The 57,671-nt window shown below is 37.5% G+C and carries 56 protein-coding genes and 1 tRNA gene (2 of these 57 running past the window's edge); 51 read left to right on the top strand and 6 right to left on the bottom strand.

What is annotated here, in order from left to right; all coding sequences use genetic code 11:
• Window positions 1-193, top strand: partial view of an NAD(P)/FAD-dependent oxidoreductase gene (locus P164_RS12115; RefSeq protein ID WP_028376601.1) — the 3' portion only. Its footprint begins 1,058 nt before the window's first position; 193 of the gene's 1,251 nt are visible here — the last part of the coding sequence; its start codon lies off the left edge, out of view; it ends in the stop codon at window positions 191-193.
• A gap of 92 nt (window positions 194-285) precedes the next feature.
• On the opposite strand, the gene P164_RS12110 is transcribed toward P164_RS12115, so the two are convergent.
• The gene (locus tag P164_RS12110; protein ID WP_028376600.1) at window positions 286-1,386 is read right to left on the bottom strand and encodes a DUF4407 domain-containing protein; all 1,101 of its coding nucleotides are present in this window, start codon (window positions 1,384-1,386) and stop codon (window positions 286-288) included.
• A 208-nt stretch (window positions 1,387-1,594) separates the two neighbouring features.
• On the opposite strand from P164_RS12110, the gene P164_RS12105 reads away from it, so the two are divergent.
• Window positions 1,595-3,025 (top strand): hypothetical protein, encoded by a 1,431-nt coding sequence (locus tag P164_RS12105; protein ID WP_028376599.1) that lies wholly within the window; start codon window positions 1,595-1,597, stop codon window positions 3,023-3,025.
• 52 nt (window positions 3,026-3,077) lie between these two features.
• Here the strand turns inward: P164_RS12105 and P164_RS12100 are convergent, their stop codons facing one another.
• Together P164_RS12100 and P164_RS12095 are read right to left on the bottom strand one after the other, a co-directional pair.
• Window positions 3,078-4,907 carry a M56 family metallopeptidase gene (locus P164_RS12100; RefSeq protein ID WP_051621342.1) on the bottom strand — a complete coding sequence of 610 codons (1,830 nt, stop codon included), beginning with the start codon at window positions 4,905-4,907 and terminating at the stop codon, window positions 3,078-3,080.
• Complete coding sequence (locus tag P164_RS12095; RefSeq protein ID WP_028376598.1) at window positions 4,904-5,275, bottom strand: BlaI/MecI/CopY family transcriptional regulator; 372 nt, start codon at window positions 5,273-5,275, stop codon at window positions 4,904-4,906. Before P164_RS12095 ends, P164_RS12100 begins: the two co-directional genes overlap by 4 nt.
• Before the next feature lie 279 nt (window positions 5,276-5,554).
• Here P164_RS12095 and P164_RS12085 point away from each other — a divergent pair, with 279 nt between their 5' ends.
• Window positions 5,555-6,133 carry a PhnA domain-containing protein gene (locus P164_RS12085; protein ID WP_028376596.1) on the top strand — a complete coding sequence of 193 codons (579 nt, stop codon included), beginning with the start codon at window positions 5,555-5,557 and terminating at the stop codon, window positions 6,131-6,133.
• A 96-nt stretch (window positions 6,134-6,229) separates the two neighbouring features.
• On the top strand, window positions 6,230-7,006 hold the full coding sequence (locus P164_RS12080; protein WP_028376595.1) for a DUF1206 domain-containing protein: 777 nt from the start codon (window positions 6,230-6,232) through the stop codon (window positions 7,004-7,006).
• A 206-nt stretch (window positions 7,007-7,212) separates the two neighbouring features.
• On the opposite strand, the gene P164_RS12075 is transcribed toward P164_RS12080, so the two are convergent.
• On the bottom strand, window positions 7,213-8,610 hold the full coding sequence (locus P164_RS12075) for a dipeptidase (RefSeq protein ID WP_028376594.1): 1,398 nt from the start codon (window positions 8,608-8,610) through the stop codon (window positions 7,213-7,215).
• 233 nt (window positions 8,611-8,843) lie between these two features.
• On the opposite strand from P164_RS12075, the gene P164_RS12070 reads away from it, so the two are divergent.
• The 22 genes from P164_RS12070 (at window position 8,844) to mobB (ending at window position 30,784) form a co-directional block, all read left to right on the top strand.
• Window positions 8,844-8,925, top strand: a tRNA-Leu gene (locus tag P164_RS12070).
• Between the two features lie 382 nt (window positions 8,926-9,307).
• Window positions 9,308-11,104 (top strand): ParB/RepB/Spo0J family partition protein, encoded by a 1,797-nt coding sequence (locus P164_RS12065; protein WP_008610744.1) that lies wholly within the window; start codon window positions 9,308-9,310, stop codon window positions 11,102-11,104.
• A gap of 265 nt (window positions 11,105-11,369) precedes the next feature.
• Window positions 11,370-12,206, top strand: coding sequence for a DUF932 domain-containing protein (locus P164_RS12060; protein WP_008610745.1), 837 nt, complete (start codon window positions 11,370-11,372; stop codon window positions 12,204-12,206).
• Window positions 12,207-12,315: 109 nt separating this feature from the next.
• Entirely contained in the window at window positions 12,316-12,771 is a 456-nt protein-coding gene (locus tag P164_RS12055; RefSeq protein ID WP_008610746.1) for a hypothetical protein, read from the top strand.
• A gap of 210 nt (window positions 12,772-12,981) precedes the next feature.
• Window positions 12,982-17,382, top strand: coding sequence for a CusA/CzcA family heavy metal efflux RND transporter (locus tag P164_RS12050; protein ID WP_008610747.1), 4,401 nt, complete (start codon window positions 12,982-12,984; stop codon window positions 17,380-17,382).
• A 34-nt stretch (window positions 17,383-17,416) separates the two neighbouring features.
• Window positions 17,417-18,616, top strand: coding sequence for an efflux RND transporter periplasmic adaptor subunit (locus P164_RS12045; RefSeq protein WP_008610748.1), 1,200 nt, complete (start codon window positions 17,417-17,419; stop codon window positions 18,614-18,616).
• Window positions 18,617-18,649: 33 nt separating this feature from the next.
• Window positions 18,650-18,865, top strand: a complete 216-nt coding sequence (locus P164_RS12040) for a hypothetical protein (RefSeq protein WP_008610749.1) — start codon at window positions 18,650-18,652, stop codon at window positions 18,863-18,865.
• A 53-nt stretch (window positions 18,866-18,918) separates the two neighbouring features.
• On the top strand, window positions 18,919-19,608 hold the full coding sequence (locus P164_RS12035; RefSeq protein ID WP_008610750.1) for a HupE/UreJ family protein: 690 nt from the start codon (window positions 18,919-18,921) through the stop codon (window positions 19,606-19,608).
• Between the two features lie 12 nt (window positions 19,609-19,620).
• Window positions 19,621-20,253, top strand: a complete 633-nt coding sequence (locus tag P164_RS12030) for a hypothetical protein (RefSeq protein WP_008610751.1) — start codon at window positions 19,621-19,623, stop codon at window positions 20,251-20,253.
• A gap of 106 nt (window positions 20,254-20,359) precedes the next feature.
• Entirely contained in the window at window positions 20,360-21,592 is a 1,233-nt protein-coding gene (locus tag P164_RS12025) for an MFS transporter (RefSeq protein WP_008610752.1), read from the top strand.
• A 4-nt stretch (window positions 21,593-21,596) separates the two neighbouring features.
• The gene (locus tag P164_RS12020; RefSeq protein ID WP_008610753.1) at window positions 21,597-21,845 is read left to right on the top strand and encodes a (2Fe-2S) ferredoxin domain-containing protein; all 249 of its coding nucleotides are present in this window, start codon (window positions 21,597-21,599) and stop codon (window positions 21,843-21,845) included.
• A gap of 398 nt (window positions 21,846-22,243) precedes the next feature.
• A complete protein-coding gene (locus P164_RS12015) occupies window positions 22,244-23,011 on the top strand; it encodes a DUF6577 family protein (protein WP_008610754.1) in 768 nt (255 codons plus the stop codon).
• Window positions 23,004-24,113 carry a nucleotidyl transferase AbiEii/AbiGii toxin family protein gene (locus tag P164_RS12010; protein ID WP_013073644.1) on the top strand — a complete coding sequence of 370 codons (1,110 nt, stop codon included), beginning with the start codon at window positions 23,004-23,006 and terminating at the stop codon, window positions 24,111-24,113. Before P164_RS12015 ends, P164_RS12010 begins: the two co-directional genes overlap by 8 nt.
• A gap of 67 nt (window positions 24,114-24,180) precedes the next feature.
• Window positions 24,181-26,019, top strand: coding sequence for a P-loop NTPase fold protein (locus P164_RS12005; RefSeq protein ID WP_008610759.1), 1,839 nt, complete (start codon window positions 24,181-24,183; stop codon window positions 26,017-26,019).
• 626 nt (window positions 26,020-26,645) lie between these two features.
• The gene (locus tag P164_RS18725; protein WP_008610760.1) at window positions 26,646-26,807 is read left to right on the top strand and encodes a hypothetical protein; all 162 of its coding nucleotides are present in this window, start codon (window positions 26,646-26,648) and stop codon (window positions 26,805-26,807) included.
• A gap of 454 nt (window positions 26,808-27,261) precedes the next feature.
• Window positions 27,262-27,432, top strand: coding sequence for a hypothetical protein (locus P164_RS18720; protein ID WP_159106029.1), 171 nt, complete (start codon window positions 27,262-27,264; stop codon window positions 27,430-27,432).
• Between the two features lie 57 nt (window positions 27,433-27,489).
• Window positions 27,490-27,834 carry a single-stranded DNA-binding protein gene (locus tag P164_RS12000; RefSeq protein ID WP_008610761.1) on the top strand — a complete coding sequence of 115 codons (345 nt, stop codon included), beginning with the start codon at window positions 27,490-27,492 and terminating at the stop codon, window positions 27,832-27,834.
• Window positions 27,835-27,907: 73 nt separating this feature from the next.
• Window positions 27,908-28,264, top strand: a complete 357-nt coding sequence (locus tag P164_RS11995) for a single-stranded DNA-binding protein (protein WP_008610762.1) — start codon at window positions 27,908-27,910, stop codon at window positions 28,262-28,264.
• Window positions 28,265-28,328: 64 nt separating this feature from the next.
• A complete protein-coding gene (locus P164_RS11990) occupies window positions 28,329-28,709 on the top strand; it encodes a DUF6876 family protein (protein ID WP_008610763.1) in 381 nt (126 codons plus the stop codon).
• An 11-nt stretch (window positions 28,710-28,720) separates the two neighbouring features.
• Window positions 28,721-28,918 (top strand): hypothetical protein, encoded by a 198-nt coding sequence (locus tag P164_RS11985; RefSeq protein ID WP_008610764.1) that lies wholly within the window; start codon window positions 28,721-28,723, stop codon window positions 28,916-28,918.
• Window positions 28,919-29,360: 442 nt separating this feature from the next.
• Window positions 29,361-29,741 carry a BfmA/BtgA family mobilization protein gene (locus P164_RS11980; RefSeq protein WP_008610765.1) on the top strand — a complete coding sequence of 127 codons (381 nt, stop codon included), beginning with the start codon at window positions 29,361-29,363 and terminating at the stop codon, window positions 29,739-29,741.
• An 11-nt stretch (window positions 29,742-29,752) separates the two neighbouring features.
• Complete coding sequence (gene mobB, locus P164_RS11975) at window positions 29,753-30,784, top strand: MobB family relaxase (protein WP_008610766.1); 1,032 nt, start codon at window positions 29,753-29,755, stop codon at window positions 30,782-30,784.
• 266 nt (window positions 30,785-31,050) lie between these two features.
• Here the strand turns inward: mobB and P164_RS11965 are convergent, their stop codons facing one another.
• Together P164_RS11965 and P164_RS11960 are read right to left on the bottom strand one after the other, a co-directional pair.
• The gene (locus P164_RS11965; RefSeq protein ID WP_050989633.1) at window positions 31,051-31,725 is read right to left on the bottom strand and encodes an imelysin family protein; all 675 of its coding nucleotides are present in this window, start codon (window positions 31,723-31,725) and stop codon (window positions 31,051-31,053) included.
• A gap of 73 nt (window positions 31,726-31,798) precedes the next feature.
• Window positions 31,799-32,995: a DUF4856 domain-containing protein gene (locus P164_RS11960; protein ID WP_008610769.1), complete on the bottom strand. Its 1,197-nt coding sequence runs from the start codon at window positions 32,993-32,995 to the stop codon at window positions 31,799-31,801.
• A gap of 271 nt (window positions 32,996-33,266) precedes the next feature.
• Here P164_RS11960 and P164_RS11955 point away from each other — a divergent pair, with 271 nt between their 5' ends.
• The 25 genes from P164_RS11955 to P164_RS11840 all read left to right on the top strand — a co-directional run.
• Entirely contained in the window at window positions 33,267-33,683 is a 417-nt protein-coding gene (locus P164_RS11955) for an HYC_CC_PP family protein (protein WP_013073638.1), read from the top strand.
• Window positions 33,684-33,786: 103 nt separating this feature from the next.
• Window positions 33,787-37,539: an efflux RND transporter permease subunit gene (locus P164_RS11950; protein WP_008610772.1), complete on the top strand. Its 3,753-nt coding sequence runs from the start codon at window positions 33,787-33,789 to the stop codon at window positions 37,537-37,539.
• On the top strand, window positions 37,536-38,753 hold the full coding sequence (locus tag P164_RS11945) for a TolC family protein (protein ID WP_013073636.1): 1,218 nt from the start codon (window positions 37,536-37,538) through the stop codon (window positions 38,751-38,753). The genes P164_RS11950 and P164_RS11945 overlap by 4 nt, the downstream gene beginning before the upstream one ends.
• A 4-nt stretch (window positions 38,754-38,757) precedes the next feature.
• Window positions 38,758-39,324 carry a helix-turn-helix domain-containing protein gene (locus P164_RS11940; protein WP_008610774.1) on the top strand — a complete coding sequence of 189 codons (567 nt, stop codon included), beginning with the start codon at window positions 38,758-38,760 and terminating at the stop codon, window positions 39,322-39,324.
• Window positions 39,325-39,389: 65 nt separating this feature from the next.
• Window positions 39,390-41,789 (top strand): multicopper oxidase domain-containing protein, encoded by a 2,400-nt coding sequence (locus tag P164_RS11935; RefSeq protein WP_028376593.1) that lies wholly within the window; start codon window positions 39,390-39,392, stop codon window positions 41,787-41,789.
• 18 nt (window positions 41,790-41,807) lie between these two features.
• The gene (locus tag P164_RS11930; RefSeq protein WP_013073634.1) at window positions 41,808-42,002 is read left to right on the top strand and encodes an SHOCT domain-containing protein; all 195 of its coding nucleotides are present in this window, start codon (window positions 41,808-41,810) and stop codon (window positions 42,000-42,002) included.
• A gap of 119 nt (window positions 42,003-42,121) precedes the next feature.
• Complete coding sequence (locus P164_RS11925) at window positions 42,122-42,709, top strand: DUF3347 domain-containing protein (RefSeq protein WP_013073633.1); 588 nt, start codon at window positions 42,122-42,124, stop codon at window positions 42,707-42,709.
• Entirely contained in the window at window positions 42,710-43,162 is a 453-nt protein-coding gene (locus P164_RS11920; RefSeq protein WP_013073632.1) for a heme-binding domain-containing protein, read from the top strand.
• A gap of 23 nt (window positions 43,163-43,185) precedes the next feature.
• On the top strand, window positions 43,186-43,746 hold the full coding sequence (locus P164_RS11915) for a DUF3347 domain-containing protein (RefSeq protein WP_008610779.1): 561 nt from the start codon (window positions 43,186-43,188) through the stop codon (window positions 43,744-43,746).
• 56 nt (window positions 43,747-43,802) lie between these two features.
• Window positions 43,803-44,234 carry a hypothetical protein gene (locus P164_RS11910; protein ID WP_008610780.1) on the top strand — a complete coding sequence of 144 codons (432 nt, stop codon included), beginning with the start codon at window positions 43,803-43,805 and terminating at the stop codon, window positions 44,232-44,234.
• A gap of 410 nt (window positions 44,235-44,644) precedes the next feature.
• On the top strand, window positions 44,645-44,782 hold the full coding sequence (locus tag P164_RS18825; RefSeq protein ID WP_008610782.1) for a hypothetical protein: 138 nt from the start codon (window positions 44,645-44,647) through the stop codon (window positions 44,780-44,782).
• Window positions 44,783-44,798: 16 nt separating this feature from the next.
• Entirely contained in the window at window positions 44,799-45,473 is a 675-nt protein-coding gene (locus P164_RS11905; RefSeq protein ID WP_013073630.1) for a DUF2231 domain-containing protein, read from the top strand.
• A 9-nt stretch (window positions 45,474-45,482) separates the two neighbouring features.
• On the top strand, window positions 45,483-47,009 hold the full coding sequence (locus P164_RS11900; protein WP_028376592.1) for an FMN-binding glutamate synthase family protein: 1,527 nt from the start codon (window positions 45,483-45,485) through the stop codon (window positions 47,007-47,009).
• Window positions 47,002-47,550 (top strand): YceI family protein, encoded by a 549-nt coding sequence (locus P164_RS11895; RefSeq protein WP_013073628.1) that lies wholly within the window; start codon window positions 47,002-47,004, stop codon window positions 47,548-47,550. The genes P164_RS11900 and P164_RS11895 overlap by 8 nt, the downstream gene beginning before the upstream one ends.
• A gap of 29 nt (window positions 47,551-47,579) precedes the next feature.
• Window positions 47,580-48,176 carry a DUF4136 domain-containing protein gene (locus tag P164_RS11890; RefSeq protein ID WP_013073627.1) on the top strand — a complete coding sequence of 199 codons (597 nt, stop codon included), beginning with the start codon at window positions 47,580-47,582 and terminating at the stop codon, window positions 48,174-48,176.
• 257 nt (window positions 48,177-48,433) lie between these two features.
• Window positions 48,434-48,991, top strand: coding sequence for a potassium channel family protein (locus P164_RS11885; RefSeq protein WP_013073626.1), 558 nt, complete (start codon window positions 48,434-48,436; stop codon window positions 48,989-48,991).
• 18 nt (window positions 48,992-49,009) lie between these two features.
• Entirely contained in the window at window positions 49,010-49,492 is a 483-nt protein-coding gene (locus P164_RS11880) for a YybH family protein (RefSeq protein WP_013073625.1), read from the top strand.
• Window positions 49,447-50,745, top strand: coding sequence for a hypothetical protein (locus tag P164_RS11875; RefSeq protein ID WP_231556137.1), 1,299 nt, complete (start codon window positions 49,447-49,449; stop codon window positions 50,743-50,745). Before P164_RS11880 ends, P164_RS11875 begins: the two co-directional genes overlap by 46 nt.
• 71 nt (window positions 50,746-50,816) lie before the next feature.
• Window positions 50,817-51,359, top strand: a complete 543-nt coding sequence (locus tag P164_RS11870) for a hypothetical protein (protein ID WP_013073623.1) — start codon at window positions 50,817-50,819, stop codon at window positions 51,357-51,359.
• Window positions 51,360-51,516: 157 nt separating this feature from the next.
• A complete protein-coding gene (locus P164_RS11865) occupies window positions 51,517-51,810 on the top strand; it encodes a hypothetical protein (RefSeq protein ID WP_013073622.1) in 294 nt (97 codons plus the stop codon).
• A gap of 74 nt (window positions 51,811-51,884) precedes the next feature.
• Window positions 51,885-53,240 carry an APC family permease gene (locus P164_RS11860; protein WP_013073621.1) on the top strand — a complete coding sequence of 452 codons (1,356 nt, stop codon included), beginning with the start codon at window positions 51,885-51,887 and terminating at the stop codon, window positions 53,238-53,240.
• Between the two features lie 14 nt (window positions 53,241-53,254).
• Window positions 53,255-55,792 carry a heavy metal translocating P-type ATPase gene (locus P164_RS11855; protein WP_028376591.1) on the top strand — a complete coding sequence of 846 codons (2,538 nt, stop codon included), beginning with the start codon at window positions 53,255-53,257 and terminating at the stop codon, window positions 55,790-55,792.
• Window positions 55,793-55,794: 2 nt separating this feature from the next.
• Window positions 55,795-56,508 (top strand): PepSY domain-containing protein, encoded by a 714-nt coding sequence (locus P164_RS11850; RefSeq protein WP_028376590.1) that lies wholly within the window; start codon window positions 55,795-55,797, stop codon window positions 56,506-56,508.
• A 17-nt stretch (window positions 56,509-56,525) separates the two neighbouring features.
• Window positions 56,526-57,005, top strand: coding sequence for a DUF305 domain-containing protein (locus tag P164_RS11845; RefSeq protein ID WP_013073618.1), 480 nt, complete (start codon window positions 56,526-56,528; stop codon window positions 57,003-57,005).
• Window positions 57,006-57,073: 68 nt separating this feature from the next.
• Window positions 57,074-57,671: the start of an efflux RND transporter periplasmic adaptor subunit gene (locus P164_RS11840; RefSeq protein ID WP_013073617.1), read on the top strand. Its footprint extends 1,187 nt past the window's final position; 598 of the gene's 1,785 nt are visible here — the first part of the coding sequence; the start codon lies at window positions 57,074-57,076; its stop codon lies beyond the right edge, outside the window.

Here is a 57,671-nt window from a genome sequence, read left to right as displayed (position 1 = left end):
ACGACCGGTAACTCCAGATGGTTTGCCGTATATAGGTAAAACTTCAAAATGGGAAAACCTCACACTCGCTACCGGTCATGCTATGATGGGATGGAGTCTGGGACCTGCAACAGGCCTATTAGTTTCTGAGGTTATAGATGCAAAGAAGTCATCACTAGATTTAACGGTATACAATCCTGATAGAACGTTTTAAAGCTTGCAGCTTAGATAAATAAAACAGCCTCATAACCAGCCCTTCTCTTCCCTATTAGTTAGCGGTAGAGAAGGGAGATTGAGAGATTTTATTTACAAGAGTTTACTCTGTCTTTTATAAAAGGCATCCTGTTGTTTTTGCATCAGGTCGCGGGCCATTTTCTTTTTGTAATTGTAAAGTTCTTCTTCCTGTGCCAGATCACCATATACTTTATCGTTGACCACATTATCTGCGTCAATTAAATTTTTACGCTGATTCGCTTTTTGAGTCACCCAGGCTTTGAGTTCGCCTTCGGCGTCTGCCAATTTTAAATCGTATTCTCCTTTTGGTGAGATTAACTTAGCAAAAATAGGAGTCGTTTCAATGGCTAGAAAGAGTAGAAAGATAAAGAAAGAGGGAATCCAGGGTAACTCTTCTAAAGCTTCAATACGCGCCATTAAACCGTCAAAATTATCAATGATAGGTTGTGTTTCAGCAACACGGGTATCATAAGTTGTAGTGATTTTATCTTTCTCAACTTCAAGTGCAGCTATTTTCTCAGGATTAGTTTCTTTAAGTTTTGCTAATTCAGCTAAAGCGGCATCGTGTTTCTCTCTTTTTTCTTTGTAAACCGGCCCTTTTCCCAGGCGGTTTGTTCCTGAGGTTCCCTCCGCTTCTGCGATATACGTATTGTAAAGAGTATTTACTTCGGCTTCTTTTGTAGTAATCGCATTTTTTAGTTCGGTAATTTCAGCATCTAATAAGGCTAGTGCAGGGGTAAATTGATCTGCAATTTGAACCTGATTAGCCAGGGTTAAATCATTTTTTTGTTCTAAAAGAACCCGATCAATTTCTTTTTCAAAAATCTTTAATTCGAGTGGTTTTGAAATGACTATTGCGATTATGAGCGCGAGAATAAGGCGGGGTAATGCCTGTAAAAATTCGTCTAAAAAGTTTTCTCGCTTTTTAATTGTAGAAACGATAAAACGGTCAAGATTAAAAATTAATAGTCCCCAAATAAAACCTAATCCTACAGCTATAGGAATAGAATCAAAAACGGTAAATAATGCATAGGCTGAAGCTACAAATGCCATAAGTGCGGTAAAAAAAACAGTAGCACCTATACCTGCATATTTATTTTGCTCACCGGGAGCACAGCTTTCTAAAAGGGCGTGATCTGCTCCAGAACAAAGAATAAAAAACTTTTTTAACATAGGTATTTTGATTTGATGAATTTTAATAGAACGTAATATAGAATAATTTAGTATAGTGTAGTTTATACACCGTTGTAGTTTTTGTACTATTTAACTTGTATAAATATACCATCTACCGCAAATAAAGGGTTAATCATCGTTAATATGTGTAATTGGGCAGTAATTGACAGTAATTTTACACGCAATTAATGTTTGAAATCCCTATTTTATGCTTAAAAATCTACGCTTCTTATTATTTATATTACCTGCTATGGTTTTTGCACAGGTAGGCATAGGAATAACATCTCCAGATGCTTCAAGTATACTTGATGTTACTTCATCGACACGTGGTGTGCTGCTGCCTCGAATGACTACAGCACAAATGAACTCTATAGCCTCGCCTGTAAAGGGTCTTACGATTTTTAATTCTGAAACAAATAGTTATTATTATAACGACGGAACCATTTGGGTAGAGCTTGCCGGTGCAGTCAAAAGAGATAATTACAAATTGGTTAAAAGTGTTGCAGATTTGTCTGACGAACTTGCAGCAGGTGGAGGAACTCAGTATTTACTAAACACCAATTTTTTATATGAGATCAACGGAATCATACCTATTAATTTCCCTATTAACTTAAATGGTGCATATGTAGAAGGAGTAGATTCTGGAAGCGATATTCTAGTAAATGCATCAGGAGGTTCGCTATTTAATGGTAGTGGCGGAGGTAGTATTCGAAATATTACAATTAGTGGAGGAAGTAATACGGTCTTTAATTTAACCGGAGGAAATCTTGTAGTAAACAACACTATATTTTCTGGGGCATCATCGTTAGGAACATTAACCGGATTGAATCTGGTATTTTTTAATGTTTCTCAATATGTTAATAATACTACCGGTTTTACAGTATCGGGTATAGAATCGTTTTTTATGAGTAATACATTCTGGACAGATACTAATCAAGGAACATTTATGACCTTAACAGGGACATTCGACAACCTGCAAATGGCAAATGGGCGTATAGTTGCAGATGCCGGAGAGATCGGATTAAATGTAAGTTCTAATCCTACAATTGTTAATTCGGGTTTATTAAGTGGTTTGAGTTTTGTAGGGGCTGGGACTTTAGTAAATGGTTATACAGCTGCAAATACATTTCCCGGATATAACTTTTCCATAAAATGGGATGTAAATTGTGAAGGAATACCTGTTGAAACAGATGGCAATGCATCAGCTAATTTTTATTCCACGAGTGGTTTAACTACTGGATTTACACAGTCTATATCTAATGGTACTGCTGTAGAAATACAGGGAAACGGTGCTTTTGCTGCTCAAAACCTTTTTAGGTTTACAGCTAGTGGAGGTGACAATCGTCTTACATATACCGGAAGAAAAGGTCGTAATTTTCAATTAACAGCATCACTGTCTGTACGTGTTACAGGTGCTGCAGATAATTTTTATGCTTTTTTATTCGCTAAAAACGGAACTGTAATAACAGAATCTAATGCAGTTGTTTATATTGACAGCAACACACAAATACAGAATGTAAGTTTAGCTAGTGTAATTAACTTAGAGGCTAATGATTATATCGAGGTCTTTGTACGAAGACTTACTGGTGCTGGTAGTGATGATTTAATTGTTTTCTCAGAAAACGTTTCTATTAAGTAGGGTTAAAGAAAAAGGGTAAAATAAGATTTAAGCCTATTTTACCCTTTTCTATTTAATTGTTTGTAATTAAAAGCATCGGTTTTCCCTTGCCGGTATTTTCAGTGTAAAGGATCTGTAAACCCGATTTTTGTTTGGTTTTTTCTTCATTTCCTATTAATAGGGCTAAAGCATTGTCATAACTGATTTGTTTTCCATTATAATAGGCGGTTCCGTTATTTTCTTTTAGCGTATTAATCATCGCTAAAGGTGTTTGTTCTTGAGTAGGTTTCTCCACTTTCGGAGGAACAGGTGACTTAGATTTTTCTTTTTTTAGAGTAAATCCATTAATTTTATAATCCTCAATCTCTCTCAATACTTTATGAGCCTGACTTTCTGAAACATCCTCTGGTAAATAAAATAGTACGCCACGCGGTTTCTCTTTCGTGTCCTTAGTCCAGTCTTTGAAATTACTTTTAATAAAATCTTTTGCTTTAGAAATGGTGGTTTGTTGGCCCTCAATTTCAATAGCCTCTGTATTTGATAATTTTATATTTAAAATATTGTATTTGTCATTAGTAAATGTAGCAGGATCTTCTGGCGGTGGCGGTGGCGGCGGAAGTTGACCCTGAGGTACTTCTGGAGCTGGCGGTGGTGGAGGTGGAATTAATTGTCGTGAAGGATTGGTTTTATAAAGATTGGTCTTTCTGAATTCACCAGTAAGTTTCCCTACAAATTTATCTACACCGTTTTGAGATTTGAGTTGTAGTGAATAATTCATCATATCACTTTTGCTCCAGTCTTTAGTAATCTCGTTAATCGTTTGAGCAAAATTTTCTATGGAGGTAGACTCCCCATTTACCCATACCGATTCATCTTCAACACGTATTTTTAATGTGGGGTACTCCTGGTGTCGAACTATATCAAGTAACACTTGTTTTTTAGAAGAGGCTTTGTAATATTCTAAAGCTAATGAATCAGAATTTGTCTGTGTATTCAATGAATCTGTTTGCTTATCTAAATTTAAGTAAACAGGCTTGGCCACAATTTCCTGATTAAAAAGATAGATACAGCAGGCGAGGACGGGCACTAAAAGTGCAAGACGGGTGGCCATTTTTTTGACCGAACGGGTTTTTGATAACATAATGATTCGTTTTTTAGTTAATGAATAATTAATCGGGCTTGATAACGCGGTATGATGACTACTACCCGAATAGGTGAATAAAAGATTAGTATAATTTTCTACATTTTTATTTTGGGATAGCGCAGCGCTATCGGCTAGAAACTCGTGATTTAATGCAATGCTTTTTTTAAGTAAAATCAACAGCGGATTAAACCAAAATACCACCTGTAAAACCTCAATAAAGAGAATGTCCCAACTGTGTTTTTGACTTACGTGTGCCTGCTCGTGCGCCATAACTTCTGGAGCGATCGCATTATTTTTAAAGTCATTTTTGGGCAAGAAAATATAGTTTAAAAATGAGTGTGGGACTATCTTTTCAAGAAGGAGCACATTTATATGCGATTTAGATTTTACGCGCTCATTGTGAGTTACTTTTTTGCGTAGGCGATATAGATTACGTAAGAATCTAAAGCCAAAAAGCAATACGCCTGATGCGTAAATCGAGCCTATTAGTATAGGTGTCCAATGTATAGTTTCTTCAATCGATGTATTAACTTCGTTTGTAACTGCAATTGTATCAAATGCGACCTGCTCAGCTGCCGGTTGCGGTTCAACTGCTACAGAATAGCTCAAGGTGACCAAGGGCAGAGCAAACGCTAAAACCAGACTTCCTAATAAATAAAAACGTTTAAACTGGTGTGCAGCTTGTTGCTCGAGAGTGATTTTGTAAAAGCCCCAAAGAATCATTAAACACAATACCGACTTTAAAATATAGGCTATCATTTTTTCTCTGTTTTTAGACGTTCATCAATCAGTTTTTTAAGATCTTCTAGCTCTTGTTGTGATAAATCGGTTTCTTTTGTAAAAAACGAAGCAAACTGCGCGGCAGAGTCATTGAAGAAATTTTTAATCATCCCATTTACTTGTTTTGAGAAATAATCTTTTTTGCGCACTAGCGGAAAATATTCTCGTGACCGCCCGTACTGCACATAGTCAACAAAATTCTTGTCTTGCATCCGTTTCAATAGCGTGGCGATTGTAGTGGTCGCTGGCTTAGGATCAGGATACGCATCTATAAGATCTTTCATAAACGCTTTTTCCTGTTTCCAGAGCAGTTGCATTAGTTGTTCTTCGGCATTAGAAAGTGTCATATTCTACAAATTAAGAGTGTGTTCTACAAATGTAGAAATAAATTTTAATTCTACAAGCGTAGAGCAAAACTTTTTTATATTTAATTTTTGGCAATTTTTATACGGGCCAGAAAAAGCCCGAATAAAACCGGGCTTTCGGCAGTCGCTTTTTTGCAAAAGGCAAAAAGAGCTTCAACAAAGCCTCAATCCCTATCGCAGACCTATTTATGCAAATTTTTACTTAAGTGATTATACCTAATCAATAAACCTATCTTTACGTTCTAAATAAATTTATAACTAATGAGCCTAGAACAAGACTTAAGAGATCGTAGTGGTAATGTATGCGAATTATGCAGCAGTACGACCGATTTAGATATATACGCAGTTCCTGATTCTCCAGATAATGCAACAGCAGACACACATATTTTTGCCTGCGGAACCTGCAGAACACAATTGCACGATGCAGAACTAGTAGAAGCCAATCACTGGCGTTGTCTTAATGACAGTATGTGGAGCCAGGTTCCTGCTGTACAGGTGGTTGCCTACCGTATGCTTAATCAACTAAAAGGGCAGGGTTGGCCTCAAGACCTGCTTGATATGATGTATATGGAAGACGATGTTAAAGAGTGGGCAAAGGCCGGTATTGCAGATGATTCTTCAAAAGGACTAATACACCGCGATAGTAATGGGGTTATTCTGGAGGCTGGCGACTCGGTTGTTTTAATCAAAGATCTAAAGGTAAAAGGCAGCAGTATGGTTGCTAAACAGGGTACTGCCGTGAGACGTATTTCGCTTGATCACGAGAATGATAAATACATAGAAGGAAAAGTAGACGGCCAGCAGATTGTTTTGATTACAGACTACGTGAAGAAAATTTAATTTTTAATAAAGCCTTTAGTTTAATATAACATCTAGTTGGGAGTAATAAGCAGCGGTTATTTCTACTTTTTCAGAAACTAACCAATTAACTCAATAATGAATTCTAAAAAGGAAAAACTAGCCCGGTTTGGCATGGTAGCGAAAGGTATGGTATATGCTATAATAGGTATGCTTACAGCGATGGCAGCTTTTAATCTGGGAGGTTCAAAAAGCGGACAACAAAATGCGTTGCAATTTTTAAGGGAGCAACCCTTTGGTAAAGTATTGCTTATCGTTTTGGCCCTGGGCTTGTTTGGTTATACCTTTTATAGATGGTATGAAGCATTAAAAGGTAGTGGGGATTCCTGGAGCGAATGGAAAGGTTTTGTAAAACGTTCAGGTTATATTATAAGCGGTATATTTTATGGAGCTCTAGGTTTTACGGCAGTTAAGATGGTTGTTGCGGGCAGTTCGGGTTCTGGAAGTGATTCTATGATATCAACACTAATGTCAAAGTCCTACGGACCTTATTTGTTAGGTTTTGTAGCCTTGTGTATTGCGGGGAAAGCAATTTTTCAAACGTATAAAGCCTATTCGGGGAAGTTTAGAGATGATGTGAATGAAAGTAATCTGGGGCCAAAAGGAAAGAAAGTATTAATTAGAGCTGGGGAAATAGGATTTACTGCCAGAGGTATTGTTTCAGGCATTGTAGCTTTTTTATTGTTTAAAGTGGCTATAGGCAGTGGAGGCTCATCTGGAGGAAAAGTTGCTGCTTTTGACTTTTTACAAGACACTCTAGGCGCTGTAGCTATGGGTGTTGTAGCGCTGGGACTTGTCGCTTACGCTGTATTTATGTTTATTCAGGCGAGGTATGCTCAAATTAAACTCAATTAATTAAGCCTTAATCGATAAAATTTAAAAACCCATAGCCGCAATGCGCTATGGGTTTTGTTTATTTAAAATAGTGGTAATTGATAAGTACAACACCTGCGTGAGGGATTGCAGCGGCATCCTTTTTTGAGGCTTGTTTAAGCCGAAAAAAAGATAGAGCGTAAAGCCCGACCCCGCTCTTTTGAGGGGTCACGCCCTTATTCTTAACTTTATTTTTCTGCGATTTTTAACCTGGTAAACTCATGATAAAAATGCGGAATAGTCTCAATTCCTTTTAGAAAATTCCAAACTCCAAAATGTTCGTTAGGCGAGTGTATGGCATCACTGTCTAAACCAAATCCCATAAGAATTGTTTTACTGTCGAGTTCTTTTTCAAAAATAGCTACAATAGGAATACTACCGCCACTGCGTTGTGGTATCGGCGTTTTGCCAAAAGTATTTTCATAGGCTTTTTCTGCTGCTTTATAGCCTATATGATCTATGGGAGTTACATATGCCTGCCCGCCGTGGTGCGGTGTTACTTTAACGCGAACACCTGCAGGTGCGATACTTTCAAAGTGATTTTTAAACAATTGGGTAATTTCCTTCCAATCTTGATCGGGTACAAGTCGCATACTTATTTTAGCATACGCTTTGCTTGCGATAACCGTTTTTGCACCTTCGCCAATGTAACCGCCCCAAATTCCATTTACATCAAGGGTAGGGCGTATGCTGTTGCGTTCATTTGTAGAATATCCTTTTTCGCCATAAACCGAATCGATGTCCAGTGCTTTTTGATAGTTTTCTAACGAGAAGGGAGCTTCGGCCATTTTAGCGCGTTCTTCTGTGCTTAGCTCTTCTACGGCGTCATAAAAACCGGGAATGGTGATGTGGTTGTTTTCGTCGTGAAGTGAGGCAATCATTTTGGTCAACACATTGATTGGGTTTGCCACGGCACCGCCATAAAGTCCGCTATGCAAATCACGGTTAGGACCGGTAACTTCAACTTCTACATAGCTGAGTCCGCGTAAGCCTGTCGTTATGCTGGGAACATCTTTTGCGATCATACCCGTATCTGAAATAAGAATCACATCGTTAGCCAGTTTTGCCTGATTGCGTGAAATAAACCAACCTAAGTTCTCACTGCCCACTTCTTCCTCGCCTTCAATCATAAACTTAACGTTACACGGTAGGTCGTCATTTTGAGTCATATACTCGAGCGCCTTTACGTGCATATACATCTGGCCTTTATCGTCGCAAGCGCCGCGAGCGAAGATGGCACCTTCAGGATGTAAATCTGTTTTTTTGATTACCGGCTCAAAAGGAGCGCTGTCCCATAAATTTAAAGGATCTGGTGGTTGCACGTCGTAATGCCCGTAAACTAATATTGTTGGCAAGCTTCGATCTATAATTTTTTCTCCATATACAATGGGATATCCCGGTGTTTCACAAACCTCTACAGTATCACAACCTGCCTCCTTTAAGCGTTCTGCAACTGCATCTGCGGTATTAAAAACATCATCTCTATAGGCCTTATCTGCACTAATGGAAGGTATTTTTAGTAATTCTATAAGTTCGTTTAAAAAACGTTTTTGATGGGTATCTACGTAGTTCTTAGTGTCTTTCATAGTTTTAAAATCGTATTCTCGTAAAAATAAGAATTGGAATGTGAAATTTCTCTCAAAAAATGATTTTCATATCAAAAATCTTTACTATATTTGCACTCGCATTTTTAGATATAAAGATGCAAGCTTTTATCTGAAGTCCTAAGTATGGTAAAAGTAGTATGCAGGCGTGGTGGAATTGGTAGACACGCTAGACTTAGGACATAGCGAAATATAAAGTGTTAAAATATTAAAATGCGGGCGTGGTGGAATTGGTAGACACGTCAGACTTAGGATCTGATGCCGCGAGGTGTGGGAGTTCGAGTCTCCCCGCCCGTACAAAAGCCGAAGAGAAATCTTCGGCTTTTTCCATTTAAAAAAATGTCGAAAAAAATGTCAGGTACAACATAGGTACAACATTTTGCTAATTTCAGGGCAACATTTGTATTGATGTCAAATATTTCTATTTGTTATTAAACCCTATTAATTTTCTGGTAAAATAATAAATTCTGCTAAATAGCAACCTTATTACTTCGTAAGGGGGAGTTTATTATCATACAATATAACCGCAATTTAAACTCGTAAAATACTTCCATCAAAAGACTACGGCATAAAGCCAATGCTCTTTCCAACGCTTATTTATTCCGTTTCCTTTTGAGCCAAGATTTTATCTTCCGTTTGGTTTCTGCTCAAATATTGTTTAATCTAAAATTTGAGTATTATGACAACAAAAGTGAGTACCACAAGAAAGAGCGGTAAAAAAATTACGGCCGCCAAGAAAGAAGTCAAAGAAAAATTGACACAAAAAGCGATTGGGCTTCAGATTGAGAACCTATCAATTGCAAAGGTCATTCCCGACCCGATGCAGCCCAGGAAGACTTTTAATGAGGATGCGTTAAAGCAGCTTTCAGAAAGTATCAAAAAGCACGGTGTTCTGCAACCTATTACAGTCCGTAAATCTGGAAACGATTTTATCATCGTAATGGGGGAGCGGAGGTATCGAGCCAGTAAATTGGCCAACAAGAAATCAATTCCGTGTATCGTTTGGGAATACAAGAACAATGATGTTCTGGAAATTCAAATCATCGAAAATCTACAAAGACAGGATGTTGAGCCAACCGAAGAAGCAGAGGCGATTGCTTATTTAAGCGAAAGATATGCGCCTACCGAAATTGCAAAACGGTTGGGAAGAACCGATAACTTTATCAGACAGCGACTTAAACTGGCTGGTTTGATTGAAGGTTTCAAACACTTCGTCCGTAATGGCGAAATGACGATTTCGTTAGGTGCGGGTGTTGCACTTTTCGAACCTGAAGAACAACAGATGCTGTTGGAAACGATGGGCGAAGATTTTAGTGCCCATCAGATAAACAGGATGATAAAAGACCAGACCTATGATTTAGAGAAAGCACCTTTTGAGGTAGCTGATAAAAAATTGGTTTTGAAAGCTGGCTCTTGTGTAGAATGTCCGTTCAATGCTGCAAATCAAGGTAATCTGTTCGGCGATGGTAAAATGGTCTGTACAAAATCAGCTTGTTATGAAACGAAGAAAAGCAAGTCGTTCTTTAATTTGATTGAAAAATCGAAACAAGAGAACATACTGTTAATTCCTGAAATACGACAGTATTGGGCAGACGAGGAAAACAATCAGCTGATTATTTCACAATTGGAAAAGAACGGTTTGAAAGTCTATTTGCTGGATGATTGTGAAATCATAGAAAATCCGATAAAGCCAACAATTGAGGACATCAAGAAAGAATACCAACATTACGATTATTCTGAAGATGAATTCAAAGCAGAGCTGGATGAAGCCTTACAGCACTACGAAAAAGAATTGGAAAAGTACAATTCAGCTAAAGAAAATGAATTTGTAAAAGGTATTGTGTTCCATCCTGAAACATACAGACACAAAGAAGTCTTTATAAAGATTGTTGAACAGTCCAAAAATGAATCGACAACGTATTCCGCACCATTGGCCAACAGAAAAATGGCAGATTGCACCCCTGAAGAACAGATAATTAAAATCAACGAAAGGGAAATCCGAAAGAAGCAAATAGAGAACAACAAGCAGTTTGAAGAAGTTGTTGAGATGATTAGAGACACCAAATACATTGATACGAAGAAAACACTTTCGGTGGATGAAATGGTAGCGTTCTCATTGACGTTGTATGAAAACAATGTAGATTATGTTGGAAGACAAAGATTCTTTTCAAATTTATTGGGCAATACATCAAAGATGACAGATGAAGAGATTGTTGAGAATTTCAAAAAGAAGTTTAAAAAGGAAATCTTTCATAAGTTGATACGGTATATCCTAACAAAGCAAGTGCATTTTGGCGAAAGCAATCACGTTAATAATTTGACTAATATTTCATTCTACAATGCGATGCAAGGTTATTACAAGTCCAAGATTGATGGCATCGAAAAAGAATATGCCGAAAAAAGAAACAAGCGTGAGGAACGTTTGAAAGAGCGAATAACAGTTCTTGAAAAGCAAATTCAAGGATTGAAACAGTAGCTTTTGTTGTTTGAAGAAGGATTGGCATTCGTGCTGGTCCTTCTTCTTTTTTTATAATAGACACTTGGTTAATATGGTCAAGGAATAGAGAGAATAATCAATCAATAGTAGCGCAAAGGTAAACTCGTAAAATACACCCATCTAAAGACTACGGCATAAAGCCAACGCACTGCCCAACGCTTATTTATTCCGTTTCCTTTTGAGCTGAGATTTTAGCTTCCGTTTTGGTCAAGCTCAAATATTGTTTAATCTAAATTCAAAAGTTATGTATTTACAAAATTTGCAACAGGATGAAATCTTTGTTCCATCAGAAATGAAATCCTTAAAAACTCTGACACAGATGGAATCCCGACGAGGGCTTGAAAATGCCATCATTTCAAATGGGAAGATTGTTAATGTAGTATCGAACAGTTACGGACACATTCCAAACCAATTGTTCTTCAAGAAAACTGAAGAAATGTTGATGGATGCACAACTGAACTTTCACAAGCGCACCATCAACAAAAATGATAGGTCGTTCATTACCGACTTTATCATAGACGATAAAAGTCAGTTTACCGTCAAGAACGATAAGGACGTGATACTGCCAATGCTACGGTTCAAAAACTCGTATGACGGTAGTGAAAAGACTTCTGGACACTTCGGATTTTATAGAGAAGTATGTTCCAATGGTTTGCACGTTTCCCAAGCCGAAATCGAGTTTTCTATAAAACACAGTAAGAACAATACACATCTTATTATGCCACGACTGAACAATCTCTTTGATAAATTTCTGGACAACGAATTTTACACCATTACCAAGAAATTCGACAAGATGAAGGAATTTAAAATCATCGATACACAGGAATTTGTTAAGGCAATTCTTGACAGAACGAAATTGTTCAGATATGAATGTAGCGACAAGAACAGCGACCCGTCGAAAAAATCTCGTGAGGTCATCGAAATCTTAAACTATGAAGCCTTATTGCTCAATGAAGAACCAAATCTTTGGTTAGGTTACAATGCGTTTAATTCAGTACTTCATAATGTTTTGAAGAAAAGCTTTGGCCAACAAGAACGGTTGGATAAAAAACTGTTCGACGAAGTCTATGCAATGGCATAAAGCCAAAAGGTTCATCCAGTACCTTAAACTGGATTTTTTCTTTTTTTAAAGCGGTTTTAAAAATTCCTAATTAACTTAGTTGAACGCTAATTTTCACAAATAAAAAATAATGGTATCTTTGTATTTAATGCAAAAACCAAATAAAATAGCGGCATTTTTCTTTCTAGGCTTGTTTAGCCTAATGATGCTACATCAAGTTTTTCCGCATTTACACCATCAGCACGAGGATTCTCATTCACATTTAGATATTGCCCATACTGGCGAGGACAATCATCACGATGATAGTTCCCAAGAGAAAGAAGATTCACCTTACGGGTTTTTTGGGTTCGTTATGGATATGCATACCCATACCACGGTGTCCAGCGATATAGTCTTACTTGAAAGAAATACAATCGAGAAAAAGACCGTTGTTGACAAGGATGTTCTAGAGAGTGTTGTTGAAACTAAAGGATTTTTTTCAGTTGAATATAGGCAAAATAGTAAACAGCCTGTTTATTATCCGCCCAATAATTATTTCAATTCTTATCTTTCATCCCTCGACTCAAGAGGCCCACCTACCTGTTAACCCCACTTTAGTTTAATAAAATTAGACAGATATATTAATAGTATCTGCAAATTTATTATGCTTTGGTAATAGCAAGCTTCGCTTTAATTACCATTTTACCATATTTATTTTTCAAGAATTAATCCTTGGTTTTGTATAACTCAAATCCATAGATAGCCTGTATGGTATTTTCATTTTTATTATTTACGACTTAAAAATATTTTAAATATAATGTTAGACAAAATCATTGCATTTTCGATAAACAACAAACTTGTTATCGGATTATTTACGCTGGCACTTATTGGATGGGGCTCATATTCGCTTACACAATTACCCATAGATGCCGTGCCAGACATCACAGACAATCAAGTTATGGTTATTACCATATCACCCACTTTAGCGGCACAAGAAGTAGAACAATTAGTTACGTTTCCCGTAGAGCAAACAATGGTTAGTATTCCTGGTATTAAGGAGATGCGTTCCTTTTCTCGATTCGGGCTTTCTATAGTAACTATTGTTTTTGAGGAAAGTGTAGACTTATATTGGGCAAGGCAGCAAGTTCAAGAGCGATTAACGCAGGCTGCCAAAGATATTCCTGAAGGCATCGGAAAACCTGAAATGGGACCCGTAACTACAGGGTTGGGTGAAATTTATCAATATGTAATTCATACCGAAAAAGGATATGAAGATAAGTATGATGCTACCGAATTAAGAACTATACAAGACTGGATTATCAAAAGACAACTATTGGGAACACCTGGAGTTGCAGAAGTGAGTGGTTTCGGTGGGTTAGTGAAACAATATGAAATTGCCATAGACCCAGATAAACTTCAAAGTATGAATGTTACTATTGAAGATATTTTTACCGCTCTGGAAAAAAACAATCAAAACACGGGTGGCGCTTATATAGATAAAGGTCCTAATGCCTATTTTATTCGGAGCGAAGGACTTGTGAACAATTTACAAGAATTGGAGAAAATAGCTGTTAAATTGAATAATGGGACACCTGTACTTATTAGGGATGTTGCAAAAGTGCAGTTTGGTCACGGTGTGCGCTATGGAGCGGCGACTCGAAATGGAGAAGGCGAGGTTGTTACAGGAATTGTAATGATGCTAAAGGGAGCAAACTCTTCCGCAGTTATCAATGATGTAAAAGCTAAAATCGAACAGATTAAAGAAACTTTACCCGAAGGCGTAACCATTGAGCCTTATCTAGATAGGAAAGGTTTGGTGGACCGCGCAATAGGGACTGTAACAACTAATCTTACAGAGGGTGCATTGATAGTAATTTTTGTATTAATCCTCTTTCTTGGAAATTTAAGAGGTGGTTTGATAGTTGCTTCGGTCATTCCGCTCTCAATGCTTTTTGCAATCGCGATGATGAACCTTTTTGGAGTATCCGGAAACCTAATGAGTTTGGGCGCCATAGATTTTGGTCTTATTGTAGATGGGGCGGTAATAGTTGTTGAATCTGTGATGTTTGGAATTCATACCAGTAAAAAGAAGTACGCAGGCGTTGAAAAGTTATCATCCAAACAAATGGATACCGAGGTAAGGCACTCTGCTGGAAAAATGATGAATTCCGCTGCCTTTGGGCAAATCATAATTCTAATAGTTTATGTGCCTATTTTGGCTTTGAGCGGAGTTGCAGGAAAAATGTTTCATCCAATGGCTCAAACGGTAATGTTCGCTATTCTTGGAGCACTGATTTTATCGCTTACCTACGTTCCAATGATGTCTGCCCTTGCACTGGGTCGCAAGACGGAACATAAACGGAATTTTTCCGATAAAATGATGGATTTCTTTCAGCGTATGTACCAACCTATTTTAGAAGCTGCCTTACGCACAAAACTATTGGTACTTGGATTGGCAATAGGATTATTTGTTATAACGCTAATAGTTTTTGCCAATATGGGTGGTGAGTTTATTCCGCAATTGGACGAAGGAGATTTTGCGGTTGAAACCCGAGTACCTGTTGGAAGTTCCATCGACCAGATGATTGATGTTTCTCAAAAGGCGCAGACCATATTATTACGTGAATATCCAGATGAAGTGAAGCAAGTTGTAAACAAGATTGGTTCGGGGGAAATACCAACAGACCCAATGCCCATTGAAGCAGGAGATATGATGGTTATTTTAAGCCCAAAATCGGAATGGACAAAAGCTAGCGGAAGAGAAGAACTGGCAGCAGTGATGAAAGAATCCCTGTCCATTATCCCTAATGCTACTTTTAGTTTTCAACAACCCATACAAATGCGTTTCAACGAACTTTTAACAGGTGCTAAACAGGATGTTGTCATCAAAATTTATGGCGAAGACCTCAATATACTTTCAGATTTGGCTGGTAATGTTGGGAGCAAAATAAAATCGGTGGAAGGTGTTGAAGATTTGTATGTTGAAGAAGTGACTGGACTACCACAGATTAATATCCAAATGAACCGTGATAAGATTTCTCAATACGGAATGAACATTGAGGATGTAAACAATGCTATCGAAACTGCGTTTGCGGGTACTTCGGCAGGACTCGTTTATGAAGGGGAACGTAGATTTGACCTTGTTGTACGGTTGGACAAGAACTATCGAACCGATATTACCGATGTACAAAATTTGTATGTGAGTACACCACAGGGAAATCAAATTCCATTAAGTCAGGTGGCCAACATTTCATTTGAACCAGGACCTGTACAGATTCAGCGTGACAACGCCAAACGTCGAATTATTGTTGGCTTCAATGTACGTGACAGGGATGTACAAAGTATAATTGAGGACATCAAGCAAATTATGAATTCGAAGGTTGATATGCCAGCAGGTTATTATGTAACCTACGGTGGTCAATTTCAAAACTTGCAAGAGGCTAATCAACGGTTAATAATTGCTTTACCAATAGCATTGTTGCTGATTTTAGTACTGCTGTTTTTTACTTTCGGTTCAATGAAACAAAGTTTGCTCATTTTTACGGCAATCCCTTTATCAGCGATAGGCGGTGTCTTTGCACTAATCATAAGAGACCTACCTTTTAGTATTTCAGCTGGAATCGGATTTATTGCCCTATTTGGTGTGGCAGTTCTAAATGGAATCGTACTGGTGGCTGAATTCAACAGGCTTGATAAAGAAGGTGTAAGCGATATTTATGAACGCGTCATTAAAGGAACTCGTGTGAGATTGAGACCTGTGTTAATGACAGCTACCGTAGCTGCTTTAGGTTTTTTACCTATGGCATTGTCAAATTCATCAGGTGCAGAGGTACAGCGCCCATTGGCAACTGTAGTTATTGGTGGATTGATTACGGCGACCGCATTAACGCTAATCGTTCTTCCAGTCTTATATATTTATTTTACTGATAGAAAGGCTAAATTCAATTTTAGAAGTAAGAAAATTGTTACCACTTTAATCGTGATTGCTGGTCTATTCTTTCCGGCAATGCAGCTACAAGCACAAGAAACAAGTATGGTGCAAGAACGTGAAATTACGTTGCAGCAGGCTATTGAAATGGCACTTAAAAACAATAACCGTATTAAAATCGCTCAATATGAAATAGAGGTTGAAGAAAAAGGAAAATACGGTGCTATAACTATTCCCAGAACAGAATTTACATATCAAAATGGCGAATTTAATACGCCAAAAGTAAAGGATAATCAATACGGAGTTACACAGCGAATCAATTTTCCTACGGTTTATACCAGTCAGTTTAAACTCGCAAAAGCAAGAGTTAGTAGCAGTAAACAACTAAAGGTTATAGAAGAAAATGACCTGATTGCGGATGTAAAAGCTGCCTATTTCAGAGTTGTGTTTTTAATGCAGAATAAACAATTGTTGCAGCGTCAAGATAGTCTATATGGCAATCTCAACCGTTCAAGTTCGATGCGTTATGAATCTGGCGAATCCACAAAATTGGAAAGTGTAACCTCGGCAACGCAATCGATGCAAATAAAAAACAAGCTTCAACAAAACGAAGCCGATATGAGAATCGCCGAAAAGCAACTTCAGGTAGTTTTGAACACAAACGATGAGATTACTATTACAGATAGTGAATTGGTTCGTCGTGAAATAGATTTAGATATTGAAAGGCAGTCTGTGGAGCAAAGCCCGTTTTACGTTTATTTAAAACAACAGTTGGAAGTAAGAAAACGAGAAACCAATGTAGAAAGGAATAAAGTGTTACCAGATATTATGTTCGGTTATAATAGCCAAACATTTAATGGGGGTCAAAATAGCGGTTTAGCAAACTCAAATTTTAATGACGATGACCGATTTTCATTCTTTCAAGTAGGTCTTTCAATTCCCATTTTTCCTGGTGGACATCGAGCCAAAATTCAGGCGGCCAAAATCGAAGAGGATATTGCCCAATCTCAAATTGAGTTGAACAAAACCCAATTGCAAGGGGAACTTCAAAATTTATTGCAGGAATATTACAAACTTCAGGGTACTTTAGATTACTATCAAAATGAAGCCCTGCCACAAGCGGAACTTATCATTGATAATTCAGAAAAGAGCTTTAAAAGCGGTGATGTTTCCTATACGCAATACTTGCAAAACCTCACTTTGGCGAATAGTATCCAAACAGAGTATCTAAACACACTATATCAATATAATCAGTCCATCATAGTAATCGAAGCCTTATTGGGCTTGTAAAAAACTTGTGATATCAAATTAAAACATAAAAAAGATGAAAATAAAATTCAATACAAAAATTTCGCTGCTCATTTTATCCACCCTATTGGTGGTGGCTTGTGGCAATAAGGATTCCGAAAAAATGGAATCTTCCGAAGAATCTTCGATGAAAGAAGAACAACTCGTTGCAACTGGAATCAAACAAATCACTTTTACCAAAGACCAATACAATCTTGCCGAAATTGAAACCGGTGCGATTGAAATGAGAAATTTAAGTAACATCATAAAACTAAATGGTACCATAGATGTAGAGCCTGAAAGTATGGCTTCTGTATCTGCACCTTTAGGAGGTTATTTAAAAACGGCTGGCAGATTGCCTGGTGAAGCAATTAAAAAAGGGCAAGTCTTGGCAACCATTGAGAATCCTGAATTTATCCAAATCCAACAGGGTTATTTGGAAAGTTTGAGCAGACTTCAATTTCTTGAAGAAGAATTTAATCGACAAAAGAAATTGAGAGAGGAGGACATCAATTCTGCAAAAACATTTCAGCAGGTTTCTTCAGATTATAAAATAACACAAGGAAGAGTGAAGGCATACGAACAGCAGCTTGCCCTTGCGGGAATAATTAGAAGTTCTGTCCAAAATGGTAATATAACACGAACCGCAAATCTTTATGCACCAATTTCAGGTTTTATAAAAGCGAGTAATGTAAATATCGGTGATTATGTTTCCCCACAGGATGTGCTATTTGAACTGGTGGATTTAAACGATATTCATTTGGCATTGAACGCCTTTGAGAGAGATTTAGAAAAGCTGGAGATTGGCCAAACCGTTAAATTTTCGCTTTCTGATGACAATACCTTCAATCGTACTGCCGAGATTTTCATAATTGGAAAAGCGACTGGTAGTGACCGTATGACGCCAGTTCATTGCCATATTAAACAAGAAAACCAAAAAGGCTTATTACCGGGAATGTACGTAAAAGCTTGGGTAGAAAGCGGTACAAATAAGCAAAATGCGATTCCGTCGGCAGCCCTTGTCCAATATGAAGGGAAAGATTATGTAATCCTTCAAACCGAAGAAACGGAAAATGGGTATACATTCAAGTTAGAACAGGTTAAAAAAGGAATTGAGCAGGAAGGATATACAGCCATAACTTTTGCCGATGGCGCTACTGTTCAAAATTTTAAACCTGTTGTTAAAAACGCTTATTCCATCTTGTCTGCATTAAGAAATTCTGAAGAAGAAGAATAATTTAAAAATCAATAACAATAAAAATTAAACATTATGAAAAAAGTACTTTTTATCGCAACAATTAGCTTAACCCTATTAGCATCTTGCAGGGACAACAAGAAAGTTGAAAATATGGAGAAGCAAAAAATTGAAACAACCTTAAGCCCAGAAGAAATGAGCCAAAGGGAAGATAGCTTGAATATGGTAAGGGAAGAAAACCGAATATTGGACAGTATACAACAAGTCAAATCCCACGGGCACGCCCATTAATAATCAAAGTCCCATTGTGCAGCAATGTGCAATGGGATTTAAATAAGTAAACTATGAAAATCAAAAAAATATATGCCTTTCTCATTCTTTTTCTATGTGGAGCATTTGTTTCAATGGCGTATGCTCACGGAGTAGATGAAGACACGCAAACATTTTTATTAGGAAACAGCGGCGTGGCATTCGGCTCCTTTCTTTATATAGGAGCAAAACATATGATTACAGGTTATGACCATCTGCTATTTTTGGTCGGCGTTATTTTCTTTCTGTATAAACCGAAAGAAGTGCTTTTATATGTTAGCTTTTTTACCATTGGCCATAGTACAACGTTACTGTTAGGTGTTTTAGCCGATATAAATATTAATGCATACTTAATAGATGCTATCATTGCGCTATCCATTGTTTATAAGGGATTCGACAATTTGGGAGGTTTCAAACGTTTCTTTGGCAAACAACCTAACACGAAAGCAGCAGTTTTGATATTCGGTCTGTTTCACGGTTTTGGTCTTGCCAGTAAACTGCAAGAATTTAAATTTGATAAAGACGGCCTTTTTACTAATCTAATTGGTTTCAATATAGGTGTAGAAATAGGACAATTTATTGCTTTGGCAGTTGTGTTAATCCTTATTACAATTTGGAGAAGACAACCCAGTTTTATGAAATTTTCAACAATTACAAATACAGCACTTATGGCAGCAGGGTTTTTATTGCTCGGCTTCCAATTAACAGGCTATTTTACATCTTAAAAAAAAATTATTATGTCAGAAATGAAACATCCAATCTTGGAAAAAAGTAAAATTATAAAGGCAACCGTCATAGCATTAGTTGTTGGAGCACTTCTTTTGGTTGTAGCAGTATTACCTGCGGAATATGGTATAGACCCAACAGGAGCAGGTAAAGTTTTAGGGTTTAGCAAACTCTATGTGCCTGAAAGCAATCAAACTGATGATTTGGGAATGATGGTCTCAACATCAAATCTTCCATTAATAAAACTCGAAAAAGCTGGGTCGGGACCCGATGTCGCTCGACCCGTTGAGGCAGATTTTCCAGCACCCGAAGAGCAATTAGCTGCACGCGAGGATGAAACTACAGTGATAGTTCCGGCCGGAAAAGGCATAGAATTTAAAATAGATATGCTCAAATACGGAACAATGAAATATGAATGGACAACCGCAAACAATGAAGTACTGTACTTTGATTTTCACGGCGAGGTAAAACAAAAAGAGGAGGTAAAAGAGGTTTATTTTGAAAGCTATACGATTTCAAATTCCCATAATATGGTTGGCACTTTTTTAGCCCCTTATGAAGGAAAACACGGTTGGTTTTTCAGAAATACCAGTAATGAAGATGTAACAGTAAACTTGAGGCTCAAAGGTCAGTATACATTATAACCTAAAGTCCTGCAATGGAAGGTCAATTTCTACGCCCAATTGAAATACCCTTCCATTCAGCAGGCACAAATTAAACTTTTGAACTCAATTAATATTTAGAGAATTAATGAAACTGTCAAAACTATTAGAACCATTCCAAGCTTTACGTAATCGTTTATTCGCAAAACTTTATTTGGCACAGACCATAAGTTTATTGGGCGATGCCTTTACGTGGGTCGGGTTGGCTCTTTTGGCATATCAGTTCGGCGAAGAAAGGGCTGCGGTCATATTGGCAACAGCTCTTACTTTACGAGTTACTGCATTCATTATATTTTCGCCTTTTGCAGGCGTATTAGCAGATAGGATTAGCCGAAAGAAAATACTATACACCACACATTTTGTAAGAATGGTTATAGTTGGCTGTTTGCCTTTTGTAACTGAAGAATGGCAAATTTATGTTCTCATTTTTCTTATGAATGTTTTCAACGCATTTTTTAGTCCGACCTATCGAGCTATTATTCCGCAGATTGTAGATAAATCCATATACCGTCAAGCCATAGGTTTATCAGCAGCCACGTATCAGCTTTTAGGAGTTTTGGGGCCAGGCTTGGCAGGAATTTTAGCCATCTGGTTGGGTGCAAGGGAAATATTTTTTGTCGATGCTGCTACTTTTGTGATAGCAGGTATTTTATTGTTAAGCCTTCCGAAAAGTAAGTTGGATGTAGTCCCAGACGAAATCGAGGGTAAAATAAAGCCAACCACTTGGCAAGATGTTTTAAAAGGCATTAAATTACTATTTTCCAATCAATACGTGCGCTTTGCATTATTCATTGAATTTGTATCTGCGATTGCGGGCGCACTTATTTTGGTAAACACCATCGTATTGGTCAAAGGTGGATTGGAACTTACAGATAAGGACTATGGAATCATAATGGCAGCTTTCGCTATTGGCGCAATGGTAGCAGCCTTTGTTTCTGGAGCAATTGATAAATCCAAATCAAGACGTATCTCTCTTATTATTGGAGCTCTGATATTAGGGGTGGCCATAAGTTTTGCCAATTATCTCGATTTTTCAATGCTATTCATTGTATGGATTATTGCGGGACTTGGTCAAAGCCTTGCGGAGATTCCATCCGAAACACTTATCGGAGAAACAGTTCCAGTTGAAGAACAAGGTAAAGTGTATGGTTCTCATTTTGCATTTTCACATCTCTGGTGGGCATTTGCATATCCATTGGCAGGTTTTTTGGGAACTACATATCCCAATCAAAGTTTTTTATATGGTGGTATTATAACATTAGTATTATTAGTGCTGGTGGTTATTTTTTTAAGACCAAAAAAAATTAAGCTCAAAAAATAGAATTATGGCAGAATCTAAAAATAATAAGTCAGTAATTTATCGATGCGACGGCGTAAAATGCCGAAAGAAAAAGGGAAAGCTTTTAGATTATTATATTAAGAAATATAAACTAAAAGATAAAATAGAAGTCGACGATATGGACTGCAACAACAAGTGCGAACAAGCACCCGTTATGCACCTTCATCCAGAGGATATATGGTTTTCGGAGAAAGATTTAGGAACAATCGTTAAAAGACATATTTTAAATAAATAATCGGTTTAAATTGAAAACAAAAACACCTTCTTACTTTGGTAGGGAGGTTTTTTTATGCCATTACATTTATAATCCCAATCAGCACAATCCCCTACATTCCGTTGCTCTACATTTCGAGAAAAGAGCTTCACTAACAAAGGTCTTGGACACAATTCCAAAATTTTAGATTTCCACTACGCTATACCCCCCCAAAAAAGCGGAAAACACTTCATTCCCAATCTACCTTTAAAGTTAAGTCCGCTTTTAAGACTACCTCAAGCGACAACTTTAGTTGATATTTAATTAAAGCCAAAAATAACCATTTCAAATATTTACCACTTTATTGATGTAGTGGCGATAATTAGTTTTCAAATATTCGCCACTTTTTTGTATTTTTGGCAAAGTTTTGATATTGTATTATGCCAAAAATTATAGAAAACAAGCTTATAGAAGCGTTTAAGGAGCGAAGTTCTTTTGACAGGGACGAGCTATTTCAGTTCTATTTGGACTTTGAACCAGATTTGAAGGAAAGTACATTTAGTTGGCGCATTTACGACCTGAAGAAAAAAGACATCATCAAAACTATTGGTCGTGGATTGTATGTTATATCCTATAAACCCAAGTATAGACCAGTACTGTCTGATAGTGTTCTAAAAATAGCAAGTAAGACCAATGAACGATTTGAGGAAATCCAATATGCTATATGGGAAAACCAATGGCTCAATGAATTTACGCAGCATCAAGTATCCAATCAAATGATTGTAGTAGAAGTGGAAAAGGAATTTACAGAATCACTATACTATTATCTAAATGATTCCTTGAAAATGGATTTTTTCTTGAATCCCGATGACAAGGAAATTGAATTCTACATTTCCGAGAGTGCTGTTCCCGTGGTCATAAAACGTCTCGTCACCAGAGCACCGATAAGTAAATTGAAAGACAAAAAAAATGTAGTTCCAGTTGCAACGCTTGAAAAAATAATGGTGGACTTGTTTGCCGATGAAAACCTGTACCATTTTTACCAAGGCTCTGAACTCATAAATATTTATGAAAAAATACTTGAGCGATACAGTATTAATTTCACAAAGTTCTTTAGCTATGCGAAAAGACGAAAGAAAGAACAGGAAATCAAGCAATTTATGAATAACCACATACCGAATATTTTAGAGGACATAATCAATGATTGAAAACAAAAGCTTCACAAAAGAGTGGCTGGATATTTTTCGGTCAAAAAAAGAACATAAAGGCATTAATGTGACCATTTTGGAAAAAATGGTTCACGCATTCTCTTTATTAGAACATCTAAAGATAGAAGGACTTGATTTTGTTTTTAAAGGCGGCACATCGCTCGTACTCTTACTTGAAGAAGGCAATCGGTTTTCAATCGACATTGATATCATTTCAAGTGTAAAACGCGACCCATTGAAAAAAATTCTCGATGCGGTTGTTGCCAACTCACATTTTAAAAGCCACATCTTGAATGAGCGTCGAAGTTATAAAGAAGGTGTTCCAAAGGCACATTATACTTTTGAATTTGACTCGGTTTACAACCCGAATGTTTCAGGAACAATTCTGCTGGACATTCTTTTTGACAGTCCGCATTATCCAGAACTTATAGAATCTGCCATAGAAGTATCTTGGCTTTCGGTCGCTGGAACTACAACGACGATTACAACACCATCGGTAAATTCCATCTGTGGCGATAAGCTTACTGCTTTTGCGCCAGAGACCATTGGTATTCCATATTATAAGGGCGACCAGTTATTTACAATGGAAATCTGTAAGCAATTGTTCGATTTAGGGAAGTTGTTTGAAAACATTACAGATATGTCTATTGTTAAGGCAAGTTTTTCCGCTTTCTCGAAAGCGGAACTATCCTATCGTAGTTCCGATAAAGATTTCGGCAAAAGAAACCTCAAAGAAACAGATGTTCTTTGGGATTCCATAAACACCTGTGCCATCATCGCCAAAAGGGAACGCAATCCAACCAAGGAAACAAAAAAGAAGTTTGACGAATTAAACCGTGGCATACGCAGTTTTGGAAGTGCGTTTTTGATGACAGGAAATTTCAGGATAGAGGAAGCTCTTGCAGCTTCGGCCAGAGTAGCCTATTTGAATACACTTTTATTGCAACCCGAAATTACTGAAATTGAATATTACGAAGGACAAGGTATAAGCGAACTTACTATTGAAAATGTAGAATGGGCATACTTGAACAAATTGAAACGCCAGCCGGATAAGTCTATATTTTATTACTGGTACAAGGCAGTGGAATTGTTACCAGTTTAAAAGGAGTAGGATGGCAAAAACCAAGAGAAATTCGAGATTAGTAATAAACAGTTAAACACAAAACAATATGCAAACAGCACATATTGAAGAGATTTTTAAAGAATATTTAAGGAAAGAAGCAACACAATACGCTTTACTTATTAATGGTACTTGGGGAAGTGGCAAGACATTTTTTTGGAAAACAACGCTGCACGCAATGGTAAAAAAACAAGAGCTAAAGCCATTATATATTTCGTTGAATGGATTGAAAACCGTAGAGCAGTTGCAACAGCAATTGATGATTAAATTAATTCCCTTTTTTGGAAAGCCTGAAAATAAAGCTTTAAAAAATATAGCAAGACTAACAGGTAACATAGGGAATACCGTAACCAAGTTTTTCAAGGTTGACTTCAGTAATATTTTGAGTGGTGTAACTTTGGATGGCTTAAAATTTAATGATAAAGTTATTTGTTTTGATGACCTTGAAAGATGCCAAATACCTATAAAAGAATTATTCGGCTTTATTAATGACTTCGTAGAGCACAAAAACTTGAAATGTCTAATCTTGGCTGATGCAATTAAAATTGATGACAATGCCAATTATTTAAAGATAAAAGAAAAAGTTATAGGCAGAGAACTTAATTATGAACCTGAACTGGAAAAAGTCCTTCCGACTCTCTATAAAACATATACTATCGAAGATGAGTATTTTACATTTTTAAAGGAAAATAAAGACTATATCTACGGGATATTTTTTGAATATGAAGAATATAATTTGAGAATCATATCGTTCTTTTTAGATAGTCTTTTTAAAATTTACGGAAGTCTGAAAGATGTAGCTTCGGAATTTCAAGAAGAGGTTATTCTGTTTACAGCTCTTATTTCAATTGAGTTCAAGAGAGGTCATTTGAAATCTGATGAGAGTAATGATTTCAACGGACTGGAAAATACATCTTATTTTTGGTATCAAAATAGAGGTAAAAGTGTTCCAATGAATAGCTTCTTTCCAGAAGATAAAAAAGAACCGGAGATAGAGCCAACCTATGCTGAAAAATTCTATTTGAAGTATGTGGAAAGTAGAATCAACGAGTTTCAATTTTACGGAAGCATTTACACTTATATCCTTTCAGGGTATCTTGATATTAAAAATTTAAAAGATGAACTGGAAAAAAGAAAGCCCGAAGAACATCCCGAAGAAGTATTGGAATTTATGAGACTCGTTACTTATGATTTTAGGTCTATTGATGGAAATGAATTTGAAAAATTAGTAGCAAACGTATTACAGAATGCTGAAAAGGGTCTTTATTCTATATATGATTATGATAGGCTCTCAAATTTTTATCATTTTTTTTCACAGAATGGATTAATTGCAAAAACATCGCAAGAAATCGACAATATACTTTCAAAAGGCTTGGATTTAGCTTCAAAGCGCAAGGAAATCAACGATAGAGTTTTTGAAAATTTAGCCCATTTTGCTGTTAGTATACCTGAAATGCAACCAATACGAGACAAAATTATTGCTGTGCATAAAGTCATTAGAGAGGAATCCGAAGCTTCAGAAAGCAATATATTGATGGAATTACTCGAAAATGAACATATTGAAAATTTAAACCAACTGTTTGAGGCAAAGAAATATTCTAAAGATTTTTTAAAGTATATAAATGGGGAACAACTCTTTATCGTTTTAACTTCAGTTAGTAATGGCACATTAGTACACTTTACCAAAGCAATGCAAGAGCGCTATAAGAGTTCGAGTTTAAAACATATGTTTCCAGATGATTTTGACAGTTTAAATCATTTGAAGGTATCAATCGATAATTTAATACTTAAAGACGAAGAACTTGATAAATTGAGAATATTTAATTGGAAAGAATTATTAGAAATCCTTGATAGAGCCTGTAAATTATTAGCAACCGAAGATGAATAGAATTTTATAATTCTACCCTACTTAACAAGAGAATTACATTCCCAGTATCATTCAGCCCATTCCCCTACATTCCGCAAAAAAGCTATATTTCAGGCAAAGCGCTTCATTAAAACAAGTCTTAGACACAACTCCAAAGCTTCCGATTTCCTTTCCACTTGCCCACTCATTCCCAAGAAAATCGGGAAGTGGTCAAACTCCATTTCAACCTACACCTTTCAAGTTAAGTCCGCTTTAAATTCTGTTTCAAGAGAAGAATAAGTTTATAAAATCCGTTCAGCCCATTCCCCTGCATTTCGCGAAAAGCTACATTCCAAGAAAAGAGCTTCCCTACACAGGTCTTGGACACAATCCCCAATTTTGACTTTCCATTTCGTTAACCCTTTCCTATGCTGGAAAGGAACACAACATTCCCTAGCCAAAATCGAGAATCAAATCCGCTTTAAAAAGGAACTTAATTATCATACAATATACACGCAAGGTAAACTCGTAAAATACTTCCATCAAAAGACTACGGCATAAAGCCAACGCTTCTTCCATCACTTATTTATTCCGTTTCCTTTTGAGCCAAGATTTTAGCTTCCGTTTGGTTTCTGCTCAAATATTGTTTAACCAAAAATTTTAACATTATGAAAAATACAGCTGTAAAATCCGACATTTCATTGCAAGAAGCAGAAGAACATTATCAATTAAGTAGTGAAAATTATAATGTCGATAGTGGCGAAAGTCATTTAGCGTACTACAGAGAAAAGCATCCCTTTTACTACCAGATATTATTAAATAATGTTTAATCTAAAAATCAGAAAGAACTTTTTGTAGAGTGAGTTAACTACTCACCAAAGTAATATTAACCTTTTATCGAATTCAATTTTTTTAACCCGTTCAGCACATTCCCCTACATTCCGCGAAAAGCTACATTCCGGGAAAAGAGCTTCCCTACAAAAGTCTTGGACACCATCCCCAATTTCTACTTTCCATTCCGCTTACCCGCTCCGCTGCGCTGGAACGGGACGCTTCATTCCCAATCCGAAATCGTGAACGGAGTCCGCCAAATCGGAATTCCATTTAATCATTTGGTGCCACTTCCTATGTTATTGTACTTCACAAAGTCTTTAGAAATACTTCCGCACCCTCGCTGCCCTAACCTTTTTTTGCCAGCAAAATACCAACATTTTGAACTTGAACAGACTGCATAAACCGTTACGCTGCGCTTCACTTTTTATAAGTCCTTATCAATTCAAAATCTTGAAACTGTATCAGCAACAAAAAAAAGGTAACAGCGAGGGCGCTATGGGAAGTAAATCTAAAATAAAACTTATGAAATCTTACAAAAACATACAAAAGGAAGCGGCACCAAAAAAAACAAAAAAGGAAAACGCTCAAGATATAATAAGTAAATCACTTCAAAAAATATAACAATAAACTGTCTGAATAGTTCAGATAGCATTTTAATTAATCTTTAAATATTTTATTATGAGTACTTTAAAAAATCACGTACAGTTAATCGGAAACGTTGGACAAGAGCCAACCATTACAAACCTTGAAAGCGGTAAAAAAGTAGCCCGTTTTTCACTCGCAACTAACGAGTATTACAAGGATGCCAAAGGCGAAAAACAAACAGAAACCAATTGGCATACCGTTGTGGCTTGGGGCAAGACTGCCGAAATTATCGAAAAATTTGTAGGTAAAGGCAAGGAAGTAGGTGTTACGGGAAAATTGAAATCCCGAAGCTACGAGGACAAAGAGGGTATCAAACGATATGTTACCGAAATCGAAGCAAATGAAATCCTTTTGCTTGGAAGCAAGAATGATAAGTAATCATTGAAATTTTAGAGGGCGTACCTCTCGAAAGTTGCGCCCTTTTTTATTAATAATCTTTAAAACTTTTATTATGAAAACTATTAAAAATCACGTTCAGTTAATCGGGAACATTGGGCAAGACCCACAGGTTACAAATCTTGAAAATGGAAAAATTGTGGCGCAGTTCTCAATGGCTACAAATGAAAATTACAAGGATGCAAAAGGCGAAAAACAATCTGAAACCCATTGGCATAGTGTTGTGGCTTGGGGAAAACTCGCTACAATTATTGAAAAATATGCAGTAGTAGGAAAACAAATTGCTATTGAAGGCAAATTGGCACAACGCTCTTATGAAACCAAGGAAGGCGAAAAACGATACTATACCGAAGTTGTAGCAAGGGAAATTCTTTTGCTCGGGTCTAAAATGGTAAGTAACCATAAAAATTAAAGAGGACGTTCTCGTCGAAAATTGCGCCCTCTTTTTAATTATCCACTAATAAAAATAGATAACAATGAAAGCACAAGTTAACGAAATCAAAGAAGGATTGCAACATTTTCACGGAACGGAAATGTTCTACCAAATCCCATTATTAAGAACACGTTTTACAGACGGACTAAAATATCTTGCCAATGTAGCAGATTGTTTTTGGCTCATTACGGACACTTCCGTAATTGCAAAAAGTCTAATGAACCGAAGCGAATTTGTAACCATAGACTTCAAAAGATTGCCCGAAGATAAGCAGGATTTTACAGGCTATGAAGCAGAGATAATATACAGCGATGGCAACAACAATATTTTGGAAAAACACGGTTATCGGGTAACTGATTTTCCGCTCGATGAACTGCGGTTATTTTTTGTAAATGATACGTTGATGTTACCAAGCGAATACTAAAATTTAAAGCTATGGTTTATCTAAATTTTACAGACTTGAGCGAGGAGGCTCAAAACCGTCTTTTGGAAGATTCCAAAAAGGATGTGGAACGAAAATTTGGCGACGATATTCGCAAATACGTAAGAGAAAATTACACCTGTTTTGAAACGATGATAGAGGAAGAAGCATTGCGAAATTTATATTCCTATACGTTTGTATTTAACATCTAATTTTCTAAATTTTATAGTCAAGCACCTCTAAATTTTTGGAGGTGTTTTTGTATGCAATTAATTTCAAGTCGAGAAAAAAGCGTATCTTTATTTCGCTGAAATTCAGCACACATAAATTAATATAGTTATCCCATTTTTAACTTTCGCTGATAGCTATATCCATCTATAATTTACATATAGGAATTTTCGGATTCCTAAAAGGCAATTGGCTTTTTAGCCAGATTGTATGAAATTTTTGTCACGCTTTGGCGTGACGAAAAGGAATAGCAAGAGGGTAACGGGCAGAGCCACGTTACATATTCCTTTTAGCGTATAATCCATTGATTTTAAAATACTTGAAAATTAATGGATTATATAAATTTCTTCGATTTGCGTCAAATGCCCCCACACAGTCTGTAAACAGGGATGGATTTACGTCAAACACAAAAAAAAGCGAAAGAAAATGGATTCATTCATCACCATCAGGTTCAAAAGGAAAACTGCCAAACGTTTTCAGGAATTTTCAAAAAAGCACTTCAAGACACATACGGAAACGATGGAAGCCATTCTTGATTTTTTCTTCTACAATGAGATATCTCCAAAAGAAAAATTAGGTCCGACAGGACGAACCATCGAAGCCAAGTTACTGAAAAGAATCAATGCAGTAATCGCTATAATGAGGGATGTTGAAAAGACCCAAACCAAGCCTACAGTTGCAATGATTCAATCCCTTTTTGAGACAGAACAGCCAAGCAAAAAACCTTTGATAGTGGAAAAGAAATATGCCGAAGAAAAAAAGAAAGTACGCTTTCGCGAAAAGCAAAATCTTAATAACGACCTCTAAAATTTTAAGCTATGTACATAACAATAACACCTCAAAAAATGGGAAGCAATTATTCTAAAAGTTCGGCTGATTTTGTGGGTTATCTGGAGAAGGAAAACCAAGGACTGGAACAGCAGGATATGGAACATTTTTTTAACCAATACGGCGACGAGATTTCAGCAGAGGAAGTGGTCAAGGAAATTGATGGCAATACGGCAAAACTCGAAAAGCACGAACCACGGTTTTATTCCATTACCGTAAGCCCATCTAAATACGAACTGAAACGGTTGCAGAACCATAGTGAGGATTTGCAAAAATACACCCGTGAGACTATGAAGGATTATGTGGCTTCATTTAATCGCGAAATCAATGGGCGACCCATTACAATCGATGATATAAAATACTATGCTAAAATTGAACACCAAAGAGCCTTTAAAGGAACGGACTTTCAGATAAAAGAAAACCAACCGTATGCCACAAAAATACTTCAACTAAAAACTGAAATCCGAAATGTGCAAGATGGACGAGCAGAAGGGAATGTGAAAAAATTGGAAAAAGAAATAGGGAAACTCGAAAGAGAAGCCCCACACCAACAGAACGGAAAACGAATCGTACAAGGAATGCCAAAAGCAGGAAACCAAAGTCATATCCATATTATTGTGAGCCGTAAGGATGCTTCCAATAAATTCTCTTTGTCCCCAGGAAGTAAATACAAAGCTTCTGATGTTGAATTAAATGGTAAAACGGTAAAACGGGGATTTGATAGGGATGGGTTTTTTGAGAAAGCGGAAAAGACTTTTGACAAGTCTTTTGGCTATCAAAGGAACTTTGCTGAAACTTATAAAGCAAGAAAGGATTTCAACAAGAATCCGAAAATCTATTTTGCTTCACTAATGAAACTGCCCACCAATGAAAAAGCGATTGCGTTCAAATTAATGCGTGAAAGTAATATTCCAATAATGCCGAGTATTCCGGTCACGCAAGCACAATTGGCAATGAAAATTTTTAATAGGCTACGACGTGGTGCGGAAGTGGCCATTAAATCGAGTTCCATCGGAATCTAATCTAAAACTATGCAAATGGACAATCTCGTAACGGTACTTTTTATTATTGGTTTGGCCAGTAGTGTTTTTTATGGAATATTTCGGATAAGCAGATATGCATTTGTCGTCAATTTTCTATTGATTGGTGCTTTTGTGTATTATTTAAATGAACAATTACCATTGTTTCAAATAGCACTTTATTTGGTTTGTCCTCTGACATTAATTAATATAGTAATGTATGTATTCTTACATAAAACGGACGAGCCTAAAAGTGGAAATGCCAAATATCAAGTCAATTTTGCCACCACGAAAGGAAATTTTAAACTGGATAACATCAAACGAGGTGCATCCATAATAGGTTCTGCCGGAAGTGGAAAGACCGAGAGTGTTGTGGTCAATTGCAGGATAGTTTCCGTAAGGGTGCCGAGATAATTTTTATATCCCTGGGCATTGCCGTTGACGGTATAGAAGCTTACAATTTCGGTATCTGTTGCGCCAAGGCCGTTGATCAGATAATCTATAGCAGGGAAACCTTGTACATCTATTGTAGATGGCAAAGCCAAGTCATAACTGCCAGTTTCTATAAAATTTTCTATTCTTTGGGTGTCAGAGGGGTAAATATTCAGTCGGTTCCTGTACCTTACTTCTTCGGCTTTGCCAATTTCAAACATAGAGACCTTTTGAAAGGCAATATAGGATGCGGCCCACGAAGCTCGCAAATCCTGAAGGTTTGCCTCTGTAGGCTCATTTGCAAAGACCGTTGCAGCAGTGTTCAGGTTTTCGGCCTCTGTTTTAAAAGAAGTATATGCAGGGACAATGATATTATCTGCCCAATTTACAAGCATTGCGCCACGATCAAAATTATTGTTAGCCGGTGGCAAGTTTTCGTTCCCATTATCTTTTGAACACGCTACAATCAGCAGTCCGATACTAATAAAACTCCAAAGTTTCCAGTGTTTCATAACTATTTTTTTTTAAATCAACCGATTTTTCCATCGGCGGTAAATCGGTTGATGTGGCTAATTCAATTTTTATTTAATTTGCGCTGGCAGCTTGCTCGACCGTGAAGTCAAATTTAGCGGCAATAGCTTCCGTAATACTGTCCAGTGTTGAAGGTTCAAGGTCCCAAAAACCATTGGGTCCATCCGCCAAGAGAGCAGATGTAAAACCATCAACTTCGCTTTTGCTAAAGAAGGAAGTATCTGTACTCTGGTTTCTAGTAAAACGCAAGCTAAAAACAAACCCATAACCCTCAGAAAGGTTTTGGAATGCGGCGCCAAAATCACCGTTTGCAAGCAAATTTTTTCCTTGTTGTAAATAGTATACCGCACGTATGGCAATTACCTCGGATATTTTTTGACGTATAATGGCAGCCTGGGTATCCCGTACTGTATAATCTTTTGCCACTATCGCGGCACGACCCAATTTGAATGCATCAAAAATATCGGCAGCAATGGTAGAAAAATCCGGGTCTGCGTTTACTGTGCCCAAATAATCATTCAAAAAACTATCATCGCCCCCAATGGTTACATTCGGGTTGGCTGCATCAACGGATGTTCCGTAGAGGTATCCATAGGCCTCGTCCCAATTATGTTCCATCGTGGTAAAGGTCTCTCCATCTTCTGTAATCCCATTGTCGTTGTCCGCAACTTTATTATCCGCATCAAGAACAGCTATGCTGAGATAGTTGTTAAGCATCTGATCTGCCATCAGCGCCCCAATAAGGCTTTTTGCAAACATTTGGTTGTACACAAGTCCTTTAGCGTTAACATACCGGGTTTTTGTCCCATCGGCAAGTTGACCGGCACTGCCAGCGACTGCTAGGACATCCTTGTTAGGGAATACCTCATTGACCTGACCGGAAATATAGCTATCGAATAGGTTTCTTATAGCTGCCGCTTCTGTGGTGTTTGCGCTAAAATAATCTTGGGACGCAGCCGTTTTACTGCGTACGTTTTTATCTGACGCATTTAAGGCAGCGTCTGAAAAATCTAGGTCCCCTTCCTGATGTGCATACATTGCCTGCAAGGATATCACAGTCGTGTTTTCGAAATCTGTAAAGGAATTAAGGATTTCTTCAGCCATTAAAATTCGGGTGGTCTGGCCACTAAAATCCAATGTGGATTGTCCATCTCTTTCGAAGGTGTAGTTTGAAGGCACCTCAATGTTTGAGGTTTCAGTAATCGGCTCATCATCAGAAGAGCACGAAGCAAAAATAAGGCTTCCTATAATTGCGTAAAAAACATTTTTTTCATCATTAAATTTATTTAGACTTAATATAAGTAAGTGATTATTTCAGCGACAAAAATAGAAATGAAATTTAAAAAAACAAACTTATTTAGAACAATTCTTAATAATAAATTTAAAACAGGTTTGTATTCGGCATTTTTCTAGAAATTAGATAATCTTTCATATAGATTTAGGAGAATATGTTGCATATGAAATCAAAATTATTTGTTAAATAAAGAAAATTTACTTGAAATTTTGTATTTTTGTAAAATTAATGAAGAAAATCTTTTTTAAAATATCAACATTCTCTATGGCACTGTTAGTGTTGTTGTCAACCGTATCATTTACGGTAGATAGTCATTATTGTGGAGATATTTTTGTGGACTCTTCATTATTTGGTCACGCTCAAACTTGCGGTATGGATGTTCAACAGCAATCGCAGTCATCAGAGTGTGATATTTCTAAAAAAGATTGCTGTAGTGATGAACAAGTGATTGTTGAAGGGCAAGATACTTTAAAAACATCGTTCGACAAATTAGATAAAGACCAACAACTATTTGTTGCTGCTTTTATCCATACCTATATACACTTATTTTTCGAATCTCAAGAAGATTTAAATTCATACAGAGATTATACGCCTCCTCCCTTGGTCAGGGATATTCAAGTTTTAGACCAGACTTTCCTTATTTGATTTTTAAGTAATTAGAACTGTAGTCCTGCATTAATTTGTTTTGGACATTTCTGCTTGTTTGTCACTTTTAAACAAGATTTATAATTACTTAATAATCATTTCTATGCTGAATAAAAGCATCAAATTTCTAATAGAAAATAAATTAGTAGCTGTTTTACTATTAGCTTTGTTCGTCGGTTGGGGCGTTGTAAACGCACCTTTTAATTGGGAGACCGGTATTTTGCCTACTGACCCTGTAGCTGTGGATGCCATTCCCGATATTGGTGAAAACCAACAAATTGTTTTTACCAAATGGCAAGGGCGCTCGCCACAGGATATTGAAGACCAAATTACGTATCCACTTACAACTTCGCTTCTAGGTATTCCAGGCGTGAAAACTATTCGTAGTTCCTCTATGTTTGGGTTTTCCAGTATCTATATCATTTTTGAAGAAGATGTGGAGTTTTACTGGTCACGTAGTCGCATTCTCGAAAAACTCAATTCGCTTCCTTCCAACTTGCTGCCAGATGGCGTTAACCCAGCTTTGGGCCCTGATGCCACAGGTTTAGGACAAATATTCTGGTACACCCTAGAAGGTCGTGACAAGGATGGTAATGTAACCGGTGGTTGGGATTTACAGGAACTGCGTAGTATACAGGATTATTATGTGAAATACGGATTGTCATCAGCAAGTGGTGTTTCCGAAGTAGCGTCTATCGGCGGTTATGTTCAGGAATATCAAGTAGATGTGGACCCGGAGAAAATGCGCCAATACAATATTGGATTAAGTGCCATTGTCAAAGCCGTTAAGCAGAGCAACCAAGATATTGGTGCACAAACATTGGAAATCAATCAGGCCGAATATCTGGTTCGTGGTTTGGGCTATGTAAAATCCGTTGCAGATATTGAAAATGCCGTGGTCACTTCAGAGAATTTTACGTCTATCCGAATAAAAGACATCGCAACTGTTCATTTGGGACCGCAAACTCGTCGTGGTATTTTAGATAAAGAAGGTGCCGAAGTTGTTGGTGGTGTTGTGGTAGCGCGATATGGCGCCAACCCTATGGAAGTTATCAATAATGTAAAAGAGCAAATCGCTGAACTGTCATCTGGGCTTCCAACAAAAGTTCTGGCAGATGGCCGCACCTCACAAGTGACCATTGTCCCCTTTTACGACCGTACCCAGCTTATTCAAGAGACCCTACACACGCTTAATGAAGCACTCACGCTTGAAATCTTAATAACCATTCTGGTCATTATCGTAATGGTGTTCAACCTACGCGCATCCATCTTAATTTCAGGTTTGTTACCCGTTGCAGTATTAATGGTTTTCATTGCAATGAAACTTTTTGATGTAGATGCAAATATTGTAGCATTGTCAGGGATTGCCATTGCTATAGGTACAATGGTGGATGTGGGCGTTATACTGGCCGAAAATATGATTCGGCATTTGGAAGATGAAAAATTACGCTTTCGCGAAAGCGGAATCGAGTACACCACAAATGAAATCATCTACAATGCAACTGCTGAAGTTTCTGGTGCAATTTTAACGGCAGTATTAACAACCATTATCAGTTTTATTCCTGTATTCACTATGATAGGTGCTGAAGGAAAGTTGTTTCGTCCACTCGCATTTACAAAGACAATGGCGCTCACGGCGTCTTTGGTTATCGCCCTTTTCTTGATACCACCATTTGCCGCATTCCTTTTCAAAAAGAGTACTATTAGGGAGCACGCTAAATATATTATTAATGCTGTTCTCATCGTCCTTGGTATCACAGCCATCTTCTATGGTTATTGGTTGGGTATTATATTAATTGCCTATGGAATCGTTGCAATTTTGAGTGTACGCGATATTATCACGGCAAAAAGAGCCAATCTAATACATATCGTTATTTCTTGTATTGCTATTGTTTTCCTTCTAGCCGAATACTGGCGACCACTAGGTTTTGACCGCGGTATTATAATGAACTTGATTTTTGTTGCGATTATCTGTTTCGGATTACTGGGGGCGTTTTCAATTTTCCAAAAATATTACGACACTATATTACGTTGGGCACTTCAAAACCGATTACTGTTTTTAATAATTCCGACCACAGTGTTGATTTTAGGGGCCATAATAATGCGCAACACGGGTAAAGAATTTATGCCATCGCTCAACGAAGGCTCATTCCTGTTAATGCCAACATCCTTGCCACACGCAGGTGTTGAAGAAAACAAGCGTGTGTTACAGCAGCTTGATATGGCCGTAGCCAGTATTCCTGAAATCGAAACGGTAGTAGGTAAATCGGGTAGAACAGAATCTGCTCTTGACCCTGCGCCGCTCTCGATGTATGAAAATGTGATTCAGTATAAGTCTGAATATATGCGAAACAAGAATGGCGAGAGACAACGCTACCGCGTAAACGATGATGGTTTATTTGTTCTGAAAAATGATAAATTCATTATTAATCCAAATAATGAAATCGATGATGACGCTAATTATGAGGCCTCGCAACTAAAAACAAATGCAACCCATAACGATTTAATTGAAGACGGCAGCGGTGAATATTACCGAAACTGGCGGCCAGAAATCGACAGCCCAGACGATATCTGGAATGAGATTGTGAAAGTGACAAAATTTCCAGGGGTGACTTCTGCACCAAAACTACAACCTATCGAGACAAGGCTCGTAATGCTTCAAACAGGTATGCGTGCGCCTATGGGTATAAAAGTTAAAGGGCCAGACTTGAAAACAATAGAAGCTTTTGGTCTACAGCTCGAAGACATTTTAAAACAAGCTGAAGGTGTAAAAGAACAAGCTGTCTTTGCAGACCGTATTGTGGGCAAGCCCTATTTACTAATTGATATAAAACGAGACCAATTGGCACGCTATGGAATTTCCATAATGGATGTTCAGGAAGTACTTCAGGTAGCTGTGGGCGGTATGCCGCTTACTCAAACGGTGGAAGGTCGTGAGCGGTATGGAGTAAGAGTGCGCTATCCGCGTGAGTTGCGTGCAAACTCAGAAGATTTAAAAGATATTTATGTTCCGGTTGAGAAAGGAAGTCCGGTTCCACTGAGCGAATTGGTAGACATACGTTATGAACAAGGTCCACAGGTCATAAAAAGTGAGGACACCTTCCTGATAGGGTATGTACTGTTTGATAAACTCGATGGCTTTGCCGAAGTTGATGTGGTCGAAAATGCCCAAGCGCTCATTCAACAAAAAATAGACAATGGTGATTTGATTGTGCCACAAGGTATTAATTACCGTTTTACGGGTACGTATGAAAATCAGCTGCGCGCAGAAAAAACACTTTCCGTAGTTGTGCCTTTGGCATTGCTTATTATTTTCTTGATTCTGTATTTCCAGTTCCGTTCTGTTTCCACCTCGTTGATGGTATTTACAGGAATCGCAGTTGCCTTTGCAGGTGGCTTTATAATGATTTGGCTTTACGGTCAGGATTGGTTCTTCAATTTCAGCTTTTTTGGTGAGAATATGCGGGATTTGTTCAATATGAAAACCATCAATCTAAGTGTTGCTGTCTGGGTTGGCTTTATTGCGCTTTTTGGTATCGCAACAGATGATGGTGTAGTTATGGCTACCTACCTCACACAAACTTTTGACAGAGAGAATCCCAATGATAAAAAAGGAATCCGACTTGCCACATTAGAAGCTGCTGGAAAGCGAATTCGTCCGTGTTTGATGACTACTGTTACCACCGTGCTTGCACTCTTACCTGTACTTACTTCTACGGGAAAAGGAAGCGATATTATGATACCTATGGCAATCCCCATTTTCGGTGGGATGATTATAGATATTACATCCTACTTTTTAGTACCAGTATTATATAGCTGGAAAAAAGAGTACCAACTTAAACGAGCAAACAAATGAAAAATATAAAAATTATTACCTGTCTTTTGTTTGTTTCCGCTTTCGCGAAAGCGCAACAACTACAATCATACATTGAAGAGGCACAATCTAACAACCCCGAGATTCAAGCCTTTGAACTGCGCTATAACATCGCCGAAGAAAAAGTGAACGAAGCAAACTGGCTGCCTAATACTGAAGTGAGTGCTGGGTACTTTGTCAGTGAGCCCGAGACCCGTGTTGGGGCGCAGAGAGCACGTATTGGCTTTAAGCAAATGTTGCCTTGGTTCGGGACCATAACGGCAAGAGAAAATTATGCAGCCTCAATGGCTGAAGCTGAATATGTGGAAATCATAATTGCCAAAAGAAAACTGGCACTTTCTGTAGCTCAATCCTATTATCGTTTGTATGAAATACAAGCAAAGCAAAGGGTGCTCGATAAGAACATTAAATTATTAGAAACCTATGAGCGTCTTGCCCTTACATCGGTTGAAGTAGGCAAGGCATCTTCTGTTGACGTTTTGAGATTACAGATTCGTCAAAATGAATTGCAACAGCAAAAAGAGGTGCTCGAAGAGGAATTTGGGTCAGAACAAATCACCTTCAATAAGCTACTCAATCGTGATGGAACTATGATGGTTGATGTGGTCACATTAATGGAAATTCCAAGTGAAAACGCCGTATCTGGTAGAGATGCACTATCACTTAATCCTGAACTGCTTAAATATGATAAACTCTACGAATCTATAGCACAATCTGAATTGCTCAACCAGCGTGAGGCATTACCTATGTTTGGTTTTGGGGTTGATTATCTACCAGTGAGCGAGCGAGCGGATATGAATCCAATAGACAATGGAAAGGATATACTAATGCCTATGGTTTCAGTTTCCATTCCCATTTTTAATAATCGGTATAAATCTATTTCAAGGCAAAATGACTTGCGCCAACAAGAAATCGAGACTCAAAAAGCACAACGATTGAATGTTTTGGAATCCGCTTTCGCAAAAGCAATATCGCAACGCAACCAAGCACGAATAGCATATAATACACAAGAGAACAATCTGAAACAAGCAGAAGATGCTGAAGAAATTCTCATTAAAAACTATGAAACGGGCACCATTGATTTTAATGATGTGCTGGATATCCAAGAGTTACAGCTCAAATTTCAGTTAAATCAAGTGGAATCGATACAGAAGTATTACACACAATCTGCAATTGTTAATTACCTAATCAACTAACCGGATGGAAAAGAAATTATTTATAAAAAATATGGTGTGTAATCGCTGTATTAAAACAATCCAGAGTGATGTTGAAACATTAGGGATTCACTTAAAGCATATTGAATTGGGTTCTATTATTTACGAAGAGAAATCTATAGATGATTTTGAAAATATAAAAAATGTTTTAGAAAACAATGGTTTCGAAATTTTACTGGCGCAAGACCAGCAATTAGTAGAGCAAGTTAAAATTGAACTTATTAAATTATTACAAAAATTACCACTTCAATTAAATAAAACGCTGTCCAAGCATTTGGAAAGTAAATTAAACCTTGAGTACTCAAAAATCAGTAAAATATTTTCTGTTACGGAGCATATTACCATAGAAAAATACTTTATAAAACTCAAGATAGAAAGAGTGAAAGAGCTGATTCAATTACAAGAGGGTAATTTTACGGAGATAAGTCAGCTGCTTGATTACAGTAATGTAAATCATTTAAGTAGGCTGTTTAAAAGTGAAACTGGTATGAGTCTGACTAATTATAAGAATAATCAAAAAAGTATTAGAAACCCTTTAGATCAAATAAGGTAGATAACAACCATAATTATGACACAAACTTCTCGTAATCAATATTAATTTTAAAAAAAAGTAATCTTATGAAAAAAATAAACTATGCATTTATTCTTTTGTTACTGTGTACCTATACAGCATCTGCACAGTCCGTGGAAGGTAATGTCGATAATCTACCCGTTCACGAATACACATTAACTCTAAAGGAAGAAATGGTTAACAAAGCAGGTAAAGAAGTTAAAGGGATGACGGTAAACGGAGGTATTCCAGGGCCAACGCTCGAATTTACCGAAGGGGAGTACGCAGTAATCTATGTAAAAAATGAAATGAGCGTGGAGACATCCATCCATTGGCACGGCTTGTTGTTGCCCAATTTTTATGATGGGGTACCCTACCTTTCTACACCGCCCATAGAACCCGGTAAAACACTAAAATATGAATTTGCAATAAAGCAAAACGGCACCTATTGGTACCATTCTCATACAATGTTACAGGAACAGAGCGGTGTTTACGGCTCAATTGTAATACAGCCCAAAGAAAAAACCTTGGAGTATGATAAAGAGCAGGTTTTGGTACTATCTGACTGGACCAACGAAAAACCGCGGGATGTACTTCGGTTTTTAAAGCGAGGTACAGAATGGTACAATATAAGAAAAGGAACAGCTACGCCGCTTAACCAAGTAATTGCAAGGGGCGCATTTGGGGCGCAATTAAATTTTTGGAGACAGCGTATGGAAAGTGCAGATGTGGCAGATGTGTATTACCCAGCGTTCTTAATTAATGGAGAAGAAAAAGTGGAGTACCCCGAGTTTAAACCTGGCGAAAAAGTGCGCCTTCGCATTATAGACGGCTCTGCTTCTACTTCGTTCTGGATGGCCTTTGGCGGCCCTGACCCTTTGCTTGTCTCGGCAGACGGTAAAGATGTAGTACCGGTTAAGCATAACAAGACATTTATAGGGGTCGCTGAAACCTATGATTTTATCGTAACCATACCGGAGAACGGCAAACTGGAATATAAAATTATGGCCCAAGACGGCTCTGGTACCGCAACGGCATACCTAGGCCAAGGACCTATTGTTGCTGCACCCGATGTATCCAAACCTGATAAAATAGGGATGATGCAACAAATGGCCAAAATGAAAATGAAAATGGGTGCACCCGCTTTAAAGTTCCGACCAGGCAAAGATGAGCGTTACGAGATGAAAGAAAAATGGGGAATGCAAATGGACGATAATATGCAGATGGAAGGAATGAAAGATATGGATATGGGCACAATGAATATGGACAAGTCCAATATGAAGGATATGGAGAAGCATAAAATGGACGAAATGCAAATGGATATGAAAAAGGACTCAATGCAGATGGACCATTCCAAAATGGCCGGGATGGACACAAAAATGGATACCAAAATGAAAAAGGCCTCTCAAATGGATGATATGAAAATGGACGAAGCAGATGGAATGCAGGGAATGAATATGTTTTCAGAGTATAACTATGACTACTTGAAATCGCCGGAGAAGACCAATTATGACCCAGATGTTCCTGTAACGGATATCCTATTAAACCTTACCGGGAATATGCAACGCTATATCTGGAGTATGAATGGTGTTCCTCTATCTGAAGCAGATAAAATAAAGATCAAGGGAGACGAAGTAACTAGGATTACCTTCAATAACCTGACTATGATGCACCACCCAATGCACCTACACGGTCATTTTTTTAGGGTCATTAACGAAAATGGGGAATACTCACCCTTAAAACACACAGTCAATGTTCCACCAATGAAACAAGTTACCATTGAATTTTATGGTGATGAATATGGCGATTGGTTTTTCCATTGTCATATTCTATACCATATGATGGGAGGTATGGCGCGTATTGTAAGTTATGATACCCCTAGGGATCCAAGGTTGAAGGAATATCCCGTATCTAAACTTATTGACGAGACCGACCAGTTCTATTCCTACGGAATGATAGATGCCGCATCACATATGACCACTTTGAACCTTATATCTTCAAATATCCGAAACCAATTCAGTTTGAGGGGCGAATATGGTTGGAACAGGAATATGGAGGTTGAAGCTGCCTACGATAGATACCTCTATGATTATCTAACCGTTTTTGGCGGTGTAAATGTCGAGAACGAAATGGAGGATAGCCTTGAAGAAATAACAACAACAGCTATAGCAGGGATACGATACCTTACGCCCTACTTATTTACGTTGGATGTGAGGATGGATAGTAAGCTACGCCCGCAGATTAGCTTAAGCCGTGCTATTACCATTTTCCCTAGAACTATTGTTTTTGGGATGTACGAGTACCAAGCAGATTTTGGGTGGGTAGATGACCTGCCTCAAGGAGATAATTTCAAAAAAGAGATTACTTGGAGTACGGGTGTTGAATATCTTTTATCCAAAAATTTCTCATTGATGGGAAGTTATGATAACCGTTTTGGTGCAGGTGGAGGATTATCACTAAGATTTTAATGACTAAAAAATAAAACGATGGACTACAATTGGGATTTCTTAACCATTTTCGGTGTTATTATTCTAGGTGTTTTCATCTATGCAGGAGGAAAGAAAATAAAGCGGACTAAAAGTTCAAAGGCTATGGATGTCCTTGATGAAAGGTACGCTAAAGGAGAGATAACCAAAGAGGAGTATGAAGAAATTAAGCAGGCTATAGGCTCAAAGAAATAAAAAAAAGAAGCAATCCAAAAATCTGTTAGACATAGCACTATGTAAAAAAAAATTAAGCTGTGTAAACAGGTATAACAATAAATTAAAATCAAATATTAACTATTAAAATCGAAATTAAAATGAAAAAATTAAAAATGACCGTCGGTATTTTAGTAATGACCTTAACCCTTACGGCTATATCCTGTAAGGACGGAAAAAAAGATGAACCAGCTGCACCTATGAGCAATGAGATGTACCAAGAGTCTATGGATGACAAAGATGATATGGCAATGAGTGACAACCAAGACGCAAAAGCAGAAGCAATCCTGAAAGATTATTTCAACTTGAAAGATGCACTTGTAGGCGATGACAATGATAAGGCAAAAGAATTGGGAGCAACGCTTGCAAGTACTTTTGGAAATTTTGATGCATCCAGCTATTCAGATAGTGAGCAACAGGAACTCAAGGATATTATGGAAGATGCCACAGAACACGCAGAACATATTTCAGAAAGTGATATAGCACACCAGCGAGAACATTTTAAAATCATAAGTAAGGATGTAACAGATATGGTTGCTATAACCGGTACAGAAAACACCTTGTATCAACTATTCTGCCCAATGTATGATGGAGGTAGTAATTGGTTAAGTATGAGCAAGGACGTTAAGAATCCTTATTATGGAAGTAAAATGTTGACCTGTGGTGAAATGCAAAAGGAAATCAATTAAATGAAAATTTTAAAAATCATAGCAATAATAGCACTGGTAGGGTTTGTGGGGATTCAATTTATTCCCACGGAACGCAATCAAAGTTATACGGTTCCCGAAACTGATTTTATGTTGGTACATAATGTTCCTGAAACTATTCAGAAAAAATTACAGGTATCCTGCTATGATTGTCACAGTAACAATACGCAATATCCTTGGTATAATAAGATTCAACCCGCTGCTTGGTTTTTGGAAGACCACATTAAAGAAGGCAAGGCCGAACTTAATTTTAACGAATGGGATTCGCTTTCAAGCCGAAGAAAATCAAGTAAACTTCGATCAATTATCAAACAGATAGAAAGCGGAGAAATGCCTTTGGATTCTTACACTTTGATACATAAAGATGCTAAGTTTTCTGAAGCGGAGGCAGAAGAATTAATCAATTTTATCACACAATTAAAAGATAGTTTATAAACAATAATTTAAAAATAATAAAAATGAAAAATTTAAAAATGAGTATAGCAGTAATGCTATTGTTAGCAGTTTCTTTTACCAACGCCCAGGAAAAAGAAAAAATGAACCACAAGCACGGTGAAATGGAAATGGATCATAGTAAAATGAAAATGGACAAAATGAATCCAGCGGCAGAAACGGTTCTTGCCGATTATTTTATGTTGAAAGATGCTTTGGTAGGCGATGACACCAAGAAAGCGGCACAATCAGGTTCTAAATTGGTAGCCTCTCTTAAAAAATTCGATAAGAGTAGTTACTCAAAAGAACAACAAAAAGAGCTGGCCGATATCATAGAAGATGCTACCGAGCACGCAGAACATATTTCTGAAAGTGCGATAGACCACCAACGCGAGCACTTTAAAACGTTAAGTAAGGATATTACTGATATGGTAGCTATTACGGGTACAAAAAGCACGTTATATGAACAATTTTGCCCAATGTACGATAAAGGAAGTGCTTGGTTAAGTACAAGTAATGAAGTAAAAAACCCCTACTATGGCAGCAAAATGCTTAAATGTGGGAAAGTTCAAAAGACAATTCAGTAAAGTTGTAATCCTTTTGACCAAAATCAAGAGAATTAAGCAACCAACAATAATCAAAGATGAGGACTAAAATAATCAAACTCTTTTTGCGACTTGCAATATCAATCGGATTTTTATCGGCAGTAGCTGATAGATTTGGATTGTGGAACAAAGATGTTTCTGTGTGGGGGAATTGGGATAATTTTCTTAACTACACACAACAGATAAATCCTTGGATTCCGGACTCATTAATTTCAACAATCGGAATTATTGCAACCGCAGCTGAAATTATTTTTGCATTCTTCTTGATAATTGGATTTAAAACAGAATTGTTCGCAAAATGGAGTGGATTTTTACTGCTACTATTTGCGCTTTCAATGACATTTTCCACTGGAATAAAAGGAGCATTAGACTTTTCAGTCTTTACAGCTTCTGCTGGAGCTTTTGCGTTAAGCCTAATGAAAGAAAAGTATATGGAATTGGACAGCCTAATTGCAAAAGGAAATAATTGAGTGTAAATAAACAAAGTAAGAAACCGATAATATGGTAGTAGGAAGTTTAAATATGGCAAAATACAAAAGACTATTCAATAGGTAATCCCTTCCCTAAGCATCTTTTGTTGCTCTGGTTTATTAGTTAACAGAAGTAAATAAGATGTCTGGGATATCTTGGGTAGTCATTAAGTCCTGTCGTGGGAAGGAAAACAATGTTGATGGTTAGTGTTAATTCCTTCCCAGGTCAGGCAAAAATTTAAGTCCTAATAAGAGAGAGGGCACATACTTTTGGTTGGTTAGTGAAGCCCTTTCTCTTAATTAGGCACAAATAAAATAGTATGAAATGAGCCATACAAAAAAGTTGATAACAAGCGAAATGTTGATTGGCCAATTACATCTGATAATTAAAAATAAATAAATATCAACAGATGAAAGATTGTTGTAAAACCGGTAGCGAAACCAAACAAAAGAGAAGTGGCTTCAAAAAATGGTTCAATTATACCATTTATGCCATTATAGCCATTATTGTGATAGGTGTATTGATCTTGCAATTAACAGGTGATTAATTTAAAACTATATAAAATGAAATCTAAAAAAATAATTTTCACCGTATTGATGTTAGCCTTGTTTGGAGGTTTTTCGACGGTATTTGCTGATAGTAATTTTATTGTTTCTGAAACTAAAACCGACATCAAGGATGAGAAATCACTTTCTATTTTTGAAACAAGCAGTCCAATTTCTGTCTCACAAGACCATACTGAAGCCGGTTTGGACGATTTCCCTAATCTGCATCCATTAGTTGTACACTTCCCGATTGTACTGCTTTTATTGGCAGTTTTGTTACAGCTCATCCAGCTGTTCGTTTTAAATCGCACACTGGATTGGGTCATTTTACTAACAGTAGGATTCGGATTTATCGGAGCTTACGTAGCAGGTACACTGGTGCACCCACATACCGAAGGACTTACAGAAACCGCAAAAAAGGTCTTGGAACTGCACGACAAATATGCAGATTGGACTTTATGGGCAAGTGCTTTGGCAGCCCTATTAAAAATAGTAAGCCTCTTCTGGTACAAATTAAAGCGAGGTTTTGAAATTGGGGTATTTGTAGTTATGGCTTTTGCAGGATATTCAGTAGCACAGGCAGGACACTATGGTTCACAGCTCGTGCATATTGAAGGAGTTGGCCCACAGGGGAAATATCTTGGTAACGAAAACGAAGAAGGTCACGGAGAAAGTGATGAACATTCACATTAATACTGAAAAATGAGAAAAGGATTTATTATAACCGCTATATTTTTAGTTGCTGCATATATCGTTATGGTATTTTGGCATCCCCATTTGTGGTGGATTGGATTGATTATCCTTCCTTTACTCGTTCTCGGTCTTGTGGACTATTTTCAAGAATCAAATAATATTAGGAGAACCTACCCTTTGCTTGGTAGAATCACAAATCTTCTTGAGGAGCAACGCCACGTTATTCAGGAAACATTATTGCTCAACCGTACCGAAGGGCAACCCTTTACTTTAATTCAAAAGGAAATTGTCTATAAAAGAGCTGCCGATGCGCTTATAAATCAACCTTTTGGAACACAGATTCCGTATGACAAAGTGGGGCGCGAGTGGTTTACCCATTCCACATATCCTGCAAAACAAATCAATGACGACTTTAGAGTTCTTATAGGAAGTTCCCACTGCTTAAAACCTTACTCTGCCAGCATTCTCAACCTTGCGGGAATGAGTTTTGGTTCCATAAGCAAAAATGCTACCCTTGCTTTTAACGGTGGTGCGAAAATAGCAGGTTTTGCTCAAAACACCGGCGAAGGTGGCTTTACACCCTATCATCAAGAATACGGTGCAGATATTATCTTTCAGTTTGGAACAGGCTATTTTGGATGTCGTGATGCAGAAGGAAATTTTGACGCCAAAAAATTCGCCGATATCGCAACCAACGATGTAGTGAAAATGATTGAAATAAAAATATCGCAAGGTGCCAAACCTGGCTTTGGGGCAATTTTGCCGGCAAAGAAGAACACAAAGGAAATTGCCAAATTCAGGGATGTGGAGCAGGGAACGGAAATTCATTCCCCAGCCTTTCATTCGGCATTCGACAATGACGTTGAAATGCTACGCTTCATTAGAAAATTGAGAAAACTCTCTAAAGGAAAACCTGTGGGAATAAAGCTGTGCATTGGTCAACAAGATGAGTTTGAAAGAATGGTTCAAACCTTTGCCGAAAAGCAAAATTGCCCAGACTTTATAGCCATTGACGGTGCCGAAGGTGGCTCTGGTGCTGCCCATATGGAATCCTTACATTGGGCCGGTATGCCAATAATTGAAGCCATCCATTTCGCAAACGGCATTCTTAAAAAGTATGGGTTGCGAGATGAAATTAAAGTAATGGCAGCTGGTAAAATTATATCCGCTTTTGATATCTATAGAATGATGGCGCTCGGCGCAGATGCCTGTTATAGCGCAAGAGGGATGATGTTTGCCTTGGGCTGTGTGCAATCGCTAAAATGCAATTTGGATACCTGCCCTACGGGAATTACCACAATGGTGCCTTCCCGAGTTGCATCCATTGTTGTAAAAGATAAAAAAACCAAAGTTGCCAACTATCATAAAAATACCATCGAAGGTTTTAAGGAACTGCTAAAATCAATGGGTATTGAAAATAGAAAGGGTATCGACAAAAAGTATATTGTCCGCCGAATCAATGAGAATGAGACCAAGACATATCAAGAGTTATACTCAAATGGATTGAATGGTCGAAAAATAAAAAGTAATGGGTAAAAACTTAATTTATTTGTTAATAATACTGTTGTTTTCAAGCAATGTATCTATAAAGGCCCAAAATTATATAGTAAAGGAAGGAACCGCATCCTTTAAGGCAAAAATGCCACTTAATTCCTATATCGGCAAATCTGATGATTTACAGGGCACCATAGGTTTTAAGGACGGCACGTTGACCTTTTCGGTTCCTGTAAAATCCATAAAGACAGATAATGAAAAACGGGATGGACATATGTATGATCTGGTAAAAGCGGAAAAAAAACCCAATGTTGTTTTTGAAGGAAAATTTATGGACGATTTTAATTTTGAAGAAAAAGCGACACAAACGCTCAACGCAAAGGGAGATTTCACCCTTGCCGGAGTTACTCGGGAAATAACCATTCCTATTGAGTTGAAACTTGTTTCAGAAGATACAATTCAATTAACAGCTTCTTGGTCTTTATTGATTACCGATTATAATTTGGAACGCCCAAGTTTGGTATTTATAAAAGTTAATGACAAGCACGACTTGAGTGTGGATGCAATACTTACGAAGAAATAAAATAGATTGTTGAATTAAATAAATGGATTATGAGAACATTAATAAAATTGGCAGTCTGCCTTTTAATAAGCATTACCGCAGTAAGTTGTTCGGTCACTTCTTCGGCCATCGTTACCGATTATGACCAAGAAGCACAGTTTGGAACCTACAAAACCTTTTACTGGTCCGATGATTTTCAAATGGACAGCGACAAGGAAAACGAACCGTTATTTTTCAACACATTGATAAAGAAACGGTTAAAAGGCGCCATTCAGGAACAAATGGAAAATAAAGGCTACGTCTTGAATAAGAGCAATCCTGATTTATTGGTAGATTCCCGTATCGTTGTACAGACAAGAGATATAAACACAGGTGGTGGCTACCCTTATTTTCCTTCTTATGGTCACGGTTATGGTCATTTCGGGTCTTACGGTTATGGATATTATGGCGGTTACCAATCATCTCAAGAACACAAAGAAGGTGGCGTTGTCATAGAACTTATAGATATGAAACGCCGTCAATTAGTCTGGCAAGGATTTGCGCCAGATGTGCTGCACGCAAATACCACCGACAAGCAAAAGGAAATTAAGGAGGCGGTGGCAAAAATATTTGCAAAATATCAATATGGGAATACTGTAAAAAACTGAGCTTAAAATGATATAAAAAGATATCAAGAAAAAAAGCCCTAATTAGGGAAGGGTCAATGTTGATGGTTGGTTTTAGTCCCCCCTTGTTAGGCACTAGAAATTTTGTGAAAGAAAATCTTATTGTAAATACTGGATTTTCAGGATGTATATTTTTATGGAGTGGCCACTAGAGTTTCATCTATCCTTTCAAGGCATCAATACTTATTTATTGGTGTTGCAATGATATAACTAATATTAATGTATTAAAAAAATCAATAGTGAAAGAAACTATAAATGATATATCAAACGGCAATGGGTTTTATGGACAGCTCTTTAAAAAAGTATTGCTTACCGCAACGGCGGTTATCGCTATATCACTGAGTTATATATTTTGGGCACAAGCAGATGATAATGGCCTATGGCGACCTATTTTAATTGTGGCTTTGGCTCTAATCAAGACCATTTTTATCGTTCGGCTTACGTTCATACAATTGGCTAAAATAATAGGCGAAAGCCATCAGCTTGCGCACGTCCTAACTTTATTTGCGGTGTTGATTGTTTTGATTGTTTTTTCATTCACGACTGATTATCACGCGTTATATATTTTGAATTCTGAAAATTTCAAAGAGAGTACTTCGCTCAATGGTTCATTCTTCTTGCAATTTTTTGAATTTATCTATTTCAGCTTGATAACTTTTTCCTCGGTTGGATATGGCGATATTGTACCAATTTCAATTGCGGGAAAAACGCTGGTAATGATGGAAATTTTCTTGAGCTTTTTGGTACTTGTCTTTGGCATTGCAAATATTAATAGAATACACGTTGATAATAAATAACCTTTAAAAACTAAAATTATGAAAACAATTAAAACAATTGCACTCGTAACAATTCTCATTGCTACTTTCAGCTTATCCAACGCACAGGAAACAAAAGCAAAGACGGATACGGAAGCGGTTATTGCTGTGATGAAAACCTACAAGGATGCCATTCAAAATTTGACAACTGAAGGCACGTTCAATTTATTTGCAGAAGATTCTGAAGTATTTGAATCCGGTGGAGTCGAAGGCACGTATGCACATTACATTGAGCATCATCTTGGACCAGAATTAGGCGAATTTAAAAGTTTTACCTTTTCTGATTATGAAATCGATGCCAAAGTAGATGCGCCCTATGCTTTTACTACTGAAACCTACATTTATACCATAGTGCTTAACCCAAATGAAAAAGGTGAAACACGAACGATTCGCAAAAAAGGCGTGGCAACGTCTATCCTAAAAAAGATGGGTGGCGAATGGAAAATCATCAAAACACATACCTCTTCAAGAAACACGAAATAACAGCAACAATGAGCAATTTTCCTCAAATAATCCATCAATATAAAACCGACTCGGAAAGTGTTTACAATACTTGGTTTGTTGACAATGACCAGAGATTGAAGGCGTTTAGAACCATCCGTAGAGGCGTTTTGCAGGTGATTGAGGACATTAAAAACAAAACCTTCCCAAACGATTTTAAGGAAAGCAGTCTGGAATTTGTGTTGGGCAGCATTGCAGAGCAAAAGCAAGTTTTTGCGGGTGTGGCGCATCCTTTTTATTGGAAGCCGAAACTGCGCATTCCTGATATCTATGAAAATCAGGACAATAAAATAGCTTTTGGTCAATTTTTGGAAAACTGTATTAATGCCAAAACGGAAGAACAGGTCGTAAGGGAAATCGTAAAGTTGGATGCACTCAAAGTAAAAGGCCTCGGCCCAGCGGTAGCAAGTATTTTATATTTTTTGCATCCCACTTGGTTTCCACCATTTAATACGGCCATACTAAATGGGTTTAATTTTCTGTTCAAGGATAAAAAGAAATTGGGAAGTTGGACGGAGTATCTGAAAATCAGGGAAATCTTGATAGAAACCAATACTAAAAACAAAACGGAACTGTCAAACGATTTAGGCGCAATTGCAGGATTGTGTTTCGAGATTGGCACCCAAAAAATGCTCATAGGTAACGACGAATATTTAAGTGAGGCCGAACGGGTCAAATTTGAAAAAAACATCGTAAAACGGCAAAGGGAAATTCAGGAAGAAAAGCAGGAAGAGAAACTTCACGACGAAATGCAATACCATTTATTGAAAATCGGCATTTCACTTGGTTTTGACGTTACACCTGCCAGCAACGATAAAAGTAAATCTTTTGGCGGTCAAAGTTTTTCGTTCATTTCAATGAAAACATTTCCAGCGCTTCCTTGCGATAAGGAAACCCAAACCACCATTAAACTCATTGATGTGCTTTGGTTTGAAAAGGGAACCAATAATATAGTAGCCGCTTTTGAGGTTGAAAAAAGCACCAGTATCTATTCAGGAATTTTAAGACTGTCCGATTTATATTTCAGCATTTCCGATGGCGATGAGGTTTTTTATATCATCATTCCAAACCATCGTGAAAAAGACGTCATACATCAATTGAATCGACCTGTAATCAAAAATTCCAAGATGCATATAAAGTATATTTTGTTTTCTGAATTGAGGATGCATTGCGATGCGATTTGCAAATTTGGTACAGACCTTACAATTATGGAAAAAATAGCAAAATCAGTTTGATTTGAAATTGGCAATTGCGGATTATGGTTATACTTACTTTATATAGAAAACAATTAGCAACAATAAACATTATGAAAACTAAACTATTGATGTTCGCAGTTCTTTTAATAACATATTTCGAGGTTTCGGCTCAAAAAATATATAGAACCGATGATGGCCATATTGAGATGATGACTTTGGTGGACGGTAAGACTATCAAGGCAGAAAGCCATAGTCTGGCACTATATCTTGATTACAATTCTAAAGTAGTAAATGGTGTTCTAGACCTTAAAACTTTAGTAACAGACCTTCCTGAATTAAATGCCATTATACAAGAAGGGGAAGCACCTGCAATTCTTCGGTTTACAGGTACTATTCCATCCGTTGATTTTTTATCAAAACGGCACGACCCTATCAATTTTAATTGGCTGGTTGATGTTTTATATCAAGGGGAAACCTATAAATCACAGTTTAAAGCAACCATTACCCATATAGAACAGGGCATAAATATGTCTTGTCTGATAAGTGCAACGGGACAGGTTTTGGTTTCAGATACGGGGTTAGATTCTTTAATGCAAGGTTTGGATAAAACAATAAATGTGCAATTTGCACAATTGGTGCTGAAATTGGAATAACTATGTGTTTTCTATATTCAAAAAGAATGATAAGAGTATTTATGATATTTAAAACAGGCCAAGAGAACATAAAATAAGTCCTGATGTGGGAAGGGAATGGAAAATTTTTCATTGTTGATTAGTTAAAACTCCTTCCCAAGTCGGGCACTATTATAATATGAAAAGCTACGATACACTTTCTGAAACTATGGCTCATTTACAGGCTAAAGGCTACACTGTTGATTTCAATTTGAAAGAGAAACATCTGGAATGTAATGCTCTAAAGTTGAAATTCCATCCAGAAGATTTTGAGGTGGACGAGATGCATCGTTTTGAAGGAATGAGTAGCACAGATGACAATAGTGTACTATATGCCATTTCTTCCAAAAATGGAATAAAAGGCTTATTGGTGGATGCTTATGGGGTTTACTCTGAAAATATTTCTGAGGCAATCCGAAAAAAATTAAGGTAATTTGAAACATATATATAACATATAAAAAGTGACCCGCAACCAATATTGTAATCAGATTAAATAGAAATTTCGAGATGAAACCATTAAAAATAAATACCCAAAAGCTCTCATTATTAGGCTCTGTATCTTTAGGTACAGGCGTAATGATTGGTGCAGGTATTTTTGTTTTAATGGGGCAGATAGCCGAATTAGTCGGCGATTTATTTCCTATTGCTTTTATCGCAGGCGCAGTTGTAGTAGGCTTTAGCTCCTATTCGTATGTTAAATTTTCAAACGCCTATCCTTCTTCTGGAGGTGTTGCTAAATTTTTGACAAAGGCCTATTTACCAGGTACACTTGCTGGTTCATTTTCTTTGCTGATGTATGTATCAATGGTTGTCTCAGAAAGTTTAGTGGCAGGTACTTTTGGGGCGTATGCGTTACGACTGTTTCCGCAAGGATATGAAGGTTATGCATCTGCATTGGGTGTATTGCTTATTGTTGCTGCATATATCATCAATATTTCGGGTAACAAGATTATTGAGACTACCGCTACCATTACTGCAATTATTAAAGTAGTGGGTATTGCAGTTCTTGCTATATCAGGATTGGTTATTTCTGGTTTACCCACAATCACAGGTACTTATAGTGCTGCCAATGGCCAATCCCTGCCTGAAGGTTTTGGATTTATTGCCGCATTGGCCTTGTCTATCCTTGCATACAAAGGATTTACGACCATTACCAATCAAGGTGGCGATATAAAAAATCCTCATAAAAATGTAGGGCGTTCCATAATTATATCAATAATCGTTTGTACGGTTATCTATGTTGTTTTGGCATTATCGGTTGCTGGCGGATTGAGTATTGAAGAAATTATAATAGCAAAAGATTATGCTCTCGCAGCAGCAGCAAAACCTCTATTTGGCGAATGGGGTTCAACGCTAACTATTTTACTAGCCATTGTTGCAACAGTTTCCGGTGTAATTGCCAGCGTATATTCTGCCTCGCGAATGTTGGGTATGTTAAGCAATATGAAACAAGTTCCTGATATGAACAGAATGAAGCAACTTAAAAATCCTTCGCTGATTTTTACTGTTTCTTTAGCGATACTTTTGACTGTTTTGTTCGATTTAACTCGCATAGCTTCCATTGGTGCTATTTTCTATTTGATAATGGACATTGCTATTCATTGGGGACTTTTTAAATATTTGAAAAAGGAAGTAAAATTCAACCCGATTATTCCAATAATTGCCATACTGTTGGATGTTGTTATTTTGGCAGCATTTATCTATTTAAAATATGTAAACGACCCATTTGTACTAATAGTTGCTGCAATTGGTATTGCCCTCATTTTTCTTTCTCAATTTATTTTTATGAAATCGCATACAGATAAAGACGGAAATATGAATATGGGAATGGAAAACAGTGAAAAAGAACAAATGAAAATGTAAAAATAACAGATACTATGAAACACACCTATAAAATACACGGAATGACCTGCAATGGTTGTCGAAATCACGTAGAAGGAACACTTTCCAAAGTGAAAGGTGTCTCAAAGGCTACTGTGAATTTAGCAAAAGCTGAAGCTACCATTGAAATGGAATCACATATTCCTATTGAGAAATTCCAAGATGCCCTTAAAAAAGAAGGTGGTACTTATTCTATCCACAAATCTGGAGAGCGACATCATCAAAACGATACCGCCGGAGTTGATGCTGAGCGTAGTCGAAGTACGAAAGCAAAAAATGAAAAACCTAAAGGTAAAGGAACTGGCACTTTTTACTGTCCGATGCATTGTGAGGGAGACAAAACATATGAAAAAACTGGAGACTGTCCTGTCTGCGGAATGGATTTAGTTGAAGAGCAAAATTTATCTGCAAAAACTTCTGAACAATGGACTTGCCCAATGCACCCGGAAATTGTAAAAGATGAACCTGGAGCCTGCCCAATCTGTGGGATGGACTTAGTCCCAATGGAAGCAGATAGTTCAGCCGAAGAAAAGACCTATAACAAATTACTCAAGAAATTCTGGATTGCAGTCGCCTTTACCTTACCTATTTTCTTAATCGCAATGAGCGATATGATTCCGAATAATCCGTTATATACGGTAATGAAGCAAAAAAACTGGAACTGGATTCAGCTTGCACTTTCAATTCCTGTGGTGTTTTATGCTACGTGGATGTTCTTTGAACGTGCCTATAAAAGCATCAAAACCTGGAACCTCAATATGTTTACCCTAATCGGCATTGGTGCTGGCGCAGCGTGGTTATTCAGCGTATTCGGTATGCTTTTTCCCGATTTTTTCCCGGCACAGTTCAAAACAGAATCTGGTGCCGTTCACGTATATTATGAAGTATCCACTATTATTTTGACCTTGGTGCTCTTGGGTCAGGTTTTGGAAGCACGTGCCCACGGCAAAACCAATTCAGCAATAAAGGAATTGCTAAAGCTCGCGCCAAACAAGGCCATACTAGTCAAAGATGGCAAGGAAGAAGAGGTTACGATTGATAGCATTAAATTGGGCGATATCCTACGGGTGAAACCAGGCGAAAAAATTCCAGTTGATGGCGTGATTTCCGAAGGTAGTACAACGGTCGATGAATCTATGATTACAGGCGAACCTATTCCCGTAAACAAAGCGGCAAATGACAAAGTTACCAGTGGCACCATCAACGGCAACCAATCTTTTTTGATGAAAGCCGAAAAGGTGGGTGCAGATACCCTACTGTCCCAAATTATCCAAATGGTCAATAATGCCAGTCGCAGTCGTGCACCAATCCAAAAATTGGCGGATACCGTCTCGGGATATTTTGTACCCATAGTTGTCCTTATTTCCATTATCACATTTGTGGTTTGGGCTATTTTTGGTCCGGAACCCGTCTATGTTTATGCCTTTGTAAATGCAATTGCAGTATTGATTATCGCCTGTCCCTGTGCCTTGGGCTTGGCAACACCAATGTCCATTATGGTCGGTGTTGGTAAGGGCGCACAAAATGGTGTGCTCATAAAAAATGCCGAAGCTTTGGAAAAAATGGACAAGGTGGATACACTTATTATCGATAAAACAGGAACCATAACAGAAGGCAAACCAACGGTTGAAAAAGTCGGAGCCTTCGGAACTAATTTTTCAGAAAAAGAAGTGCTTCAATACATCGTTTCCCTAAACAGCAAAAGCGAGCATCCGCTTGCCGAAGCAACTGTAAAATATGGTAAAGAAAAGAATGTTGAGTTTTTGAGCGCTGAAAAGTTTAGCGCAGTTACCGGAAAAGGTGTTGAAGGAAACATCAACGGGAAAAAAGTGGATTTAGGGAATTCCAAAATGATGGCATACGCCAAGGCTGAATTAACTTCGGAAATGGAAACCGAAGCACAAAGTTTTCAAAAGCAAGGAAAAACAGTTTCATACCTATCCATCGATTCAAAAGTTGTGGGATATGTTGTCATTGGCGACAAAATAAAGGCGACCAGCGCCAAAGCGATCAAAGCACTTCAAGACAAAGGTATCGCAGTAATAATGCTTACTGGCGACAATCACGATACTGCCCAAGCGGTCGCAAAAGAATTAAATCTTGCTGATTTTAAAGCAGGAATGTTGCCCGAAAACAAACTTCAGGAAGTAGAAAAATTACAGAACAGCGGAAAAGTTGTAGCAATGGCAGGCGACGGCATCAATGATGCGCCAGCCTTGGCAAAAAGTGATGTTGGTATCGCAATGGGAACAGGAACAGATGTTGCCATTGAAAGTGCAATGATAACCTTGGTAAAAGGCGATTTGCACGGTATTGTCAAGGCACGGGAATTGAGCGACGGTGTAATGCGTAACATCAAGCAAAACCTATTTTGGGCTTTAGGATATAACATTTTAGGAATCCCAATCGCAGCAGGTGTTTTGTTCCCTATTTTCGGGTTGTTATTATCACCAATGATAGCGGCTTTGGCAATGAGCTTTAGTTCAGTTTCCGTTATTATGAACGCTTTGCGGTTACGTTCGTTAAAACTTTAAAGATGGTGAAAAGGAAAACCGCACTAAAAATACGAAAGACCCACAGATATTTGGGGCTCTTTTTGGGGGTACAGTTCCTGTTTTGGACCATTAGCGGAATGTATTTCAGTTGGACAAACATAGACGACATTCACGGTGACCAATTCTGTAATTTAGATTACGTGCCCAAAGCCTTTGATGATTTAATAAGTCCTTCACAAATAAACAATCCTGAAGGCATTGGAAGTATCGAAATTAGGGACATCAACAACGAGCCTTATTACTGGATAAACAATCAAAAATTGTACAGTGCAAAAACTGGGAAAGCAAAAAAAAATATTACGGAAGAAGAGGCCTTGTCTGTTGCCAAAAACTATATGAAAGATGGTTTGAAAGTCGCCAACATCGAAAAAATAACCGAAGTGGACGACTATCACGAATATCGGGAAAAGCTATTGCCAGCCTATGTTATTTCATATGATACCGATGAAGCTCTTAATGCTTATGTTTCGGTAACAGACGGAAAATTCCAGACTGTAAGGCATCGAGCGTGGCGTTGGTTCGACTTTTTATGGATGACCCACACAATGGATTATGACACGCGCGACAATTTCAATACCATTGTATTAAGGGCGTTTTCGCTCTTGGGATTGATTACGGTGTTAAGCGGATTCCTGCTGTGGTACACCTCCTCGCCAACCATTAGAAAATTAAAAAAGAAAATAATTAAATCATAACCAAAAACTCTAAAACAATGAAAAATTCAAATCAACACACAAACAAAGGCAATTACACAAAATTTATTTTGATGCTTGTCGCATCTTTTATTGCAATGTACATCACGATGTATCTAAATAGTTATGCGTTAGACCACGTATATTTTAGTTTAACCAGATTCTATATGAGTTGTTTGGGTATTGCAGCAATGGCAGTAATAATGTGGTTTTTTATGCGGAAAATGTATCAAAACAAGAAAAAGAACATCGCTATTTTATTAGGTAGCTTGGTGCTATTTTTAGGCGCACTTGGTTTGGTTAGGGCACAAAGCCCAATCATTGGCGATATTCTGTGGATGAAAGCAATGATTCCCCATCACTCAATTGCAATTTTAACAAGTGAAAGAGCCGATATCAAAGACCCTGAAGTGCGCAAACTGGCTGATGATATTATCAAAGCACAACGTAAAGAAATTGGAGAAATGAAAGCAATGATAAAGCGTTTGCAAGCAGAATAATAATAATTACCAAAACCTAACTGGTCTTAAAATCTGTTGGGTTTTATAAAGAAATAAAAAAATATACTATGAAAAAATACATCATTTATACCGCAATTTTAGCCATAGGATTGGTCTTGGGCTATGTCTTTTTTGGCCCTTCTGCGGAAGGTTCCGTAAACAGCAAGAAAGTAACAGATTTGAGCGAAGACGTTAACCACTCCGAAGAACATCAAATGTGGACCTGTTCAATGCACCCACAGATTATGCAACCAGAACCTGGCGACTGCCCAATATGCGGTATGGATTTAATTCCCGCCGAAACTGGTGCGGAAGGGCTTGCAATGAACGAAATAAAAATGAGCGACAATGCAATGGCACTGGCGAATATCCAAACTACAATTGTAGGAAATATTTCAGGAACCGACGATAACAAAATAACACTTTCCGGAAAAATAATGGCCAACGAAGAAGCCAATGCGGTACAGGCAAGCTATTTTGAAGGACGTATTGAAAAGTTGAATGTCAATTTCACGGGCGAAGAAGTACGAAAAGGACAGTTGTTGGCAACGATTTATGCACCAACGCTCGTTGCTGCCCAACAAGAACTTTTAACTGCTTCTGACCTGAAAGAATCACAACCAGGTTTATACAAAGCAGTTCGAAACAAATTAAAATTGTGGAAAC

Origin of the sequence: Leeuwenhoekiella sp. MAR_2009_132 (genome assembly GCF_000687915.1) — a bacterium.
Classification (GTDB): domain Bacteria; phylum Bacteroidota; class Bacteroidia; order Flavobacteriales; family Flavobacteriaceae; genus Leeuwenhoekiella.
Note: the sequence above shows the minus strand (reverse complement) of the source record. Positions and strands in the feature narration are given on the sequence as shown.

Coding starts and splice junctions, on each gene's coding strand:
- P164_RS11895 (WP_013073628.1), top strand. CDS start 47,002: ATGGGTAAAAACTTAATTTATTTGTTAATAATACTGTTGTTTTCAAGC.
- P164_RS11880 (WP_013073625.1), top strand. CDS start 49,010: ATGAAAACAATTAAAACAATTGCACTCGTAACAATTCTCATTGCTACT.
- P164_RS11980 (WP_008610765.1), top strand. CDS start 29,361: ATGGATTCATTCATCACCATCAGGTTCAAAAGGAAAACTGCCAAACGT.
- P164_RS11985 (WP_008610764.1), top strand. CDS start 28,721: ATGGTTTATCTAAATTTTACAGACTTGAGCGAGGAGGCTCAAAACCGT.
- P164_RS11950 (WP_008610772.1), top strand. CDS start 33,787: ATGCTGAATAAAAGCATCAAATTTCTAATAGAAAATAAATTAGTAGCT.
- P164_RS11945 (WP_013073636.1), top strand. CDS start 37,536: ATGAAAAATATAAAAATTATTACCTGTCTTTTGTTTGTTTCCGCTTTC.
- P164_RS11910 (WP_008610780.1), top strand. CDS start 43,803: ATGAGGACTAAAATAATCAAACTCTTTTTGCGACTTGCAATATCAATC.
- P164_RS12085 (WP_028376596.1), top strand. CDS start 5,555: ATGAGCCTAGAACAAGACTTAAGAGATCGTAGTGGTAATGTATGCGAA.
- P164_RS12095 (WP_028376598.1), bottom strand. CDS start 5,275: ATGACACTTTCTAATGCCGAAGAACAACTAATGCAACTGCTCTGGAAA.
- P164_RS12080 (WP_028376595.1), top strand. CDS start 6,230: ATGAATTCTAAAAAGGAAAAACTAGCCCGGTTTGGCATGGTAGCGAAA.
- P164_RS12060 (WP_008610745.1), top strand. CDS start 11,370: ATGTATTTACAAAATTTGCAACAGGATGAAATCTTTGTTCCATCAGAA.
- P164_RS12110 (WP_028376600.1), bottom strand. CDS start 1,386: ATGTTAAAAAAGTTTTTTATTCTTTGTTCTGGAGCAGATCACGCCCTT.
- P164_RS12020 (WP_008610753.1), top strand. CDS start 21,597: ATGGCAGAATCTAAAAATAATAAGTCAGTAATTTATCGATGCGACGGC.
- P164_RS12015 (WP_008610754.1), top strand. CDS start 22,244: ATGCCAAAAATTATAGAAAACAAGCTTATAGAAGCGTTTAAGGAGCGA.
- P164_RS12055 (WP_008610746.1), top strand. CDS start 12,316: ATGGTATCTTTGTATTTAATGCAAAAACCAAATAAAATAGCGGCATTT.
- P164_RS12000 (WP_008610761.1), top strand. CDS start 27,490: ATGAGTACTTTAAAAAATCACGTACAGTTAATCGGAAACGTTGGACAA.
- P164_RS11915 (WP_008610779.1), top strand. CDS start 43,186: ATGAAAAATTTAAAAATGAGTATAGCAGTAATGCTATTGTTAGCAGTT.
- P164_RS11855 (WP_028376591.1), top strand. CDS start 53,255: ATGAAACACACCTATAAAATACACGGAATGACCTGCAATGGTTGTCGA.
- P164_RS11890 (WP_013073627.1), top strand. CDS start 47,580: ATGAGAACATTAATAAAATTGGCAGTCTGCCTTTTAATAAGCATTACC.
- P164_RS18825 (WP_008610782.1), top strand. CDS start 44,645: ATGAAAGATTGTTGTAAAACCGGTAGCGAAACCAAACAAAAGAGAAGT.
- P164_RS11870 (WP_013073623.1), top strand. CDS start 50,817: ATGAAAACTAAACTATTGATGTTCGCAGTTCTTTTAATAACATATTTC.
- P164_RS11875 (WP_231556137.1), top strand. CDS start 49,447: ATGGAAAATCATCAAAACACATACCTCTTCAAGAAACACGAAATAACA.
- P164_RS11930 (WP_013073634.1), top strand. CDS start 41,808: ATGGACTACAATTGGGATTTCTTAACCATTTTCGGTGTTATTATTCTA.
- P164_RS11955 (WP_013073638.1), top strand. CDS start 33,267: ATGAAGAAAATCTTTTTTAAAATATCAACATTCTCTATGGCACTGTTA.
- P164_RS12030 (WP_008610751.1), top strand. CDS start 19,621: ATGTCAGAAATGAAACATCCAATCTTGGAAAAAAGTAAAATTATAAAG.
- P164_RS11995 (WP_008610762.1), top strand. CDS start 27,908: ATGAAAACTATTAAAAATCACGTTCAGTTAATCGGGAACATTGGGCAA.
- P164_RS12100 (WP_051621342.1), bottom strand. CDS start 4,907: ATGATAGCCTATATTTTAAAGTCGGTATTGTGTTTAATGATTCTTTGG.
- P164_RS11900 (WP_028376592.1), top strand. CDS start 45,483: ATGAGAAAAGGATTTATTATAACCGCTATATTTTTAGTTGCTGCATAT.
- P164_RS11935 (WP_028376593.1), top strand. CDS start 39,390: ATGAAAAAAATAAACTATGCATTTATTCTTTTGTTACTGTGTACCTAT.
- P164_RS11865 (WP_013073622.1), top strand. CDS start 51,517: ATGAAAAGCTACGATACACTTTCTGAAACTATGGCTCATTTACAGGCT.
- P164_RS12075 (WP_028376594.1), bottom strand. CDS start 8,610: ATGAAAGACACTAAGAACTACGTAGATACCCATCAAAAACGTTTTTTA.
- P164_RS12005 (WP_008610759.1), top strand. CDS start 24,181: ATGCAAACAGCACATATTGAAGAGATTTTTAAAGAATATTTAAGGAAA.
- P164_RS12050 (WP_008610747.1), top strand. CDS start 12,982: ATGTTAGACAAAATCATTGCATTTTCGATAAACAACAAACTTGTTATC.
- P164_RS12010 (WP_013073644.1), top strand. CDS start 23,004: ATGATTGAAAACAAAAGCTTCACAAAAGAGTGGCTGGATATTTTTCGG.
- P164_RS11860 (WP_013073621.1), top strand. CDS start 51,885: ATGAAACCATTAAAAATAAATACCCAAAAGCTCTCATTATTAGGCTCT.
- P164_RS12105 (WP_028376599.1), top strand. CDS start 1,595: ATGCTTAAAAATCTACGCTTCTTATTATTTATATTACCTGCTATGGTT.
- P164_RS11905 (WP_013073630.1), top strand. CDS start 44,799: ATGAAATCTAAAAAAATAATTTTCACCGTATTGATGTTAGCCTTGTTT.
- P164_RS11965 (WP_050989633.1), bottom strand. CDS start 31,725: ATGAAACACTGGAAACTTTGGAGTTTTATTAGTATCGGACTGCTGATT.
- P164_RS12035 (WP_008610750.1), top strand. CDS start 18,919: ATGAAAATCAAAAAAATATATGCCTTTCTCATTCTTTTTCTATGTGGA.
- P164_RS11990 (WP_008610763.1), top strand. CDS start 28,329: ATGAAAGCACAAGTTAACGAAATCAAAGAAGGATTGCAACATTTTCAC.
- P164_RS11925 (WP_013073633.1), top strand. CDS start 42,122: ATGAAAAAATTAAAAATGACCGTCGGTATTTTAGTAATGACCTTAACC.
- mobB (WP_008610766.1), top strand. CDS start 29,753: ATGTACATAACAATAACACCTCAAAAAATGGGAAGCAATTATTCTAAA.
- P164_RS12045 (WP_008610748.1), top strand. CDS start 17,417: ATGAAAATAAAATTCAATACAAAAATTTCGCTGCTCATTTTATCCACC.
- P164_RS11850 (WP_028376590.1), top strand. CDS start 55,795: ATGGTGAAAAGGAAAACCGCACTAAAAATACGAAAGACCCACAGATAT.
- P164_RS12040 (WP_008610749.1), top strand. CDS start 18,650: ATGAAAAAAGTACTTTTTATCGCAACAATTAGCTTAACCCTATTAGCA.
- P164_RS11920 (WP_013073632.1), top strand. CDS start 42,710: ATGAAAATTTTAAAAATCATAGCAATAATAGCACTGGTAGGGTTTGTG.
- P164_RS12065 (WP_008610744.1), top strand. CDS start 9,308: ATGACAACAAAAGTGAGTACCACAAGAAAGAGCGGTAAAAAAATTACG.
- P164_RS11845 (WP_013073618.1), top strand. CDS start 56,526: ATGAAAAATTCAAATCAACACACAAACAAAGGCAATTACACAAAATTT.
- P164_RS12025 (WP_008610752.1), top strand. CDS start 20,360: ATGAAACTGTCAAAACTATTAGAACCATTCCAAGCTTTACGTAATCGT.
- P164_RS11940 (WP_008610774.1), top strand. CDS start 38,758: ATGGAAAAGAAATTATTTATAAAAAATATGGTGTGTAATCGCTGTATT.
- P164_RS18725 (WP_008610760.1), top strand. CDS start 26,646: ATGAAAAATACAGCTGTAAAATCCGACATTTCATTGCAAGAAGCAGAA.